General features: G+C 66.3%; 39 protein-coding genes, 4 tRNA genes and 1 pseudogene (1 of these 44 cut by a window edge). 22 read left to right on the forward strand and 22 right to left on the reverse strand.

What is annotated here, in order from left to right; genetic code table 11:
• Positions 1-982: the 5' portion of a CaiB/BaiF CoA transferase family protein gene (locus RMCB_RS03805; protein WP_062827684.1), read on the reverse strand. It extends 101 nt beyond the left edge of the window; only the first 982 of its 1,083 coding nucleotides appear in the window; it begins with the start codon at positions 980-982; the stop codon falls past the left edge of the window.
• An 18-nt stretch (positions 983-1,000) separates the two neighbouring features.
• On the opposite strand from RMCB_RS03805, the gene RMCB_RS03810 reads away from it, so the two are divergent.
• The gene (locus tag RMCB_RS03810; protein ID WP_062827685.1) at positions 1,001-2,677 is read left to right on the forward strand and encodes an alpha-keto acid decarboxylase family protein; all 1,677 of its coding nucleotides are present in this window, start codon (positions 1,001-1,003) and stop codon (positions 2,675-2,677) included.
• 9 nt (positions 2,678-2,686) lie between these two features.
• Here the strand turns inward: RMCB_RS03810 and RMCB_RS03815 are convergent, their stop codons facing one another.
• Positions 2,687-4,072, reverse strand: coding sequence for an FAD-dependent oxidoreductase (locus RMCB_RS03815; protein ID WP_062827686.1), 1,386 nt, complete (start codon positions 4,070-4,072; stop codon positions 2,687-2,689).
• A gap of 157 nt (positions 4,073-4,229) precedes the next feature.
• On the opposite strand from RMCB_RS03815, the gene RMCB_RS03820 reads away from it, so the two are divergent.
• The gene (locus RMCB_RS03820; protein WP_062827687.1) at positions 4,230-4,715 is read left to right on the forward strand and encodes a carboxymuconolactone decarboxylase family protein; all 486 of its coding nucleotides are present in this window, start codon (positions 4,230-4,232) and stop codon (positions 4,713-4,715) included.
• Here RMCB_RS03820 and RMCB_RS03825 read toward each other — a convergent pair whose 3' ends face one another.
• Entirely contained in the window at positions 4,716-5,159 is a 444-nt protein-coding gene (locus RMCB_RS03825) for an SRPBCC family protein (protein ID WP_062827688.1), read from the reverse strand.
• A 32-nt stretch (positions 5,160-5,191) separates the two neighbouring features.
• Between RMCB_RS03825 and RMCB_RS03830 the strand changes: the two genes are divergently transcribed.
• Complete coding sequence (locus RMCB_RS03830; protein ID WP_072278402.1) at positions 5,192-5,545, forward strand: UBP-type zinc finger domain-containing protein; 354 nt, start codon at positions 5,192-5,194, stop codon at positions 5,543-5,545.
• A 129-nt stretch (positions 5,546-5,674) separates the two neighbouring features.
• On the opposite strand, the gene RMCB_RS03835 is transcribed toward RMCB_RS03830, so the two are convergent.
• Positions 5,675-7,213, reverse strand: a complete 1,539-nt coding sequence (locus tag RMCB_RS03835) for an APC family permease (RefSeq protein WP_062827748.1) — start codon at positions 7,211-7,213, stop codon at positions 5,675-5,677.
• Between the two features lie 201 nt (positions 7,214-7,414).
• Here RMCB_RS03835 and RMCB_RS03840 point away from each other — a divergent pair, with 201 nt between their 5' ends.
• The 8 genes from RMCB_RS03840 to RMCB_RS03875 all read left to right on the forward strand — a co-directional run bounded on the left by RMCB_RS03840 (position 7,415) and on the right by RMCB_RS03875 (position 18,136).
• A complete protein-coding gene (locus RMCB_RS03840; RefSeq protein WP_062827690.1) occupies positions 7,415-8,848 on the forward strand; it encodes an NAD(P)/FAD-dependent oxidoreductase in 1,434 nt (477 codons plus the stop codon).
• Entirely contained in the window at positions 8,845-9,633 is a 789-nt protein-coding gene (locus tag RMCB_RS03845; RefSeq protein ID WP_062827691.1) for an FAD-dependent oxidoreductase, read from the forward strand. The genes RMCB_RS03840 and RMCB_RS03845 overlap by 4 nt, the downstream gene beginning before the upstream one ends.
• Entirely contained in the window at positions 9,630-9,869 is a 240-nt protein-coding gene (locus tag RMCB_RS03850) for a hypothetical protein (protein ID WP_062827692.1), read from the forward strand. Before RMCB_RS03845 ends, RMCB_RS03850 begins: the two co-directional genes overlap by 4 nt.
• Before the next feature lie 12 nt (positions 9,870-9,881).
• Entirely contained in the window at positions 9,882-10,595 is a 714-nt protein-coding gene (locus tag RMCB_RS03855; RefSeq protein WP_029369791.1) for a class II aldolase/adducin family protein, read from the forward strand.
• Positions 10,592-12,097, forward strand: coding sequence for a xylulokinase (locus tag RMCB_RS03860; protein ID WP_062827693.1), 1,506 nt, complete (start codon positions 10,592-10,594; stop codon positions 12,095-12,097). Before RMCB_RS03855 ends, RMCB_RS03860 begins: the two co-directional genes overlap by 4 nt.
• 26 nt (positions 12,098-12,123) lie before the next feature.
• Positions 12,124-13,599, forward strand: coding sequence for an aldehyde dehydrogenase (locus RMCB_RS03865; RefSeq protein ID WP_062827694.1), 1,476 nt, complete (start codon positions 12,124-12,126; stop codon positions 13,597-13,599).
• A 113-nt stretch (positions 13,600-13,712) separates the two neighbouring features.
• On the forward strand, positions 13,713-14,531 hold the full coding sequence (locus RMCB_RS03870) for a DeoR/GlpR family DNA-binding transcription regulator (protein WP_062827695.1): 819 nt from the start codon (positions 13,713-13,715) through the stop codon (positions 14,529-14,531).
• 341 nt (positions 14,532-14,872) lie between these two features.
• On the forward strand, positions 14,873-18,136 hold the full coding sequence (locus tag RMCB_RS03875) for a protein kinase domain-containing protein (protein ID WP_062827696.1): 3,264 nt from the start codon (positions 14,873-14,875) through the stop codon (positions 18,134-18,136).
• 3 nt (positions 18,137-18,139) lie between these two features.
• On the opposite strand, the gene RMCB_RS03880 is transcribed toward RMCB_RS03875, so the two are convergent.
• Genes RMCB_RS03880 through RMCB_RS03890 form a run of 3 tightly spaced genes read right to left on the reverse strand, consistent with a single transcriptional unit; the run spans position 18,140 to position 21,403 of the window.
• Positions 18,140-19,126 carry a cytochrome c oxidase assembly protein gene (locus tag RMCB_RS03880; RefSeq protein WP_062827697.1) on the reverse strand — a complete coding sequence of 329 codons (987 nt, stop codon included), beginning with the start codon at positions 19,124-19,126 and terminating at the stop codon, positions 18,140-18,142.
• Positions 19,127-19,174: 48 nt separating this feature from the next.
• Entirely contained in the window at positions 19,175-20,737 is a 1,563-nt protein-coding gene (locus RMCB_RS03885; protein WP_062827698.1) for a phytoene desaturase family protein, read from the reverse strand.
• Between the two features lie 48 nt (positions 20,738-20,785).
• A complete protein-coding gene (locus RMCB_RS03890; RefSeq protein WP_062827699.1) occupies positions 20,786-21,403 on the reverse strand; it encodes a TetR/AcrR family transcriptional regulator in 618 nt (205 codons plus the stop codon).
• 69 nt (positions 21,404-21,472) lie between these two features.
• Between RMCB_RS03890 and RMCB_RS03895 the strand changes: the two genes are divergently transcribed.
• Positions 21,473-21,943, forward strand: coding sequence for a DUF2834 domain-containing protein (locus RMCB_RS03895; protein WP_062827700.1), 471 nt, complete (start codon positions 21,473-21,475; stop codon positions 21,941-21,943).
• A 67-nt stretch (positions 21,944-22,010) separates the two neighbouring features.
• Here the strand turns inward: RMCB_RS03895 and RMCB_RS03900 are convergent, their stop codons facing one another.
• From RMCB_RS03900 to RMCB_RS03915, 4 genes are all read right to left on the reverse strand, one after another.
• The gene (locus tag RMCB_RS03900) at positions 22,011-22,865 is read right to left on the reverse strand and encodes an SDR family NAD(P)-dependent oxidoreductase (protein WP_062827701.1); all 855 of its coding nucleotides are present in this window, start codon (positions 22,863-22,865) and stop codon (positions 22,011-22,013) included.
• Complete coding sequence (locus tag RMCB_RS03905) at positions 22,862-23,746, reverse strand: alpha/beta fold hydrolase (protein ID WP_062827702.1); 885 nt, start codon at positions 23,744-23,746, stop codon at positions 22,862-22,864. The genes RMCB_RS03900 and RMCB_RS03905 overlap by 4 nt, the downstream gene beginning before the upstream one ends.
• Positions 23,743-25,095 carry a cytochrome P450 gene (locus RMCB_RS03910; protein WP_062827703.1) on the reverse strand — a complete coding sequence of 451 codons (1,353 nt, stop codon included), beginning with the start codon at positions 25,093-25,095 and terminating at the stop codon, positions 23,743-23,745. The genes RMCB_RS03905 and RMCB_RS03910 overlap by 4 nt, the downstream gene beginning before the upstream one ends.
• A 146-nt stretch (positions 25,096-25,241) precedes the next feature.
• The gene (locus tag RMCB_RS03915) at positions 25,242-26,027 is read right to left on the reverse strand and encodes an IclR family transcriptional regulator (protein WP_036424037.1); all 786 of its coding nucleotides are present in this window, start codon (positions 26,025-26,027) and stop codon (positions 25,242-25,244) included.
• A gap of 153 nt (positions 26,028-26,180) precedes the next feature.
• Between RMCB_RS03915 and RMCB_RS03920 the strand changes: the two genes are divergently transcribed.
• The 5 genes from RMCB_RS03920 to hxlB are packed head-to-tail and all read left to right on the forward strand — an operon-like array spanning position 26,181 to position 30,424.
• Complete coding sequence (locus RMCB_RS03920; protein ID WP_029369804.1) at positions 26,181-27,485, forward strand: MFS transporter; 1,305 nt, start codon at positions 26,181-26,183, stop codon at positions 27,483-27,485.
• A complete protein-coding gene (locus tag RMCB_RS03925) occupies positions 27,482-28,252 on the forward strand; it encodes a fumarylacetoacetate hydrolase family protein (RefSeq protein ID WP_062827704.1) in 771 nt (256 codons plus the stop codon). The genes RMCB_RS03920 and RMCB_RS03925 overlap by 4 nt, the downstream gene beginning before the upstream one ends.
• Positions 28,252-29,256 (forward strand): sugar kinase, encoded by a 1,005-nt coding sequence (locus tag RMCB_RS03930; protein ID WP_062827705.1) that lies wholly within the window; start codon positions 28,252-28,254, stop codon positions 29,254-29,256. The genes RMCB_RS03925 and RMCB_RS03930 overlap by 1 nt, the downstream gene beginning before the upstream one ends.
• Positions 29,241-29,870 (forward strand): orotidine 5'-phosphate decarboxylase / HUMPS family protein, encoded by a 630-nt coding sequence (locus tag RMCB_RS03935; RefSeq protein ID WP_062827706.1) that lies wholly within the window; start codon positions 29,241-29,243, stop codon positions 29,868-29,870. The genes RMCB_RS03930 and RMCB_RS03935 overlap by 16 nt, the downstream gene beginning before the upstream one ends.
• On the forward strand, positions 29,867-30,424 hold the full coding sequence (gene hxlB / locus RMCB_RS03940; RefSeq protein WP_062827707.1) for a 6-phospho-3-hexuloisomerase: 558 nt from the start codon (positions 29,867-29,869) through the stop codon (positions 30,422-30,424). The genes RMCB_RS03935 and hxlB overlap by 4 nt, the downstream gene beginning before the upstream one ends.
• A gap of 21 nt (positions 30,425-30,445) precedes the next feature.
• On the opposite strand, the gene RMCB_RS03945 is transcribed toward hxlB, so the two are convergent.
• From RMCB_RS03945 to RMCB_RS03955, 3 genes are read right to left on the reverse strand one after another with little or no spacing between them, the layout of a single operon-like run.
• Positions 30,446-31,033 carry a TetR/AcrR family transcriptional regulator gene (locus RMCB_RS03945; RefSeq protein WP_062827708.1) on the reverse strand — a complete coding sequence of 196 codons (588 nt, stop codon included), beginning with the start codon at positions 31,031-31,033 and terminating at the stop codon, positions 30,446-30,448.
• A gap of 33 nt (positions 31,034-31,066) precedes the next feature.
• Positions 31,067-31,330 carry a hypothetical protein gene (locus tag RMCB_RS03950; RefSeq protein WP_234791983.1) on the reverse strand — a complete coding sequence of 88 codons (264 nt, stop codon included), beginning with the start codon at positions 31,328-31,330 and terminating at the stop codon, positions 31,067-31,069.
• A gap of 47 nt (positions 31,331-31,377) precedes the next feature.
• The gene (locus tag RMCB_RS03955) at positions 31,378-31,956 is read right to left on the reverse strand and encodes a YdcF family protein (RefSeq protein WP_062827709.1); all 579 of its coding nucleotides are present in this window, start codon (positions 31,954-31,956) and stop codon (positions 31,378-31,380) included.
• 104 nt (positions 31,957-32,060) lie between these two features.
• Between RMCB_RS03955 and RMCB_RS03960 the strand changes: the two genes are divergently transcribed.
• From RMCB_RS03960 to RMCB_RS03970, 3 genes are all read left to right on the forward strand, one after another.
• Positions 32,061-33,305: an MgtC/SapB family protein gene (locus RMCB_RS03960; RefSeq protein WP_062827710.1), complete on the forward strand. Its 1,245-nt coding sequence runs from the start codon at positions 32,061-32,063 to the stop codon at positions 33,303-33,305.
• Positions 33,306-33,422: 117 nt separating this feature from the next.
• Positions 33,423-33,815 (forward strand): hypothetical protein, encoded by a 393-nt coding sequence (locus RMCB_RS03965; protein WP_131805482.1) that lies wholly within the window; start codon positions 33,423-33,425, stop codon positions 33,813-33,815.
• 275 nt (positions 33,816-34,090) lie between these two features.
• Positions 34,091-34,675 carry a hypothetical protein gene (locus RMCB_RS03970; protein ID WP_062827712.1) on the forward strand — a complete coding sequence of 195 codons (585 nt, stop codon included), beginning with the start codon at positions 34,091-34,093 and terminating at the stop codon, positions 34,673-34,675.
• On the opposite strand, the gene RMCB_RS03975 is transcribed toward RMCB_RS03970, so the two are convergent.
• Entirely contained in the window at positions 34,656-35,588 is a 933-nt protein-coding gene (locus tag RMCB_RS03975) for an NADP-dependent oxidoreductase (RefSeq protein ID WP_062827713.1), read from the reverse strand. The two genes, RMCB_RS03970 and RMCB_RS03975, sit on opposite strands and share 20 nt — an antisense overlap.
• A 15-nt stretch (positions 35,589-35,603) precedes the next feature.
• Positions 35,604-36,014, reverse strand: a complete 411-nt coding sequence (locus RMCB_RS03980; protein WP_062827714.1) for a cupin domain-containing protein — start codon at positions 36,012-36,014, stop codon at positions 35,604-35,606.
• A 103-nt stretch (positions 36,015-36,117) separates the two neighbouring features.
• On the opposite strand from RMCB_RS03980, the gene RMCB_RS03985 reads away from it, so the two are divergent.
• Positions 36,118-37,005: a LysR substrate-binding domain-containing protein gene (locus RMCB_RS03985; protein WP_062827715.1), complete on the forward strand. Its 888-nt coding sequence runs from the start codon at positions 36,118-36,120 to the stop codon at positions 37,003-37,005.
• A 73-nt stretch (positions 37,006-37,078) separates the two neighbouring features.
• On the opposite strand, the gene RMCB_RS03990 is transcribed toward RMCB_RS03985, so the two are convergent.
• The 5 genes from RMCB_RS03990 to RMCB_RS04010 all read right to left on the reverse strand — a co-directional run bounded on the left by RMCB_RS03990 (position 37,079) and on the right by RMCB_RS04010 (position 40,984).
• Positions 37,079-38,728 carry an alpha-keto acid decarboxylase family protein gene (locus RMCB_RS03990; protein WP_062827716.1) on the reverse strand — a complete coding sequence of 550 codons (1,650 nt, stop codon included), beginning with the start codon at positions 38,726-38,728 and terminating at the stop codon, positions 37,079-37,081.
• Between the two features lie 271 nt (positions 38,729-38,999).
• On the reverse strand, positions 39,000-40,193 hold the full coding sequence (locus tag RMCB_RS03995) for a GGDEF domain-containing protein (RefSeq protein WP_062827717.1): 1,194 nt from the start codon (positions 40,191-40,193) through the stop codon (positions 39,000-39,002).
• A 491-nt stretch (positions 40,194-40,684) separates the two neighbouring features.
• Positions 40,685-40,758: transfer RNA gene (locus tag RMCB_RS04000), tRNA-Phe, on the reverse strand.
• Between the two features lie 40 nt (positions 40,759-40,798).
• Positions 40,799-40,875, reverse strand: a tRNA-Asp gene (locus tag RMCB_RS04005).
• Positions 40,876-40,911: 36 nt separating this feature from the next.
• Positions 40,912-40,984: transfer RNA gene (locus RMCB_RS04010), tRNA-Glu, on the reverse strand.
• A 155-nt stretch (positions 40,985-41,139) separates the two neighbouring features.
• On the opposite strand from RMCB_RS04010, the gene RMCB_RS04015 reads away from it, so the two are divergent.
• A tRNA-Lys gene (locus tag RMCB_RS04015) sits at positions 41,140-41,215 on the forward strand.
• Positions 41,216-41,408: 193 nt separating this feature from the next.
• Here RMCB_RS04015 and RMCB_RS04020 read toward each other — a convergent pair.
• A pseudogene (locus RMCB_RS04020) lies at positions 41,409-41,885 on the reverse strand (zinc ribbon domain-containing protein); the annotation flags it as partial.
• Positions 41,886-41,991: the final 106 nt, after the last annotated feature.

Raw genomic sequence — 41,991 nt, forward strand, 5'->3', positions numbered from 1 at the left:
CGACGCCGTCGAGGGACACCAGCGTCGAACGGGCCCGCAGGTGCTCGTTCTCGGCGGCCTCACCCCAGGTCAGGACCGGTGTCACGCACGCGTCGGTGCCTGCGAACACCTCAGTCCACTCGTCGCGAGTCTTGGTGGCGAACCGTTCGGTGAGGATCGCGCGCATCTCGTCGTACCGGGCCAGTTCGAACTGTCCGGGAATCTCGTCGGCGGACAGCCCGAGCCCGGCCAGCAGCTGGGCGAAGAACTGCGGCTCGATCGACCCCACCGCCATGTAACCTCCGTCGGACGTCTCGTAGGTCCGGTAGTACGGCGCACCACCGTCGAGCAGGAACGACTCCCGCTCATCGCGCAGTGAACCGGTGGCCCGCATGGTCCACATCATCTGCGCCAGCATGCTGACCCCGTCGACCATCGCGGCGTCGATCACCTGGCCCTTGCCGGACTTCTCCCGCTCGTACAGCGCGGTCACGATGCCGATGACCACGAGCATCGATCCGCCGCCGAAGTCGGCGACCAGGTTCAGTGGCGCCACCGGCGGGCGGTCGCGGTAGCCGATGGCGCTGAGCGCACCGGTCTGCGACAGGTAATTGATGTCGTGTCCGGCCGTCTGCGCCAGCGGACCGTCCTGACCCCAGCCGGTGATGCGGGCAAAGATCAGTCGCGGGTTGACCGCAGCGCACTCCTGCGGGCCGATACCCAGCCGCTCGCACGTGCCCGGCCGAAAACAGTCCAGCAGCACATCGGCTTTCGCGGCGAGCTCGAGCAACTTGTCCGGTTGCGCCTTGACGTCCAGATCCACGATGCGCTTGCCCCGGTGCAGCAGGTCCACGTCCTCGGCAGGCATGGTGAGCCCGCCGGGTCGGCGCACCCGCACCACGTCGGCGCCCAGATCGGAGAGCATCATCGCCGCGTGCGGGCCGGGGCCGATGCCGCCGAGTTCGACAACTCGCACGCCATCCAAGGGGCCGGTTTTGGTCATGCGAGGCACACTAGCGGCATGCCCGAAAACGCCTACACGGTCGGTGACTATCTGCTGGACCGCCTCGCCGAGCTGGGAGTGACCGAGATCTTCGGCGTGCCCGGCGACTACCAGCTGGAGTTCCTCGACCACATCCTGGCTCACCCCCGCGTGCGATGGGTCGGTGGCGCGAACGAACTCAACGCCGGGTATGCCGCCGACGGGTATGGGCGGTTGCGCGGCATGGCGGCACTGGTAACGACATTCGGTGTGGGCGAGCTGTCGGCCGCCAACGCCGTGGCGGGCAGCTACGCCGAACACGTACCGGTCGTGCACATCGTCGGCGCCCCGTCCAAGGACGCGCAGGGCGCCCGCCGCATCGTGCACCACACGCTCGGCGACGGCGACTTTGACCACTTCCTGCGGATGAGTCGCGAAATTACTTGCGCCCAGGCCAATCTGGCGCCGGCCACAGCGACGCGCGAGATCGACCGGGTGCTCTCGGAGGTCCGCGAACAGAAGCGTCCGGGCTATCTTCTGATCGCCACCGACGTGGCCCGCTTCCCCACCGAGCCTCCCGCCGCGCCGCTGGCGCGCTACACCGCGGGCACCAGCCCGCGGGCGCTGGCACTGTTCACGGCCGCGGCGGCCGAACTCATCGGAACCCACCGCCTCGCGGTGCTCGCCGACTTCCTCGTGCACCGGTTGGGCTGCGTCAAGGAACTCAACGCGCTGCTGGCCGCCGATACCGTGCCGCACGCAACGCTGATGTGGGGCAAGAGCTTGGTGGACGAGAGTTCACCGAACTACGTCGGCATCTATGCCGGTGCGGCCAGCGAGGATTCGGTGCGCGAGGTGATCGAGGATGCGCCGGTGCTGGTGACCGCGGGGGTGCTGTTCACCGACATGGTCAGCGGCTTTTTCAGCCAACGCCTGGACCCGGCCCGCACCATCGACATCGGCGCCAACCAGAGCGTGATCGCCGGGCAGGTGTACGCGCCACTGGACATGTCCGCCGCACTGGAGGCCGTCACCGCGATCCTGTCCGAACGCGGGATCACCTCGCCGGAACTCCCGCCTGCACCGACGCGGACCCAGGCCCAGACGCCGGACAGAGACGCGGCATTGACCCAGGAAACGTTGTGGGACAGCCTTTCTGAGGCTCTGACACCGGGCAACGTGGTGCTGGCGGATCAGGGTACGTCGTTCTACGGCATGGCGGGGCATCGGCTGCCGTCGGGCGTGACGTTCATAGGCCAACCACTGTGGGGGTCCATCGGCTACACCCTGCCCGCCGCACTGGGTGCCGGGCTGGCCGACCGCAGCCGGCGCACGGTGTTGCTGATCGGTGACGGCGCAGCGCAATTGACGATCCAAGAGCTCGGCACATTCGGCCGCGAAGGATTGGCGCCGGTGGTCGTGGTGGTCAACAACGACGGCTACACGGTGGAGCGTGCCATCCACGGTGTGACTGCGGAGTACAACGACATCACCGCGTGGCGCTGGTCGGACCTACCCGCCGCGCTGGGGGTCACCGACGCCCTGACCTTCCGGGTGACCACCTGTGGGGAACTCGCCGACGCACTGGCCGCAGCAGCCGCCACAGCTGACCGCATGGTGTTCATCGAGGCGGTACTGGCCCGGATGGACATCCCACCGCTGCTGACCGAACTGGCGCAGTCGGCGTCAGAGGCCAATTCCCGTGGGGCGTCGTAACGACTGCCGCTATGCCGTGGTCATCGATTCCGGAAGGCCCATGACGTCGTGCGCCTGCCGGTGCCGGTTGGCCTTGACCACCCGGCCGACGAAACCAGGCCGCAGCAGTCGCGTGGGGCCGTCGATCATGCCGACCACTCGCAAAAACTGTTGGGCGACATCAGGATCCGTCTCGGCCGCGGTCATCACCTTCTCCAGGTAACCGTTGCTGATCCGCATCGACACTGGCCGCGACCCGGCCACCTCGGGCAGCGCCAGATCCGAGCCCACCGCCGTCTGCCAGGCCAGCCGTACCTTCTTCGCGCCGGCCCGGTAGAAACGCCGGGGCAGATTCCGGGTGCCGCGACTCAGGCAGTCGCGCAGCACCAGGGCCTCGACGGCCGCGATCGTCATACCCTGCCCGTAGATCGGGTTGAAGCTGCACACCGCATCACCGCAGACCAGCAATCCGTCCGGAACCCGGTGCATGGTGTCGTAGCGGCGCCACCGGTTGGAGGGCACCCGGTAATGGACCACGTCCCCGAGTGGTTCCGCGTCCCGAACCGCGTCGAGCAGCGCCGCGGGCGCGAAATCCTCGACGAATTGCAACATCTCGGCCAGTTGCCGCGGGGGTTCCAGGCCGGCCATCCCGCCGACGGCGAACATCCAGGTGTCGTTCTCGTATCCGATCAGACCCAGCATCCTCGGACGGCCCGCCACCGGCATCACCGCCGTGAAGTACTGCTCCACCACACCTTTCGGAATACGTAGCAGCTGCGCGACATAAGCAAGCTGAACCATCAGCTCGTTCTGGCGCGGCCGTCCAAAACCCAACTCTTCCAAGAAAACCGGAGTTCGGGATCCGCGCCCCGTCGCGTCGACCACGAGATCGGCTGTGAGCGCCGACTCATGTCCGGTGCTCCGGCAGGTGACCCGCGCGCCGGTGACGCGGTCCCGCGCAGACGTCGCGGTGAGCGCGAGCAGATCGTGACCGTCCAGGGTCGTGACGTTGGCGATGTCGCGCACCCGCCGACGCACGTCGCGTTCCAGCAGCCGCCGACTGGGGTACTGCATGGTGATCGGGTCGAGGACCGATTTTCCGGACCGCACCATCTGGTGCCCGCCGATCGTGATGGACAACTTGGAGAAATCGCCGTCGCACCAACTCGGAACGCCTTCGGCGGCCAGTTCGTCGAGAAAAGACGGGAACAACTCGTCGAGGATCTGCGCTCCCCGTGCGGAGAGCGCATGGATGAGCCTGCCCTGCGGAACCCCACGCCGATACACGGGGTCATCGCCCAGCTCGTCGCGCTCGACGATGGTGACAGTCTCGTAAAAATCGGAGAGCACCCGCGCGGCCAGCAGGCCCGCCATGCTGCCGCCTAGAACCAATGCGTGATCGCCGAGTTTTTCCATGGAATACCCCTGGTGAGCTGGACGAATGGGCCGCTGGAATTGTCCGGCGCACAGGCGGTGGCGCAATAGAGTAGCCCGCTACCCCATTGGTCGATGTCACATTCCGCCGAGTCGCGGTGTCTAGAGGACGTAAGCCCGATCGACGAAGGAGCACACCATGGATGCCCGACTGAACATCTTCGAAAACGCGACCGCCTCCAAGATGATCAAGCACGTCACCGCGGCGGGCAAGGTCATCACGGCGTCGAGTTTGCCTGAAACGACACAACAATTGGTGGCCCTGAGGATCAGCCAGATCAACGGCTGCGCATTCTGCACCGACATGCACACCAAGGACGCCACGCTCGCCGGCGAGACCCCGACCCGGCTTCACCTGGTGGCGGTTTGGCGCGAGGCCACCGTGTTCACCGAGGCCGAACGGGCCGCGTTGGAGTTGGCCGAGCAGGGCACCCGCATCGCCGACGCGGCAGGCGGGGTGTCCGACGAGGTCTGGGCGAACGCCGTCAAACACTACGACGAGGACCAACTCGTCGCGTTGGTGTGCCTCATCGCGTTCATGAACACCGTGAACCGGCTCAACGTCATCATCCAGCAGCCGGCAGGCGACTACCAGCCCGGACAATTCGCCGCACAGGCGTCTTAGCTAGCCGCCTTTCTTGACCTTCAACACCTGCTTGCGCAGGCCGTCGGTGGCGGTTTCTGTGCCGCCCTTCATGGCCCGCTTGAGGATGAAGCCCGGCAGCGGCACCGCCAGATCGATGGTGATGTCGAACTTGACCCTGGTCTTGTCGCCGTCGGGCGTCAGGGTGTAGCTGGCGTCCTGTTTCTTGAGCTGTGTGGCCCGGATCAGCGTCCAGCTCACCTTGTTCTCGGCCCAGGTGTATTCGATCACCTGGGTGTCGGTGATCCCGGCGGCCTTGATCGTCATCTTCACCCGACGCGGCCTGCCGTCCTCGTAGGTGTCCATGACCTCAGCGCTCTGGTACTGCGGAGACCAGGAGGGGGTTGCGTCGATGTCGGCGACGGCGTCGAGGATCTCCTGCGGGGTCGCTTCGATCACTACTTCGCGGGAATCGCTGGTTGCCATGCGGGGAGGGTACTCGGACTACGCTCGCCGACATGACCAGTGCGGTAGATCCGACCGTGCCGCCCAGTGGCGCCGGATGTGTGGAATGCGATGCAGCGGGCGGTTGGTGGGTGCACCTGCGTCGGTGTGCGGCGTGCGGACACATCGGATGCTGCGACGATTCGCTGTCGCGCCACGCGTCAGCGCACTGGCAGGCGACCGGTCATCCAATCATCCGCTCATTCGAGCCGGGGGAAGACTGGTTCTGGGATTACTCGTCCAATCAGTACTACGACGGCCCTGAACTCGCCCCACCCGAAAACCACCCCACCGACCAGCCCGTGCCCGGGCCCCAGGGCCGCGTGCCTGCCGATTGGGTGCAACAACTGCGCGCCCGCCAAGACTAGTTTCTGATCATCGCTGTGGCCGGCCTCGATGAGAATGGTCGAACTGCTAGACGTCCGCGCGGAGATCCGCGCCTGACGCCCTGCCGCCTCCACGCTGATACCCCGACTGATCACGTCGAAGCTCGCCGACTATTCGCCGTCGGCGTGCGGCGCAGCGTGCTCGGGCAGGACTCCGATCCGATGCCGCTGGACCAGTCGGTAATAGCCGTAGCCGAGGCCGATCACTGTGGCGCAGAACAGAACCGCTCCCCACTGCAGATACCAGTGGTACGGCGGAGCTGGGTTGTAGACGGACTGCCGGGGCCAGGCGACGTTCACGATCATCGCGATTCCCCACACCGTTGCCGCGATGCTGACGGGGATACCGAATCGGCCGAGGTGGAAGTATCTACGGTCGGTCTGCCACTGGCCGGTGAGACGGCGATGCGCAAATGATGCCGACACGATCGAGTAGGCGATGAACGCCAGGACGACGGTGGTGCTGGTCACGACGACGAAGATCTGTGGTTGCCGCACGTTGAGCACCAGGATGCCGATGGCGATCACTCCGGTGATGACAGCGGTCAGGATCGGTGCCCTGGTCACCTTGTTCACCCGAGCCAACGCAGAGCTGGCGGGGAGAGCGTTGTCGCGACTCATCGCGAACATCATTCGCATGGCGCCAGTTTGGTTGGCCAGGATGCAGACGAAGATGGCGATCACGACACAACCGAGCACGACGTCGCCGAGCGTCTTGCCGAGTACGTCCTGCACCACATAGGGCAACCCGGAGGTGGAAAGTTCGTCGGCTCCGAGATCGCCGACGGCCATGAGGGCACCCAACATCAGAAGCGCCCCCGTGAGGCCGGCGGCGGCCAACGCGCGCAGGATCGACATAGGGCTGGTGCGGCGGGGATTGACCGTCTCCTCACCAAGCGAACCGGCAGTATCGAATCCCCACATGATGTAGCAGCCCAGCAGGAGTGCCATGAGCATGGCGCCGGGAAGACCCAGCGAGTTGTCATGCCCATGGCCGACACTGTCGAACACCACCTGCGGGCCACGCTTGGCGGCGAAGAAGAAGAACACGATCAGAAATACGCTGGCGATCAGCTCGACGATGACCCCGACGTTGTTGACTAACGAGACCACCCGTACGGGAAGGGAATTCAGCACGGTAGCGACGACGATGGCGATCGCCCCCAAGATGACCCCGTTGGTGGCCGCGTCATACGGTCCAGAGCCATCACCGTAGATCCAGAAGATGTCGGAGATGGTGGGCAGCACGAACTGCATTGCCAGCGCGACCGCCGCCGTGGACACGATGAGTGCCAGCGTCAGTGAGAAACCGGCGAGCCACGATGCGGTTTTACCTCCGACGTGTTTGGACCAGTTGTACACCGAACCCGCGATCGGATAGTGCGTCGACAGCTCGGCGAAGCACAAGCCGAAGAGCATCTGGCCACCGAAGGCGATGAGCCACGTCCACCAGAACGGCGGACCTGCAATCGAAAACGCAAAGAAGAACAGCTGGAACGCGCCCGTGAGAATCGAGATGAACGCGAAGCCGGCCGCGAAGGTGGAGAACGAGCCGAGCGTGCGTTGGAGCTCCTGCCTGTAACCGAGGCGGGCGAGGTGCTGCTCATCGGCGTTGTTCGCGTCAACCCTCTCCGGGGTCTGATGGGTCATCGAAGTCCTCTCTTCCCGTGCGTCCCGAAACTCCACGCACGGACTGGTGCTGCAGATCACCTCGAAGTGAACACCCATAAGTTCGTAACGTCAATAGTTTGTGTTTGTTCCGAACATATGTAATGATCGTTTGCACGTTCGCAGCACGCTAGTGTCGGGTAGAACACACAACAGATCCCACCCATCGAAAGGACGCCACACGTGAAAACGCCAGGCACTCGTGGGTTCGACGAGTCGTTCGATGTCGCAGTCATCGGCGGCGGAGTCCTCGGCACTGCCGTTGCGGCTCGCTTGTCAGCCACTTCGGCTTCGGTGTGCCTACTCGAGGCCGAAAACGATGTCTGCGAAGGCGCCAGCAAAGGCAACGCCGGCGTCGCTGTCTCCTATTACGGACCTCCGGGCACCCTCGAGACGGAGCTGATCAACCGTAGTTGCCCGCGATGGGAGGAACTCTGCGCACGACTGGGCGTTCCCTATCGGCGCATTGGCGGCGTCATGGTCGCACTCAACGACAGCGAAGCATCGCGACTGGATCACACGCTGGGCGAGCTCGAACAGGCCGGCGTTCGGGGCGAACTTCTGGATCCCGCTCAAGTGCGCCACATCGAGCCGCTCATCACCGCCGACTGCGTAGCCGGGCTCCACATGCCAGACGAAGGCGTGATCGACCCGATGGCACTCACCGTCGCCTACGCCGATCTGGCGGTCACCAACGGCGCGTCGTTCCAACTCGGCGCCCGGGTGGAGCGAATCGATCGCCTCGACGATGGGACATCACTCGTCGGCACCACTCGTGGACGCGTCCGGGCCCGATTCATCGTCAATGCCGCGGGCGTGGCAGCCGGTCAGATCGCGCAGCTGGCCGGTGGCGAGGCGCTGCACTGCTGGCCCCGCAAGGGGCAGTACGCCGTGATCGACCGGCTGTTCGCCGAGCGCCTGTCCACGATCGTCTTCTGCACGCACTCGCCTGATACCAAAGGCATCAACGTCGTGCCGACGACGCACGGCTCTGCATTGCTAGGGCCGACCGCGCTGGACATCGATGACCCGTACGACAAGGCGACCGACTACGACACGGTCGCAGCACTCATCGAGAGCGCGCGACGGCTGGTCCCCGACCTCACCACAGACGTGGTGATCAAAACATTCGCCGCGAACCGACCTGCCGGCGACGAACAGCACCGGCTACGGTTCGACACGCGGGTCGACAACCTGCTGCACTGCACCGACCGCTCAGCCGGGGTCAGCCTGTCCCCCGCAGCCGCGGACCTGACGCTCGAGCTGCTGCGCGAAGCGGGACTGCCAGCAGAAGACCGCGCGGACACCGTCATCGCGTTGCCGCCGTCGCCGCGATTGAGGACGGCCGCCAACCCGGACGCACTGTTCGCCCAAGACGCGTTGTTCGGCCAAATCGTATGTGCCTGTGAACATGTCAGTGCGGCCGAAATCAACCGGACCCTAACCGCTCCCGTTCCCGCAACATCGGTGGACGGCGTGCGGAAGCGCACCGGCGCCGCATACGGTCGCTGCCAAGGCTCCCTGTGTTCGGCCGGGATCACCTTCATGACGGCCCTGTCGACCAACACTGGTCCGGCGACGGTGCGGCAGACCAGCCAAGGAACGGTCGGGGCATGATCACCGCACCGTTTGTCGTCGTCGGCGCCGGGCCAAGCGGACTCGGCTGCGCGTGGGAGCTGGCACAGCAGGGCGCTGTCGTAGTCGTAGATCGGATTCCGGTTGCCGGCGGCAGCGCCGGCTGGTCAAGTCCCACCGTGAGGCGCCTCGTCGAACGTGTCGCCTCACGTGGAGTACGACTTCGGCTGGGCGAGACCGCGATGCGCTTCGACGGCACCACCCTGACGGTCGCCACACCCAGCGGCTTTCACCACATCGAGGGCAAGCAGCTGATCGTTGCGGCCGGGTTGCGTCCGGCCACCGCAGCTAACTTGGGCATCGACGGCGACCGTCCCGCCGGCGTGCTGGCAGCCACCGTGGCCGAGCATCTGCTGCACACCGGAGTGCGGCTATGGCAGACCGTGGTCATCCTCGGCGACGGTCCGTGGAGCCAACCTGTCGCCACGATGTGCCGGCGCCTGGGCACCCGAGTTATCGGCATCGCCGAGCGCGCATCGTGGGCCGACGAGCGCATCGACCCAGTGCCACGGCTATCCGTCATCGGCCGCGATCGGATTACCGGTGTGCGATTGCGCCACTCAACGAGAGACGTCACCGTCAACTGCGACGCGCTCGTCCTGTCAGGCGACCCACGCCCCAACCGAAATGTCGTCGGAGCTCTCGGCGCGGGCGACGGCAACGTCGTCTTCCACCAGCCCATCCGACCGACAAACACACAGGATCGCTTCCAGGCCGGCGCCACAGCGATGCGCGACTGGCTACACAGCAGCGGAGGAACCTCATGAAAGTCAGTTCGCCCATCGGAGAGCTCCCGTTCGAACCACGCACGGTTCATCTGCACCGCAACGGAATTCGCGTCGACGGAGTGATAGGAGCCTGGCCCGCGCAGGTCACCATCACCACCGGCGACATCCCAAGTTTGGCCCGCGTCGCCGCCCGTCCGGCGCTCATCGGCGCCGTCGGCTTCACCGCTGTCCTAGGTCTGATTCGACTGACCAGATCCAACCGTCACCACCGATAGAGAGGAATACCCATGGGCATCAAATTTCAGGAGATTCGCGAGAAGGTCGTCACCTACTCACGCAAGCTTCAGGCCGAGCGCCTCGTCTACTCATGCGCGGGCAACATCAGCGTGCGCATTCCTGACGAGCCCGAATTGCTCGCCTGCACACCGAGTTCCACGCAGTACGACCTGTTGGAACCCGAAGACATCGCGATCGTGGACCTCGACGGCAACCTGATCGACGGCCGCCGCTCCCCGACGTCCGAAGTCCAGATGCACACGCTGTACTGCAAGCATCGGCCGGAGATCGGCGGCATCGTGCACACCCACGGCAAGGCGGTGATGACGTTCGCGACATTGAACTGGACGCTTCCGCCGATCCTCACTGGCCTGTGTGAAGCGACGGGTGGCGCCGTGTACACCTCTCCGTACTCGCAGCCCGAGACCGACCAGATGTACACCTACACCGAGCCGTATTTGCGCAACCGAGGCGCGACCTTCCTTCAACACCACGGCCTCCTGGCCATCGGTGCCGACCTCGAGCACGCGTTTCACACCGCTTCTGTCGTCGAGGGCGCCTGTGAGGTGTACTTGGCGGCCCGACAGTTCGGCGAGGTTCCCGAGTTGCCTGCCGCTCAGGTCGATTGGATCGCCTCCTACTTCCACGCCCAATTCCCCGGTGCGCCCGAACCGCTGCCTGCACCTGAGCCGGTTCCGGCACCGGAGTTCCAGCCGGTCCCATGAGCGGGTATGTGGTGGGGGCCGACGTCGGATCGTCGGCCCTCAAGGCTGCCCTGGTCCATCCCGACCGCGGCGTCGTGGCGGTGGCAGAACACACCTATCCCATGCATCGCCCACATCGCGACTGGGCCGAAAACGACCCTGAGGACTGGTATCTCGCGCTGGCCGCCGCTGTCTCGGAAGTCTTGCAGGCCTCGGGCGTGTCAGCCTCCGAGGTCAAGGCACTGTGCCTCGTCGGTCAACGCGACATCGCCGTGCTGGTCGACGATGATGGTGAAGTACTCACGCCCTGCATCCACTGGACGGACCGGCGCGACCCAGCGGAAACGACCCGGCTCTACGACCGCCTGGGGCGAGCCGACCTGATTGACCGCAGCGGCACGTTGCCGATACCCGGGCTTGTGCTGCCCAACCTGGCGTGGACCAAGGCGCATCTGCCCGACGTGTGGGCCCGCGTTCGGGTTGCATTGCAACCCAAGGACTACCTCGCGTTGCGACTCACCGGCGATATCGGCACCGACCCCACCGGACCGACACGCAGCATCCTCAACGACTGGCGCAGTGAGGACTGGAATGCGCAGACCTGCGAGGAGGCCGGGATCCCGCGCGAGATACTGCCGGACGTCAAATACCAGCCATGGGACGTCCGCGGCGAACTCGGCAGCACAGCATACGAACTCGGCCTACTGCCAGGCACCCTGCTAGTCGCGGGCGGCGGTGACGATCCGGCCGCCGCCCTCGGATCCGGGGTGATCAATCCCGGCGACGTCAGCATCGGCACCGGATCATCGATGAGCTGGCGGATCGTCGCCGACGAACCCAAATTCGACCCTACGGGCGTGATCGGTCTGATGCCGCACCTGATACCCGGCCGCTACCTGCACGAGATGGTGGCCACAGGTACCGGCACGACGCTGCGATGGTTCCGGACCGTTTTCGGCGACGGTTGTACATACGAACAACTCATCGCCGAAGCCGCCCAGGTGGAACCGGGATGCGATGGCCTGATGTGCTTTCCCTACGTCGAGGGCGCCTCGGTGCCGTGGCAGGACGATTCGGCCCGGGCCGTGTACTACGGAATCGCGGGCCATCACCGCCGAGCCCACTTCACCCGGGCGACGCTGGAAGGCATTGCCTTTCAGTATCCAGCCCTGCTCGAAGTCGTGGCCTCGCGTCGCCACAGCGCACGCTGTTTCACCATCTCCGACGGGGAGGCCCGCAGCCACCTGTGGAACCAGATAAAAGCCGATGTCATGGGTCAGCAGATCACGCCGTCATTGCGCGTGGAAGCCCCCGCCATTGGTGCCGCGATTCTCGCGGGTCTGGCGACAGACCTTTTCGATTCTGCGGCAACAGCACTGGCGGTCGTTCTCGAACTCGCACCGCCGGTGCGTCCACGTGCGGTCGAGTCGGAACGATATGCCGCGCTGCAGCACCACTGGGAGGCGATTCGTCGCCGCATCTTCCCCAACCTCGCCTCGCTTCCGGTCGGCGCGAGAAGCTAACGACAACCCACCGACAAAGGAGCACCATGACACCAACGCTTCCCGACACCATCCGGACCCAGGCGTTCATCGCCGGCGATTTCGTCGATGCATGTGACGGAGCAACTTTCGACACACTCGCACCGGCAACCGGTACTGCGATCGCGAGCCTCGCCGCCTGCTGCGAGGCTGACATCGACCGCGCCGTGGCCGCCGCTCGTGCGGCATTCGACAGCGGCACATGGAGCCGACTAGCCCCAGCCGACCGCAAGGCAATCCTGTTCGCGTTCGCCGATCTCATCGAAAAGCACAGCGACGAGCTTGCCCTGACCGAGGCCATAGATGCCGGCAAGCCGATCACCGACTGCCGCGACTTCGACCTGCCCGACGTGCTCAAGACCATCCGGTGGTATGCCGAGGCGGCGGACAAAGTGTTCGGCAAGACCGCACCGACCGGCGCCGACCATCTCGGGCTCATCGTCCGCGAGCCGGTCGGGGTGGTCGGCGGAGTGCTCCCCTGGAACTTCCCGATGGCCATGCTGGCCTGGAAAATCGGCCCGGCATTGGCCGCGGGCAATTCGGTGGTCATCAAACCCGCGGAACTGGCCAGCCTCACCACACTGCGGCTCGCCGAACTCGCGCACCAGGCGGGCGTACCCGCCGGGGTGTTCAACGTGACTCCGGGCCTCGGCCACGTCGCAGGCAAGGCGCTGGGCCTACACGACGACGTCGACATGGTCACCTTCACAGGCTCGACCGAAGTCGGGCGAGCGTTCCTGCGTTACTCGGCGGACAGCAACCTCAAAGGCATCGTGTTGGAGTGCGGCGGAAAGAGCCCACAGATCGTCATGGCCGACCTTGCCGACGAGCTCGACGCCGTCGCGGCCGACCTCGCCGACGCAGCGTTCTGGAATGCCGGACAGAATTGCAGCGCCGGGTCGCGCATCCTCGTGCACGAATCAATCAAGGACGATTTCGTCGCCGCCCTGGCTCAGCAGGCCGAGCGTCGGGTCGTCGGTGAACCCACCGATGAACGCACCACGATCGGTCCCCTCATAGAGGCGTCGGCGCTGGACCGCGTGATGGGCTACATCGACCAAGCCCGCGCCGATGGAGCTCGCATCGTCACCGGTGGGCATCGGATGTTCACCGACTCCGGCGGATGGTTCGCCCGCCCAACCGTCATCGATTCGGTGACACCCGACATGAGTGTGGCGCGCGAGGAGATCTTCGGCCCGGTGGTCTCGGTGCTGAGTTTTTCCGACCACGAGGAAGCGCTGCGCTTGGCCAACGACACCAAATACGGATTAGCAGCCACTGTGTGGTCCAAGAACATCGACGTTGCTCTGCGCACAGCGCGCGGAATCAGAGCCGGCACGGTCGCCGTGAACGGCTACAGCGAAGGAGATATCACCACACCATTCGGCGGGTACCGGATGTCCGGGTTCGGTGGACGAGACAACGGCCTGGAAGCGCTCGAGCAGTACACCGAGTTGAAGACGATCTGGGTGACACTGCGCTGAGACCGTGAAGCCATACTTGTTCATTAACTTGACTTAGACGTTCAAGTGTTAGCATGCGGGTGTTCGTACGAACATCTTTTACCGCTGCGCGAGCCCGACAAGTAAGGTTTGCCGTGCCCAACCGAGTCGTGCCTGCCGGGTCCGACGAGCCTGAGTCAGGCAAAGCCGACGCAGCCGAACGCCGGCAGTTGATCCTGGATCGGCTTCAGGAACAGGATTCGGTATCGGTCGCCGAACTGGCCGAGGAGTTCGGCGTCACCGGAATGTCCTTGCGCCGTGACCTTCAGATCCTCGCAGAACGCGGCCTCGTCACCCGGGTGCGCGGAGGAGCGATGAAGGTACGCGCGGCAACCTCATCGCGTGTCTATCTCGAATCGGAGCGACGGAACGCCCAAACGAAGGCCAAGATTGCCCGCGCAGCCGCCGAACTCATACGTCACGAACGAATCGCGTTCTTCTACTCAGGATCAACGGTGTCCAAGGTCGCCGCGGCCTTGGACGCAGAGACACGCGCCACCCTGACCGTCGTCACCACCGCGCTGCCGGTGATCAACGAGGTCAGTTCCTGGAACGAGCCACACCTGGTCGCCGTCGGCGGGACATACCTGCCGTCGTATATGGCGTTCGTCGGACCACAGGCGATCGCCAGTCTCAAGGCGCTCAACGCTGAAGTGGCAATCATCGGCTGTGACGGACTGACTGCGGCAGGCGGACTAACCACACCACATCAACTCGTCGCGGAGGTCGGTACCACCATCATCGAACGCTCGCGGCGGACCATCGTGGTCGCAGATTCCACCAAGATCGGAGTGCGCGGGTTCACCCCTATCGCACCCGCCACCGCGATCACCACATTGGTGACCGACGCCGACGCGGATCCCGGCGAGATCGAGACATTGCGTGGATTGGGCATCGACGTACTTCTTGTGTGAGATTGCGTCCTTCGTCGCGGCTGGTGCTGGTCCGATTCCGCTGCTCATCGTTGCCCGTCGCTGCGCGCCCGCTAGCCCATGCATCACTGAAATCGGTTGCCGCACAGGCATTTCACAGCCGATGACGGATGCTCGGTGAGTCCGGCGGGCAACTCTGCCACGGTCGGATCGGTCCAGGCGAGCTCACAACCGACGCACCGCAAATCGGCCCGACGCAGTGCGTCAACGGTTATGGTGCGGAGGGTTTGCCCGCATTGGGCGGAGATATGCTTAGGCATAGATCCATCGCGATATTGCTGATGTTGCAGCTGGGCCGGCGTCTCGGATGAATCGAGGTAACGATGGCCGATGTCGATCCGTTCGCGACGCAGCACGATGTTTCGGGCTCCGTCACGGCAGATCTGGCAGCGGCCGGATTCGAAGACGCCGTCGAGATCGGCCGCGGTGGTTTCGGCGTCGTCTACCGGTGCACCCAGCCCTCGCTTGACCGCACCGTGGCGGTCAAGGTCCTCACGGCCGACCTCGACGAGGAGAACTGTGCGCGGTTCTACCGCGAGCAGCGCGCGGTCGGCCGGATGACAGGACATCCCAACATCGTCTATGTCCTCGAGGTGGGCACCACCGACAACGGCCATCCCTACCTCGTCATGCCGTACCACCCTCGGGACTCGCTGCACTCGCGGATCCGTGGTCACGGTCCGCTCCCGCTGAAAGACGCGCTGCGGCTCGGGGTGAAGCTGGCAGGCGCCCTGGACACCGCGCACCGCCTCGGCATCGTGCACCGCGACGTCAAACCGGGGAACGTCCTGCTCACCGATTACGGCGAGCCGGCCCTGACCGACTTCGGCATCGCACACGTCGCGGGAGGTTTCGAGACCGCCGGCGGCATCGTGACGGGTTCTCCCGCCTTCGCCGCGCCGGAGACCATCCTGGGCCATCCGCCCACTCCGGCCGCCGACGTCTACGGCCTGGGCGCGACCTTGTTCGCGGCGCTCACCGGTCACGCCGCCTACGAACGGCGCAGCGGAGAACAAGTGGTGGCCCAGTTCATGAGGATCACCAACGAGCCTGTCCCGAACCTCCGGGAGCACGGCATCCCCGAGGACGTCAGCGCGATCATCGAACAAGCGATGTCCGCCGACCCGCAGCGGCGGCCATCGGCTGCGGAACTGGGGCAGGAGCTGCGTGAGGCTCAACGCCGCCACGGCTTCGCAGTCGACGACATGCCCGTGCAGTCCGAACTGGGGGCAGCCGGGCAGGACACGTCGTGGAAAGCCGAATCGCCGTCGGGTGCCCGTCCCAAGGGCAACCTTCCGGCGGAGCTGACCAATTTCATCGGACGTCGACGCGCCATCGCCAAGATCAAGCGGTTGCTCTCGACGTCGCGGCTCGTCACCCTCACCGGCGTCGGCGGCGCAGGCAAGACCAGGCTGTCCCAGCGGGTCGCCGCGGATCTGCAGCGCACATTTCGCGACGGCGTGTGGTTCGTCGAATTGGCCGAACTCAAGGACGAGGCCCTGCTCGCCCAGACCATCGCGAGCACGCTCGGGCTGCACAACCGCAGCGGGCGACTGCCGACACCCGCCCTGGTGGAGTACCTGTCGGACAGAAACCTGCTGCTCGTGTTGGACAACTGCGAGCACCTGCGCGACGCCTGCGCCGTGATCACCGAGGCGGTGCTGCACGGCGCGGCCGGGGTGCGCATCCTCGCCACCAGCAGGCAGGCCTTGGGCCTGACCGGGGAACACATCTTCCAGATTCCGACGATGTCCATGCCCGACGAGGCGCGGCTGCCACCCGAAGCGCTCGGCCAGTACGAGTCGGTGACCCTCTTCGTCGACCGGGCCACCGCGGTGCAGCCCGACTTCGCGCTGACCGAGGACAACGCCGAGACGATCTCACGCATCTGCCAGCGGCTGGACGGCATTCCCCTGGCGATCGAGCTGACGGCCGTGCGGCTGCGCGCCCTTTCGCCCACGGAGATCCTGCATCGGCTCGAGGACCGCTTCCGCTTGCTCACCGGGGGCAGCCCGAGGGTGCTGCCGCGGCATCAAACGCTGCGGGCGTCGCTCGAATGGAGCCATGCGCTGTGCTCGGAGCAGGAAAGGCTGCTGTGGGCACGGCTGTCGGTGTTCTCCGGCGGATTCAGCCTGTCCGCAGCGGAAGCGATCTGCTCGAGCGACGAGCTCGACGAGTGGGACGTGCTCGGGGTGCTGGAGACGCTGGTGGACAAGTCGATCGTGATCGCCGAACAGGTCGACGATCATCAGCGGTACCGGCTGCTGGAGACCATCCGCCAGTACGGGCTCGAACGGCTGCGTGCCGACGGCGGAGAACCAGCGCAGCGCAGACGCCACCGCGACTACTTCGCCGACCTCGTCGAACAGGCCCACGCGCAGTGGCTGAGCCCCGATCAGGCGCGACGACTCAGTGCGCTGCAGCACGAACACGGCAACATCCGTGCCGCGCTCGAGTTCTGCTTCACGGAACCGGACGAGGCCGCCGCCGGCCTGCAGATGGCCAGCGCCTTGTGGTTCTTCTGGATCGCGACGGGGCTGACCTCCGAGGGGCGCCGCTGGCTGGAACGCGGGCTCGCACTGGACACCCAGCCCAGTGGTACTCGCGCCCGCGCGCTGTGGGTGGCCGGATACCTGTCCACACTTGAAGAGAACATCGTCGCGGCCAGGGCGATGCTCGAGGAATGCGCGCCGCTCGCCGCGCAACTCGGCGACGCCGATGCCGCCGCGTGGGCAGTGCAACTGGACGGCATGACGAAGATGTCCGAGGGAGACCTGCCTGCGGCGCGGCGTCTGCTCGCCGAAGCCCTGGACCTGCACCGCGCCACCGGTAGCAGGCTCGGCATCCTCGACACCAGCTTCTACCTGGTCGGTGTCACCGCATTGCTCGGTGACACCGAGCCGGCCATGCAGGTCTGCACGGACGCCGTCGAGTTGTGCGACAGTCTCGGCGAGCGCTGGCTGAAGTCGTACATGTTGTGGGACCGCGCGCTGGTCGCGTGGCTGCACGGTGATGCCGCGGGGGCCGCCGACTCGGCGCGGGACAGCTTGCGGCTGGCCCGGGAGTTCAGTGAGCAGTGGGTGATCGCCTTCTGCCTGGAGATCCTGGCCTGGGCAGCCGGTGACGAGCCGGTGCCCGGACGCGCGGCCCGCCTGCTCGGCGCGGCCGACCGGTTGTGGCGGCGGACCGGGGCACCGCTGTTCGGCATGCGCCACCTCGTCTCGGTGCACGAACAGCAGCAGGAGCGCGTGCAGAAAGCGCTCGGGCGCAAGGCATACGACGCGGAGTTCGGCCGTGGCCACCAGATGCACACGGACGGCGCGATCCGATACGCACTCGACGAACCCGCGCCGGCCGCGGCCGCCTCACCGCGACCGGACAGTGCGCTGACCCCACGGGAAAACGAAGTCGCCGCCCTGATCGCCGAAGGCAAGACCAACAAGGAAATCGCCGCGAAGCTGTTGATCGCGCGCCGCACCGTGGAGGCCCACATCGAGCACATTCTCGGCAAGCTGGGCTTCATCTCCCGCACCCAGATCGCGGTATGGGTCGTCGAACAGCGCGAAACGGGTTTCGGGACTCCCTGACCGTCAGCGGCGCCGGAACCGTTGGGCCAGTTGCTCGTCGGCTTCCCACCACAGCGCAGGGCGGGCCGGCTCCTCGGCGGCCTTGGCTTCTCCCGGTTCGTCGGCCCTGTCGGTTTCGGCCGCTTTCTCCGCTTCGGCAGCCTGGGCGGCCTCGGCACGGTCCAACTCGGCGTCGACCTCGGCGGCATGTGCCTTCTCGTCAGCCGACAGTGCACGCATCAATACGATGAGGAACGGCACGCCCAGCACGTCGCCGAGGATCCACAGCACACCTGCGCCGATCACCTGGTCCATCCGCGCGCTCGGGCCCCAATCCCGTTGCAGCGCCGCGTAGTACGCGGGGGCGATCAGCGGCCCGAGCCACAGCACGATACCGAGCACACCATCGCCGATCGACTCCACCACGCTGATCAGCAGCGAGATCAGCTGGGAGTACCGCCGCGGCACCGGATCGGCCTGCAGGCGCGCGTAGAAGTAGCCGAACCCGATGAGCACCAACAGTATTCGGGTGCCCGCCCCCACCGCGGGCTGCTGCAACGCGGTGGTGTACCACGGAGTCAGGTACAGCAGCCAGGGCGTGCCGAGCATGGCGATCGATGTGGTGGCCGGGTGCAGCAGCACCCGCGCCAACCGTCCCGCCAGCAGCCGGTCCAGCCTGTCGCGGCCCGCCGGAGGCAGGGCGGCACGCAGCGCGGTGACCGGCGTCGCCGAGGCGAGGAAGAACGGGACGACCAGCAGCAGGAGCACCACCTGCAGAGCGCGTACCCAGAACAGCACGTAGGCGTAGACCCCGATCGTGCTGACCGTGGCCAGTAGCCAGAGGACCATGGCGACGCCGAAACACCACACGGGCCTGCCGCGCAGACCGCTGCGCCGCACGCACCACCCGTAACCAACCGCCAGCGCCAGAACCACGACCACCGACACCGCGTCGAACTGCCACGACGTCAGGACGGCCTGGAACGTCAGGGGTCCGACCTCGGTTCGCATGGGCGACAGTATGCGACCGATACCTGTCAGTCGGCCGTGTGTCGGCTGTCAGGCGGTGTCGGCGAGAACAGCTTTGGCGGCGTTGTAACCGGGGATGAAGGTGATGCCCGGTCCACCGTGGCAACCTGCGCTGCCCAGATACAGACCGGCGACGGGAATCGGCTGATCGACGTGTCCGCGCGGGCCGGGGCGGTTGCGTCCCATCTGCTCGGGGTGGATCAGGCCGTGGCAGTAGTCCCCGCCGGGGGCACCGAACATGGTTCCCATGTGACGGGGCGTGAAGGTGGTGTGCAGCATGATCCGGCTTTCGAAATCGGGGGCCAGCCGCGTGATCTTGTCGATGACCCGCTTGCCCATCTCGGCTTTTATCTCTCCGTAGCTCGACGCGGATTCCTCGACCGGGAACCACAGCGCGAACGCGGAGGCCGCATGCTTGCCCGCGGGCGCCAGCGTCGGGTCGTGTGCGGACGGAATCTGGAAGGCGATGGCCGGATCTTCGGGGACGATCCCCTTCCTGGCGTTCTGCCACTGCTGCTGCAGATCCTCCGGCGTGCTGAAAATGCCGATGGCCGCTTGCATTTCGGGATCGTTGAGCAACTCGTACGGTGCTGCGAAAGTGGGTGCCCCATCGAGCGCGAAATGCATCTGCAGATAGCTGCCCCGATGGTCGACGCGGGCGTACCGGTCCCGCATCTCGGTGGGCACGGCATCCGATGCGAGCAGTCGGTTGATGGTGAGGTCCGGGGCGACGGCGGAGACCACCACGGGAGCGGTGAGCGTCGACCCATCCGCCAGCCGTACGCCGGTGACGCGACCGGAGTCGACGAGAATCTCCGCGACCGAGGTGTTGAGCCGCACTTCACCGCCGCCGTCGATGAGCAGACCGTGCAGGTGTTGGGTGAGCGCACCGATACCGCCCGCGAGTTTTTTCATCAGCATGGCGTTCTCGTCGGGTACCGCCAGCCCGTACGCCAGTGCGGCTGCGCTGCCCGGGGTTTCAGGGCCCCGGTAGGTGGTGTTGACGGCCAGGAAAGCCAGCATGCCGCGCAGCGCTCCGTGTTTCTCACGGTCTGGCAGGTAGCGGTCCAGCACGTCGCTGACCGACCCGAACAGCAGATCGTCGATGGCCGAGCGTTCGAGTTCGGTTGTGGCGCAGGCATACATCTCGTCGATGCTGCGCGGCGGCCGGGCAGCATCGAAGCGGCCCAGCGCTCGCGTCGGGGCCTGGCTCCACGCCATCAGTCCGGCCATGCCCATGACCGCATCCGCGCCGTGCACCTCGCCGAGATGGGTGAGCATCTTCATCGGGTCGGCGTAGTAGACGACCGGGGGATCTCCGGTGCCGCGCAGCGACACCGACATCACCTCGAGGTCGATCGTGGGCAGCGTGTCCAGGCCCAGTTCCCGGCTCACCACCGCCGAGGTGGGAAATTGCAGCGAGCCGGCGATCTCGAACCGGTAGCCGTCGAACAATTCCACCGTGGACGCCATCCCGCCGGCGTAGCGCTTGGCCTCGAGGCACACGGTGTGCAGCCCGGCGCGCTGCAGCAACGCCGCGGCCGTCAGCCCGTTGTGACCGGAGCCGATGACGATCGCGTCGAAATCCGCCATCGGCTGAGGCTGACACGGTCACCATCTTTTGTCAATAATGACAAAACATCACCCGGAGGCTGGGATGACACCGCCCCGCAACGACTCCAGCGCGGCCCGGCACAACCGCGCCAACTCGGGCAGCGACCGCTCCCCCGACTCGTCACCGAGCATCCAGAACTCCATCGCCCCGAACACCGCAGCGGCAATACACCGCGCGGCGACCGTGAGCCGCAGCTGATCATCGACACCCGGCCCCGGCGGATCGTCCCGGGCCAGCCGTTCTCGGACCGCGTCGGCGAAATCCACCTCCACCTGTCGGATGTGCCGGACGATCCGGCCGGGGTCCAGCTCGGCAGCCCGCATCGCGGCGATCTTGGTCACCGCGTCAACGTCGTACGGGAAAGCCAGGATTGCCGATTGAACTGAGTCGATCACCGATTCGCCGCGCGGACGGTCGGCCAGCGCGGCACGAAACCAGTGCAGGCCGGCGTCGTAGTCGGCGAACAGCAGATCGTGCTTGGAGGTGAAGTGCCGGTAGAAGGTCCTCAGGGACACCCCGGCGTCGGCAGCGATCTGCTCGGCCGAGGTCTCCTCGACGCCCTGGGCCAGGAACCGCACCAGCGCAGCCTGACGCAGCGCCTCACGGGTGCGTTCACTGCGCGCGGTCTGTGCCGGGCGGACCATGCGGGTAACCTACCGCATCTCAGCAATGTCAATATTGACAAAACTTTCCTCGAGTGGTGACACTCGGCTATGGTCTCGCTGATCGTCCACGCGGTCTTGGGCATCATCACCATCGCGCTGATCGTCCGGTTGAACCCGGCGGTCTTCACCCGCGTGCGCACAGGCCCGAAAGTGTCGGCACTGGAGGCCGTGTTCTACGTCGTCGGTATCGCGTCACTCCCGCTGACCTGGTACTTCAACATCCGCTACGTGTACGAATACGCCGCCAACCCCTTCTTGGGGCAGGGCTCCTGGGGCGAATTCCTGCGCCTCGGGTACGCCAACCCGGCTGCGGGCTCGGCAAGCTCCGACTACACCGTCGGCAACGTGATCCTGCTTCCGCTGTTCACCATCGTCGACGGCCGCAGACGCGGAATCCGTTACCCCTGGCTGTTTTTCGTGTCCAGCCTGTTCACCAATTTCGCCTTCGCCTGGGCGTTCTACCTGGCCACCGCCGAACGGCAACGCCGCCACCAGGAATCGGGCATTCCCGTGGGCTGAGCCGTCCCTGGACGGCACCTACGACTGTCGGAAGGCACAGGCCTATCGCCGGCTGCACGGCTGACCGCTACCGCGCAGCCTGAGCCCGCGCCCGGCCACGCAACCGCGACTGCGCGAAGCCGATCACGTCGTAATAGTGGGTGGGAGCGATGCGGGCCAGTGCGTCGAACACGTAGGCGTCCGGCCCCACCAGGATTCGCGCCTTGCCCGCCTCGACGCCGCGGTGGATGATCTCGGCGGCCTTGTCCGGCTGTGTCAGGGTGATCGCGGCGAACTCATCGGCCATCTGAGACTGGCTGCGGCCGCGGCCTTCCGGGTCCTTGCGGAAGCGGGCGTTACGCACGATGTTGGTGTTGATGCCGCCCGGATGCACGTTCACCGCCGACACCCCGGTGCCCCGAAGCTCCTGGCGCAACGCGTCGGTGAATCCGCGCACCGCGAATTTGGCCGAGCAATACGCACTTTGACTCGGCATCCCGACCAGCCCGAACACGCTGGAGGTGTTGACGATCACGCCTTCGTCCTGCTTGACCAGGATCGGCAGGAAGGCCCGCGTCCCGTTGACCACGCCGTGGAAGTTGATGTCCCACAACCACTGATCGTCCTCGGGCACGGCGTCGAGCACATTCGAAGCGACCGCGACGCCCGCGTTGTTGAACACCGCTCCCAGCGGTTGCGGTGCCCAGTCGGCGACCTCCTCGGCGAACGAACGCTGATCGGTGGCGTCGCGCACGTCGAGCACCCGGGTGAGCACCGGGCCGGGCAGGCTCGCTTCGGTCTCCTTGAGGCCGACCTCGTCGACGTCGGCGATGGCGACGGGGCAGGAATGCGCCGAAAGGCGTTGCGCCAGGGCGCGTCCGATGCCGGAGGCGGCTCCGGTGATGACGATCGTGCGGCCGCTGATGGTTCGACGCTTGCTCACAGATGCTCCTTGGTGTGTTTGGTGATGAGATCCGCCAACTGGTTCCAGGCGCCCCGCGGCAGATCGTGGCCCATGCCGACGATGGTCTCCAGCCGCGCTCCCGGGATCGCCCTTGCGGTGGCCGCGCCACCGGTGGGGTGCACCATACGGTCGCGGTCACCGTGGATCACCAACGTCGGAACATCGATCTGAGCCAGTTCGGCGGTGCGGTCACCAGACGCGAAAATGCCCGCGAGCTGGCGCGGCGTCCCCGCGGCCGAACGGTCGCGATCCCAGTCGGCGCCAGCCTTCTCGCGCACCCAGTCCTCGTCGAACGGGAACCCGTGCGAGCCGATGTGCCGGAAAATCTTGACCGCGGCGTCGACCGCCTCGGCACGTGTCCGCGCAGGCCGCCGGGTCGCCATCCGGAACCAGGTCGACGGCGCAGGCCTGCCGATGCGGGGTGCGCCAGTGTTCGACATGATCGAGGTCAGCGTTCGCACGCGACCCGGATAGTGCGCGGTGACGGTCTGGGCAATCATGCCGCCCATCGACACGCCGACCAGATGGACGTCCGAGAATCCAAGGGCATCAAGCAAGCCCACGGTGTCACGCGCCATGTCGCCGAGGTGGTACTGCCGGGGATCGTTGCCGCCCCTGACGATGGCCAAGGGACCCGGCGGCCGGAACGACATGTGAGTGGAACGCCCGACATCACGATTGTCGAAGCGCGTCACGTGGTAGCCCCGCGAAACCAGTTCGGCCACCAAACCGTCCGGCCACGAGTGCAACTGCTGCCCCAACCCGGCGATCAATACGATGGGCGGGTCGGCGGGTTCGCCGAACTGCTCGTAGCACAAGGAGATTCCGCGACCGACGTCGACGATGTGCTGCCCGGTCATGCCGACACCTGCTCAGCCACGACGGGCGCACGCACCACCGGGGTTCGCGGATACACCACTGCCCGCCCGCCGTCACCGGGCGCGATGGCCACGCCCCGGGAGTGCCGCCGCTCTCCTGCGGAATAGGTTGTGCCGAACTCGAATTCACGCAGCAGCGTGGCCAGCGTCACGTTCATCTCCATATTCGCGAAGGCAGCGCCGATGCACCGGCGGATCCCGCCGCCGTAGGGTATCCAGGTGTAGGTGTCCGGCGTGGCGCCCAGGAACCGGTCGGGATCGAACGTTGCCGGGTCGGCGAAGTTGCGCTCGGATTCGTGTGACGCCGCGATGCCGACGATGATGGTTGTGCCTTCAGGAATCACCCAGTCCCCCAGTTTGATCCGGGCTCGCGACACCCGCACGGTGGCCTCGATGACGGGGCGCGTGCGCTGCACCTCCCAGATGGTGGCCTGCCGTAGCTCCGAACCGCCGGCGTCGGCTTCGGCGGTCAACCGCGACAACAACCGGGGGTGACGACGCAGCCGCTCGATGGTCCAGGCCAGCGTGGTCGCCGTGGTCTCGTGGCCGGCCGTCAGCAGGGTCAGCAGTTCGTCGGCGATGTGACTGTCGGTGATCGCCGAACCGTCCTCATAGCGGGCGTGCAGCATGAGCGCCAAAACGTCGTTGCGGTCGGCGAAATCCGGGTCCGACCGCGCCTCGGCGATGAGATCGGCGATGATTTCGTTGTAGCGGCGTCGGGACCGCTCGACCCGCCCCCACGGACTCCACGGTCCGAGGTCGCGGCGTAACCGTGCGGGCATCACGACCATGCGCGAGGCCAGCGGCACCATTGGCGGAAGCAATTCGCGCAGCTCGTCCAGCGCGGCACCCCGGGCGCCGAACACCGCACGCAGGATCGCGTTGAGCGTGATGCGCATCATCGGTTCCAGCGTCTCGAATTCGATACCGATCGGCCAACCGGCGATTTCGCGACGCACCTCCTCCTCGACGATGGCTTCGTAGCCACCCATCCGCTTGCCGTGGAACGCCGGCACCAGCAGCTTGCGGCGTTGCAGATGAGCCGGGCCGTCCAGACTGAACGTCGAGCCGGGCCCCAGCACGGCCCCGAGATTGGACGCCCGGTGCACCAGATCACCGCTGGTGGTGAACAGGTCTTTGACCAGAGCCCGGTCACTGAGCACCACGGTTCTGCCGAAGATCGGCAGGTCGATGGTGTAGGCACCGTCGTATCGGCGGCCCAGAATGGTGATCACCCGGTGCCGCAGCGCCAGGAACGCCATACCGAGCGCGATCTTGGGGATCCGCGGACCCGGCGGCAACCGCACCGGATCCGACGTCGCTTCCGCCATGCCGAACCTCCTTGGTACTGCAAAGTACCGACTACGGTACGCGCCGGTACCGGGCGAGGCAAGGCATTCGCCCCACGAGCAGACACGGAATCGCATCAGGCCTGCAAAGCCGGGGATTCTGCGACTGCCCGACCGGGCCCGGGAAACTACCGGGCGGGCAGCTTGAGCGCGAGCTCATGGGCGGCCGCGGTCAAGGCGGGCACCATGGCGACCAACTCATCGCGCGAGAGCCGAAATGACGGGCCTGCCACCGAGATCGAGGCGATGGCCACGCCGTCGGCGCCGAGCACCGGGACGCCCACCGCTCCGATGCCCTGCTCGTGCTCTTCGTCGGCGACGGCGTAACCGCCGGCGTGCACCCGGGCGATCTCCGCGGCGAAGGCGTCCCGATCGGTGATGGTGTTGGGCCCCAGCTTGGGTAGTTCAAGCGTCGCCACCAACTCCGCCGACTGCGCGCGCGGCGCGTAGGCCACCAGCACCTTGCCCATGGCCGTGCAGTGCAGCGGCCCGCGCGTGCCCGGCTCACCGATCACGTTGATCTGCCGCGGTCCGTGGATGTGGTGCAGGTACAACTGGTTCGTGCCGTCGAGCACCGACATCAACGTCGACTCCTTGGTCTCGGCAGCAAGGCGCCGCAGGACGGGAAGCGCCACCCCGTCATAGCCGCGTGCCGCCGAAACACGTTGCGCCAGTGCGAAAACCGTCAGGCCGACGCGGTATCGCTTGGACTGCTCGTCGCATTCGACATAGCCTTCGCGTGCCAGCGTGGCGACCAGGCGGTGCACCGTGGAGAGCGGAAAGCCCGTCTCCCGGGCCAGTTCGGTCAAGGTCCGGCCGTCGAGCGGACCGTCCCCGATCGCCCGCATGACACACAGCGCCTTACCCACCATGTCGGTGCGGCTGACGGGTTGATCGTTGGCGGCGCTGGTCACGCCGCCACTGTAGCACTAACACTTCCGCAATGCGGAAGACTCATCCACACTTCGGAAGACATACTTGACGTGGGTCACAGGCGTCTGTCAGTGTGTTCTATGTTATGGAAGCTACTTCCATATAGCGGAAGATATTTTGGAAAGGAGCCCGCGGTGGCCGAAACCTCCAGCACGCCCGCCTCCGGCGGAGCAGTCATCGGCACCCAGCGCTGGTCGCGGCTGCTGCCGATCGTGTTCATCACCTACTCGCTGGCGTACCTCGACCGATCGAACTTCTCGGTCGGCATCGCCGGCGGCATGAAGGAAGATCTCGCGATCTCCAGCGGCATCTCGGCACTCATCGGCGCCGCGTTCTTCCTGGGCTACTTCCTGTTCCAAATTCCAGGTGCGATCTACGCAGAGCGCCGCAGCGTCAAGAACCTGATCTTCTGGTCTCTGATCCTGTGGGGTGTGCTCGCCACCGTGCAGGGCGTGCTGCACAGCGCTGCCCTGCTGATCATCGTGCGATTCCTGATCGGCGTCGTCGAGGCCGCGGTACTGCCTGCGATGGTGATCTTCCTGTCGCACTGGTTCACCAAAGCTGAACGCGGACGCGCCAATACCTACCTGATCCTCGGCAATCCGGTGACCGTGCTGTGGCTCACCGCGGTGTCGGGTTACCTGATCGAGGCGACGTCATGGCGCGGCATGTTCATCCTCGAAGGGCTCCCGGCGATCCTGTGGGCCTTTGTATTCCGCAAGCTGGTCCAAGACCGCCCGGAACAGGCCACCTGGCTCGGCGAGACCGAGAAGCGCACCCTGCTCGAGACGCTCGACGCCGAACAGCGCGGGTTCCAGAAGTCGCCGGGCGGCTATCTGCAGGCCCTCCGCTCGCGCAATGTGGTGCTGCTGAGCATCCAGTACTTCCTGTGGAGCCTCGGCATCTACGGTTTCGTGTTCTGGCTGCCCTCGATCGTCAAGAACGGCACCGGGCAGGGCATCGGTTCGACGGGCCTGATCGCAGCGGTGCCCTATGCGTTCGCGGTGGTCGCCATGCTGCTCAATGGGCGGATCTCGGATAAGACTGGACGCCGCGGACGCTGCGTGTGGCCGTGGCTGCTGGTCGGCGGGCTCGCGTTCTACGGCTCCTACGTCGCCGGAGACCACTTCTGGGTCGCGTTCGCGCTCCTGGCGGTCGCGGGCGCCTGCATGTATGCCCCATACGGGCCCTACTTCGCACACATCCCCGAACTTCTCCCCCGCGATCAGGCCGCGCCGTCCATCGCGCTGGTCAACTCGCTGGGCGCGGTCGGCGGATTCGCGGGCAGCTACCTGGTCGGTTGGCTCAACGGGCTCACCAACTCCACCGATGCCTCGTTCCTGTTGATGGCGGCCTGCCTGCTGGTGGCGGCGGGCATCATGTTCCTGGTCAAGGCCCCGAAGCCGACCGCCGCAGCCAACCAGCGGATTGCCGCATGACCGCCCGCAGGATCGCCCGGATCGCCCATCCGGGCGGTATCGACCACGCCACGGTCGAGCCCGACGGCTACGCGCTGATCGATGATCCGTTCGTAAAATGCTTGCGCCACAACGGAACCGTGGTGCCGAGCCGTGATGCCCGGCTGCTGGCGCCGGTCGCACCGCGCACGGTCGTCGGCATGGCACACAACACCGGGCCTGCTGATCGGCAGCTGCCGCCGCAGGCTTTCCTCAAGCCAGCCACGACCGTCATCGGGCCCGGGTCGCCGATCCCCCTGCCGACAGGGCTGGGCCGAGTCGACGCCGAAGCAGAGCTCGCGGTCGTGATCGGCTGCACCGCAACACGACTGACCTTGTCCAACGCTGCGGAGCACATCCTCGGTATCACGGTCGCCAACGACGTCACCGCCCGCGATCTGCAACACAGTGACCCACTATGGTTCGCGGCCAAGGGTTTTGACGGCTGGACACCACTCGGGCCATGGATCGCCGCCGGCGTCGACCCGGACGATCTGCAGATCAGCCTTCAGGTGGACGGGATCGACCTGCAGCCCGCAGGCACCGCCGATTTGGCTCGGTCGGTGCTCGAATGCCTGGTCTACGTCACCAGCGTGCTGACGCTGCACCCCGGCGACGTGGTCCTCACGGGAGCACCCGGTGGCACCGGAGCCATCACGGCCGGGTCGACGGTCACCGCCGCCGTCGCGGGCGTGGGCGAACTTCGCAACCCGGTCGTGGCGGCCGAGTCTCAGAGGGAGGTGGCGTGATGAGCCCACACACGCTCGACGCGGTCACTTTCGGCGAGATGATGGGCATGTTCGTGGCGACCTCGCCCGGCCCGCTGCACCAGGTGCGCGGCTTCGAGCTCGCGCTGGCGGGCGCGGAAGCCAACGTCGCGACCGGGCTGGCCCGGCTCGGACACCGGGTCGGCTGGGTCGGGCGGATCGGGGCCGACCCCATCGGTCAGTTCGCCGTCGAACAACTGGCGGCCGAAGGCGTCGACGTGTCGCTGATCGGCACCGACGACACCGCAGCCACGGGGTTCCAGCTGAAAAGCATGGCGCAGGGCGGCGATCCGGAGGTGGTGTACTTCCGGAAGAACTCGGCAGGCAGCCGGCTTGCGGCGTCCGAGGCCACCGACACTTATCTGGCAAGTGCCCGGCACCTGCACCTGACGGGTATCCCGTTGGCGCTCTCGGAAACCACCCGGGCGTTCGCGTTCCACGCGGTTGACGTGGCCCGCAGCGCGGGAGCCACCATCTCGTTCGACCCCAATCTCCGTCCGGCACTGTGGGCGTCGGAGAACGAGATGACGACGGTCATCAACGACATGGCCGGCCGCTGCGACTGGGTCATGCCGGGGCTCGCCGAAGGGGTACTGCTCACCGGGGCCGCAACCGCGTCCGGGGTAGCCGAACACTATCTGCGGCAAGGTGTTTCCCGCGTCGTCATCAAGGACGGCAGCCGCGGGTCGGCCATCCACACCACCGACGGCGTATGGCGTCGCCCGGTGTTTCCAGTCACCGTGGTCGACACGGTCGGCGCGGGTGACGGTTTCGCGGCCGGGCTGATCAGCGCGCACCTCGACGGCCTTGACCCCGAAGCAGCGCTGGCGCGGGCCAGCGCCGTCGGCGCGTTGGCCACCACATCTCCCGGCGACAAGGACGGGTTGCCGACCCGTGCCGCCCTTGACGCGTTTCTCGCCGCCGCCCGTCCTCACTGCGAACCCACCCTACGAAAAGGAACCGTTTCCGCATGGAACTGCAGATAGCCCTGGACCGCATGCCCGCCGCCACGGCGCTCGACGTCGCCGCCGCAGTGGCCCCGCACGTCGACTGGATCGAAGTCGGCACGTCGATGATCAAGCGTGAGGGCGCGGCGTTTCTGACCGCCGTGGCCGCCGCAGCGGGTGACACGCCGGTGCTCGCGGATCTCAAGATCGCCGACGACGCGCGGTGGGAACTGACGATGGCCTACGACGCCGGGGCCCGGTCGGCGACCGTGCTGGGACTGGCGCCGGCCACCACGATCGACACCGCAGTACAGGTCGCCGACGAGCGCGGGCGCGAACTCGTCGTCGATCTGATGGGCCTCGACAGCGCCGCGCGTGCGGTGTTGGCCGAGCGGTTGCCCTCCGACATCGTGCTGGCGGCGCACGTCAGCAAGGACGCACAGGGCCACGGCGCCACGCCGCTCAGCCAGCTGGGGCCGTGGGCCGACGGCCGCAGGATCGCAGTGGCCGGCGGCCTCGGGGTCGCCGACATGCCTGCGTTGGCGGGCAGGGACATTCGCGTGATCGTGGGTTCGGCGGTGACCTCCAGTCCCGATCCGCTTGCCGCGGTGCAGGAGCTGCGCGCGGCGGCCGCTGCGGAGGCGCTGCGATGACGAGCGCAGAACTGGTATCCACCATCCTCGGCGAAATACGCGGTGTGCTCGGCACTTTCGACTACACGCCGCTCGACACCGTCGCCGATGAGCTCAACTCGGCAAGCCATGTCGTGGTGGCGGGCGAGGGCCGCTCGGGCTTCATGGCCAAGGCCTTCGCGATGCGGCTCATGCATCTGGGCGTGCCGGTCCACGTCGTCGGCGAGACCACAACGCCCGCCCTGGGCGGCGAGGATCTGCTCGTCGCGGTGTCCGGATCGGGCACGACCGCGAGCACGGTTCGTGCGGCGGAGCAGGCCAATGCCGTCGGGGGCCGGGTGATCGCGGTTACCACCGATCCCGATTCGCCGCTGGCGGCCACCGCCGCGACAGTCGTGCACATCCCCGCGGCCACCAAATACCGCAAACCCGGTGAGGCGGCCACCATTCAGCCGCTCTCCAGCCTGTTCGACCAGGTGTGCCACATCGTGTTCGACGCGGTGTGCCTGCGGCTGGCGACATTGCGCGAGGTGGACAACGCGGCGGCGCGGGCCGCCCACGCCAACACCGAATAAGCTGCGGCACCGCTTCCGAGGTCAGTGGGAGCGCGGCGGGGTCAGCAGAGCGATGGAGGCGTTGACTGCCTCCTCGGCGATATCGCTCATCGACCCGCCGTTCTCGACGGTGTTCGCCGTCAGCTCCCGCAGGCCGCCCAGCAGCATGATCGCCCGCGGCCGCGACACCTCGACACCGGCGCTGTGGAATTCCTCGGTGTCGGTCATCGCCTGCACCATCACCACGAAGTTCTCCATGACCTCGCGTTGCAGGTCCCGCGCCGTCGCACCCAGCGCCGGTACGTCGCGGATCCAGCTCAGCATCAGCTCCGGTCGCGACTCACCCGAGGCGATCCAGGCCTCGACGGCCTGGCGGACCTGCTCTCGCCACGGCGCGTGCGGATCCACCGCGGCGGCGATCTTCTGCACCTGCTCCGCGTTGGCGGCGGTCAGCAGCGCCACGAAACACTCCTCACGGCTGGCGAAGTGCTCGTAAAAAGTCCGCCGCGAGGTACGCGCCCGGCGCACGATGTCGGCGACCGTCGTCTTCTGGTACCCGTCGGTGGCTATCGACTCTTCGAGTGCCTCCAGCAGGCGCGCACGGAAGTCGGTCTTGTCAGCGTCACTCATCCCGGGCAGCCATGGTACTGACCTGCCCGCCTCTCAGCGGCGGACCGTCGGACTGTGACCGACGCCGGACTGCGGCACCGTCGCGTTCAGGCCGGGCGGATTGTTCTGCAGGAAACCCAGGCAGGTCCCCAGATGTCCGGCGACACACGGGACGCCGTTGACGATAGGTACCGGGCCGCCCGAGCGCACGTCGGTGCTGTCGGTATCCGACGGCTCGGCGGCGGCTGCGGGGGCGAGGACGAGCGCGACGACCCAGCAGCTCAACAGGCCCCGGAACAGCCACGCACAGTGAGCCATCTCGTCACGCTTTCCTCGGCGTATATCCGTAGCGTAGTCGCGCTGTTTCAGCCGATGGCCGTCATCGGGCTCAGCACATCCCGAACGAATTGGGCGATGTTCACCGACGGGTTGCCGTCGGGGAAGCTCACCGTGGCCAGCATGTTTGCGCCGGCATCGGCGAAGTTCTGGTCGGCACGGCCCTGATGCGTCGACGACGTCACCAGGATGATGCCTGAGGTGCCTGCCGCCTTGGCCAGCGGAACCGAGAACTGCGCGTTCTGCACGGTGCTGCTCGCCTTGTCCTCGACGATGATCCGGTTGGCCGGAAAGCCCAGGGTGAGAAGAAGATTGCGCATCTGAGACGCCTCGGTCCGACCGTTCTGCGGGTTACCGCCGGTGACGATGACGGGCGATTGCGGAAAGGCCTGGGCGATCGCCAGACCGGTGAGCACGCGGTGGTAGAGGATCGTGCGCATCGAGCCGTCGGGCTTGAGTCCGTAGCCGAGGATGACGATGGCCGGCTTCGAGAAGTCCTTGCCTGCGGGCGGCGGTGCCGCCGATGCAATGCTCGAGGTGAGCCCTCCGCACGCGACGGCTATCGCGAAAACCGCCGTTGCGACACCGATTTTCAAGCGACGTGTCATCTGATTCCCCCAAACAGCTGCGACACCTGTGCTTGTCGTTACCCGTGAGCCTGATGTTACCGATCGGGTAGATGTGGTGAATTTGACCGCTTAGGGTGAGCGTCGTGAGCTGGCTGCATTTCGTGCCGTTCCTGGTCGCACTGGCCATCGGGCTGCTGCTCGGGTTTGAGCGGGAACGCAGCCACACCCGCACTCTGCCGGCCGGCTCTCGCTCATTCGCGCTGCTGGCGCTGGCCGGAGCCGTCGCGGCCGCGATCGACCCGTGGGCCGTTGCGGCCGGCGCGATCGGCGTCGCCGCATTGATGACGGCCGCCTACGTGCGCACCGGCACCGACGATCCCGGAACCACCACGGAGATCGCCGGGCTTGTGGCCTATCTGCTCGGGGCCCTCGCTTATGGCCGCCCGGCCGAGGCCGTGGCACTCGCCGTCGTCGTCGCCGGCCTGCTGGTGTCCAAGGCCCGCATCCACCGCTTCATCCGCGAGGTTGTCAGCGAGATCGAACTTGAGGATGCGATCAAGTTCTTCGTCGTGGCGTTCGTGATCCTGCCGCTCCTGCCCGACCGGCCGCTCGGTCCGTACGGCGTGCTCAACCCGGCGAAGGTGTGGCTGCTCGTCGTCCTTCTCACCGGTATCGGCTGGGTGGGCTACATCGGTGTGCGCGCCCTCGGCCCGCAGCGCGGTCTGCTGGTCACCGGGATGGCCGGTGGTTTCGTCTCAGCCAGCGCGACGACCGCATCGATGGGCAGGCTCAGCCGAACCGAAGCCGGCCTGCGTGCCCCGCTGGCCAGCGCGCTCGTGGCGAGCCTGGCCACGTTCGTGCAGCTGCTCATGGTCATCGGCGTGGTCGACATCGATGTCCTGCGGCGCCTGTGGCCCCCGGTCGTCGCCGGTGCGCTCGTGCTGGTGGCTGTCGCCGCGTTCGTCTACCGGGGCGCAGGCGGATCCGAACAGGACACCCACGAAGCCCCGGCTCAGCCCACGAGCCGCCCCTTCGCGCTGCGGCCCGCGATCGTGCTGGCCGCGGTGCTGACCGTGGCACTGCTCGTCAGCCGCTGGGCGGCCGACGTGCTCGGCCCCAACGGGCTGGTGCTCACCGCGTTCGCCGCGGGCCTGGCCGACGCGCATGCCGGTGCGGTTGCCGCTGCGAGCCTGGCCGCCACCGGCGCGGTCACGGTCGATGCCACGCTGATCGCGATCGGTGCAGCTTTGGGCTCCAACCTGCTCGTCAAGACGATACTGGCCTTCACCTCGGGAGGCCGTCGCTTCGGGCTGGCGTTCTTGGCCGGAATGGCCGCTCCCACAATCGTGTTCGGCGTCGCGCTCACCTTGGCCGTGACCCTGGTCTGAACGGTCCGTCCGGCCAAGCGGATTCCCGCCGACATTGAACGCCAAACCCTCTCGTGCCGTGTCACCTAGGTACGGGCGTGCGAAAGAGCACGTCCCCAACACAGGCAGGTGATAACGATGCGCACGCTATTGGCAGCAGGTTGCATGGCGGGCATCGCCCTGATCGGCACCGCGGCGCCGGTTTACGCGGACAACACGACTCACAACAACAATTGTCAGAGCATCGAAGCCAACGGCGGTGGCACACCCGGCAATTCGGCGACATCTCCGGGTTCGGTGTTCAACGAGGGCGGCATCAACAGTCCGCTCGGCGGGAAAGGTGGACAGGCCTACAACAGCGCTCGGCAGGGCGCGGGTGCGCCGTCGCAGTACGACACGGCATGCGCCAAGACCACCGCCAACGGCACCGCGACACCGATGCAGACCAGCATGTCGCCGACGCAGATCAAGAACAATTCGATCGCCACCCGCAATGCCACCGGGGTGGTGTCGCACACCGGCAAGGGCTGACAACCACGGGTTGCTGGCGAGCACGGCCATCGCGTTGGCGTTAGGCCGCGCTGATCGCGATGGCAGTTGCCGGCCGTTGACACACGGCTCTTCCCAAGGAAATTGACAGGCTATCGACAGCCGGGCAATTCGCTTTCTGGTCAGCAGATTTCGAAGCACCGCACGGCACGCATCGGGCGCAGCAACACCGAGGCTCCGCGCACACTGGAGGTGTCTGCGCGGTCGTGCTACGTTGCCGTGGGGGCCGATTACAACTGTTTGCCAGGGGTGGGTATATGAGTGTTGCGGTGCGGCTGATCGCCGTCTTGTTGATTCCGTTGGCCGTGCTCATGGGCGGGTGCGGGTCCAAACACAACGCCGCATCAGGAGCGAGCTCCCAATCGATCCCGGCGGATCCGTCGGGCGATGCCAGCGACGCGGCAGGCATCACCGAGTCCTGCCCGGCACAGCCGACCACGTCGTTCGCCAAGACGAAATTCGTCATGCACAGCGGTCTGGCCTTCGGCATCTTCCATCGGTGGCTGTGGAAGCCTTATCAGGCAGGCACATTCAAATCAGGCGCGAACGGCCGGATCACCGCGTTCATCAAAGGCGGCCTGGCGGCCCTCTTCATCAAGCGTGAAATCCGGCTGGCCAGCAACGACGTCCAAGCCGACCCCAAGCTGTGCAGCGCGCTCATCAAGCCGCTGGCGAAGGTCGGCGACACCGTCAAGGCCGCGTTCGACAAGCTCAAGGGCGGCGATGCCAGCGGCGTCACAGACCTGAACTCCACCATCGGCTCGATCGAATCGACCTCACAGAGCGACGGCGTGCCGATTCAGGAAGACGAGAACGCCGATATCAGCAAGCGTCCGGCGTAGCCGCCACGGTGATGACCGTCTTCCCCGGACGACGATCGGCCGGGTCGAACGCCTTCGGCGCGTCGGACAACGGAAGCACCGCCCCGACGCTCGGGGACAGCCGGCCGTCACGCACCAGGCGCTCCAGCGCAGCCAACTGCTTACGATCCGGTTCGACGACGAAGAAGACCGCCGTCGCCTTGTCGGGATACACCCGCGGTGGTTCGACGATGGTGACGAGCGTGCCCCCGGGGCGCACCAATTCGGCTGAGCGATCGAGAATCTCGCCACCGATGACGTCGAACACCACGTCGACCGCACCGACGTCCTTGAGGTCGTCGGCCGCCAGGTCCAGGAAGGTATCGGCGCCCAGCCCCAAGACGGCATCCCGTTGTCCAGCTCGCCCGCTGCCGATCACCTGCACCCCGGCATCGTGCGCGAGTTGCACCGCGAGGGAGCCGACGGCACCCGCGGCGCCATGGATCAGCACCGTCTGGCCGGCTTCGACCCGGGCGTGCTCGAAAAGTCCCTGCCATGCCGTCAAACCGGAGATCGGCAGCGCTGCCGCGACGGTGTGGTCGATGCCCGCGGACAGCGGGGCGAGGTTGCGCGCCTCTACCGCAACGTATTCGGCGAGCGTGCCGTTGCGGGCCCAGTCGGTGATGCCGAAGACACGTTGCCCGATGGTCAAACCGGTTGTGCCGTAGCCCAATTCGACGACAACGCCGGATACCTCGTGGCCGGGGACGGTCGGCGTGCGGTCGCGACCGGCCCGGTCGGTCCATGTTCCGGGCCAGTCGAGTTCCCCCGGCGTAAACGAGGCCGCATGGACGCGGACGACGACATCGTTCTCGGCGGCATGTGGATAGGGCATGTCGGCCAGGGAGAGACCCGAGATCCCGGCCGAACGGTCTTGCGTGACGATCGCTTGCATCGTTCCTCGTTTCAGTCAGTTGGCATGTTGACGGGCGCTGGGGTGGCGCAGGTGGTCTCGAGCCGCAATCTCCGCGGGCGTGAGCATCGTGATCATGTCGACGTCCGGAGCGCACAGGCAGACCGCGAGAAACCGGCACCATCGGTCGGGCTCGAGGTTGACCATCTGATAGTGCACGACCTCACCGCCGGGCTCCCAGAACGCCTCGCCCGCGACGATTTCCCGGGGTTCCTCGCCTTCGAGCTCGAACAACATGCGGCCCTCCAGCAGGTAGCCGAACACCGGCCCGGAATGGCGGTGCGGCGCCACGCCGGCGTCGGCGGGCGGCAGTTCGACCAGCTGCGTCATCGCATGGGCGCCCTCGGGAATCCGTGGTGGTGTGACCATCAGCAGGTCGGCGATCTTGGTGTTTCCGGCAGCCAGCACAGTCGGTCCTTTCGCTCGATGCTTCCATCACACCGCCCAGGTGTCATCAAGTCCAACGAATGCTTTTGATACTTTCCATCTACGTTATTGATAGAAAAGGGCCATGGAACTGCGCCAGCTCGAACACTTCGTCGCCGTTGCCGGCGAGCTGAGCTTCTCGCGGGCCGCCCACCGCGCCCACGTCGTCCAGTCCGCACTGTCGACGTCGGTCGGCAAGTTGGAGAAGGAACTCGGCGTCGAGCTGTTCGACCGGTCCCGCCAGCAGATCAAGCTGACCCCGGCGGGGGAACTGTTCCGGGAGCACGCCGGACGTGTCCTGCAAACCGCTCGCATCGCCAAGGACTCCGTCGGCGATTTCCGCGGCCAACTGACCGGAACGGTGGATCTCGGCGCCCTCATCACGTCTGGTGCGCTCGACGTTCCGAAGGTACTCGGCCAATTCCATCGCGACTATCCCCGGGTCCAAATCCGGTTGCGACAGAGCCAAACCGGTTCCAGCGCATACCTGTCGGCCATCGCCGACGGCTCACTCGACCTGGCGCTCGTGTCCGCACCGGACAGGTTTCCCGGGCGCATCCAGATGCACCTACTGCGCGAGGAGCCCATGGTGTTCGTCTGCCGCACCGATCATCCGTTCGCCGCACACAACGAGATTCCTATCACCGAACTCACCGGCGAGGACCTCATCGGATTCCCGCCGCAATTCGGTCTGCGACGCCTCGTCGACGACGCGTTCGCCGCCGCAGGCGTCACCGCGCACACACCACACGAAGTGGCGCTTGAGTATTCGATCGCGGCCGAGTTGGTGCGCCACGGCCTCGGCACCATCTTCATGCCGGCCAGCGAAGCAGCCCGCTTTCCCGACCTACGCACGGTGCACGTGCTGCCCGCGGTGATGTGGAAGATCTATCTGGCGTCAGCCGAGCAGTCCAAGCTCGGGCCCGCGACAGCCAAGCTCGCCGAGATGCTGCTCACGCTCGCCGACGACTGACGCCTCGCCGAGATCGACGCTATGGTCGCTGCCGAGCGTCGTCAGCAGCCCTGGCGTCGATCTCGCGGAGCACCTAGCGACGGTTGTAGAAGGACTCGACGTGTGCGTGCAGTGTCCTATACATCGGCGGGGCCTCGTCGGCCGCGGTGACCACTTCGATGTACGCGGCACCGTCGGTTTGCCCCGCAGCCTTGAGCGCGTCGTCGAGCGCACCGCACGTGCTCACCCGCGCCGTGAACCACCCCTCACAGCCCAGAGCTCGTGGAAGCTCCGCGTAGTTCCACGCCGCGATGTCGTTGTAGGCCAAAGTCATGTCTTTGCACAGCATTCGCTCACTGAGATAGCCAGAGTTGTTCAGCACCATGATGATTGGGTTCAGCCCGTGCCGGCCGAACTGGCTGATCTCCTGTGCGGTCATCTGGTGTGAACCTTCACCGGTGATGAGGATCAAGCGCCGATCCGGTGCGCCGACGGCGGCGCCGAACGCCGCAGGAGTCGCCCATCCGATGGACGCCCACAGCGTCTGATTGTGAAACTCCGCGCCCGCGGGCAGTTGTGCGAACGCCAAACCGAGCGAGGCGGTTCCGGTGTCGGTGAGGATCACATCATCGGGCCGGAAGAACTCCGCCCACCGCGGATACAGCGTGTCCGCGGTGATCGGGTCCTCACCGCCACCGTGGATCGGGCCCAGCGTCTCGGGAGAGATCACCGGCACCTCAGTGCGTTTGGTGACCCGCTCCGACAACTGCGCCAGGATGTCGGCCATCTCGACGTTGCGGTATGTGACCGAACCCACTGTGGTGCGGTGGTGCCCGATGTCGACCATCGTGGCCGCGTCCAGCCGGATGGTGTTACCGGCAGTGTTCCCGTCGGTCAGCATGGCCCCGATCATCACCACCGCATCGCACGATTCGACGAACGCCCGCACCGGTTCGTCCATCAGCCGGCCGACATACATTCCGATGTAGTTCCGGTGATCCTCGCCGAGTACCGACTTGTCGGCGAACATCGTCGCGAACGGCAAGCCGGAGGCGGCCACGAACGCTTCCGCTGCAGCCGTCAACCCCAGCCGACGTAGCAGCACCCCAGGCAGCGCACACGCCTGACCAGCGTCCTTCAGGACAGCGAGCACGGCATCGGTCGCCGCGGCGAGAGAGGTGGGATCGCTGGTCGCGGCTTGGGTCGGCCCTGCTGCGCCCAGCACCGGCATATCGGCGACATCGCTAGGAATCGCCATGTAGACCGGGCGCCGATGGTAGAGCGCTGCGGCGATGAGACGTTCCGTCTCCGCTACCGCGTTCTGCGGTGTCATGATCGCGCTCGCGCACACGATGGGCTCGGCCATCCGGTGGAACAGATCGAATTCGCCGTTCCCGAGCGTGTGGTGCACCAACGACCGCGCCTCCTGCGTCGCCAAATTGGGTGTGCCCACAAGATGGAAGACCGCGAGGTGCTCGGCATAAGCACCGGCAACGCCGCTCATCGCCGCCAATTCGCCCACCCCGTAGGTGGTGCACAGTGCGGCCACGCCGCGCATGCGGGCATACCCGTCAGCGGCGTAGGCGGCGTTGAGTTCGTTACAGCATCCGATCCAGTTGAGCGCCGCGTGCTCGACGATCGCGTCGTTGACCGGAAATGCGTAATCTCCGGCCACCCCGAAGATGTCATCGACGCCGATCTCGTTGAGTCGGCTCAAAATATGTTGAATCACGGTCTCGGCCATCACGTCACCTCGAATAGACGCAGTCGGGTGCCCTCTGTAGGCGACACCCACTCAGACACCCGGCGCCAAGCCGACCATTTCGCACCACCACCCGGCGTCCCACCGATGGCCAGAAAGGTGACGTTACCTGCGAAGACCGCGTACCAACAGGCCGTGACGCTGGGAAACCGCCGTGCGCCTTCCGCCTTAGCGAACCCGTCGCCGAAATCGACGCCACGGTCGCTGCCGAAGGTTCTCAGCAGCCCTGGTGTCAATCTCGGCGCGGCGAGGGCTATGCGAGCGGATCGAGCCGGTCCGGCGGGACGACGCTGCACGAACTCACCGCGGTCTGATTCCGGCCACCGGCCTTGGCGCGGTACAGCGCCTTGTCCGCCGCGTCGAGCATGTCCGTCAACTGGGCCCGCACGTCAACGGCTGCGATGCCGAAGCTCGCCGTCACCGTGGTGAGTGCGCTGCCGAACTCGCCGGCCTGATCAGCCATCCGGCCCCGAACCGACTCAGCCCAGTCGACTGCCGACTCCACTCCGACGTGTGGCAGTAATACGGCGAATTCCTCGCCACCGATGCGGCCCACCAATGGTCCCGTCGGCGATCCGGTCAGGATCCGTGCGAATGCGATCAGCACCCGGTCACCGCCCGCGTGGCCCAGGGTGTCGTTGACCGCCTTGAAATGGTCGAGGTCCGCCAGGATCAGAGCACATCGGTCGGCGCTTGCCAACGTCGTCTCGGCGTGGCGGTTGAACCCCCGGCGATTGAGCAGGCCGGTCAGCTCGTCGCGATCGCGCTGGGATCGCAGTTCCTGCACCATGTCGACGACAGTGACGGCCAGGAGCGTGATCATGCACGCAGGCAAGACGATCGTGCTGGACACGATCAAGCACAGCTCCAGGTTGGACTGCATGTAACTGTCCAGGTCTGCCCGCGTCACGAGCTCGCGTGGAATGGCCGAGAACGGGGCCACCAGCACACCGATGGTGAGGGCGGCCGCCAGCAGGAGCGTAGCGATGAGCGCGGCCCGATCCGGACCGGTTTTCGGGGCATGCCGACGGAGCCGATGCGCGACGGTGAGAAAGAGCAGCGCCGTAACGAGGTTCTGGGTGACGACCCGCCCGACCAACAGCGGTGAAACGTAGGCGAAGTACCAGACGACCATGACCATCACGACGAGGTATCCGATGACGGTCCGGCGTGAGAGACGCTCACCGATGCGCCGGAGCAGACCGTCGGCCAATAACGCCATGGCCGTCGGAAAGAAGACGCCGTGGATCGAGGAGGCGAACGCCGCCGTCGTCGGCACCGACAGCGCGACTGTCCCGGCGATGTACGCGGCGATCGCCCCTGCGAAAGCCAGGGCGCTGGTTCTGCTCCGGTCGACAGCCCAGACAACGAAGAACAGCAATCCGACGCCGGCCATCGCGAACGATCCCAGGTCGACAGCGAGCAACCACTCGTCAGACAAGGCCACCCTCCAGCTGGCTACGCCCATGGCGATCCGGGTGACGCTCGCGCGCCATGAGCCGTCCCAGGCCGGCCCAGTATCCAGTGCTTTCTACCAGACCGGCGCTGCCGGTTCGGCGGCAACGCACATTGTCATGGAGCTGCCATGCGCAGCAAGCATCGCCGAGTCGAGCACCGCCGACCGCTGATATACGGAATGCCGTTGCGATACAACGGCCCAATGCGACCTCGCGAGGTATGAACCGCGTCGTGATCTACACCTGACGGGCGTGGTCGGCATCTGGTCAGCAAGCTGACGGCGATCGTCGACGTCGTCGCGAGCGCCTGGTCTGACTCCGGGGCCTCCAGCGCACCGACCGCCGCCGCGGCTCTCTGCCAGCAATCCCGGATGGCTCCGAGAACAAAGTGACCTGGCACGCCAGCGCGGGCCCGACCGGCCACTTGGAGACGAGCTCCTCCACATACAGAAAACCCACCGTCACCGGTGGGCTCTCTCAGTGGCCAGGGCCGGGATCGAACCGGCGACCTTCCGCTTTTCAGGCGGACGCTCATACCAACTGAGCTACCTGGCCGGAAGGCGTCGGTCATTCCAACCGAAATGCCTCGCCGTGATGGCGACCCTGACGGGACTTGAACCCGCGACCTCCGCCGTGACAGGGCGGCGCGCTAACCAACTGCGCCACAGGGCCTTGCTTTCCTGCGTTGCTCCGCATTACTGCGTAGCGTACCCCCAACGGGATTCGAACCCGTGCTACCGCCGTGAAAGGGCGGCGTCCTAGGCCACTAGACGATGGGGGCCTAATCCGAATCTCTCCGGGGTACTCACTACGTTGTCCGTTGGGAGCTTCGATAGCTTAGGGTACGGATGCCCAAATCCTCAAACCCAGTGGTAGGAGGCCTAAAGTGGGCGGCTGAAGACACCGTTGCGCCCACCAAGTATCCTGTCAATTCGCGCCCCTATAGCTCAGTTGGTAGAGCTACGGACTTTTAATCCGCAGGTCCCAGGTTCGAGCCCTGGTGGGGGCACCAGACCGATCGTCCAAGCCGGGAGGCTGCCACACGTTGTGGCCGCCAACGTGAGCTCGGCCGGTATCGCCGCGTTGTCAAGCCTACGTTCGTTTTTTTCGCAGGTCGTAGGTTCGAGCCGTTGCAAGCGAGCGGCCTTTCGCGGTCACCCGACTTGCACCCCATCTCGGGGTTGTTCGGCAGCCGTGCAGCCGCCTCACTTTCGCGCTTCACGGCCACCTGCCCGGCTGCGCCGGGCCTTACGGTCGGCTCCACGCTTGACGGCGGCCCCGACTGGGCCGACGACGCTATCAGGTTCCTCGTAGCGTGCGAGATTGATCGCGGCGTTGTCGTCACGCTGGTGAGTGATCGAACAACTACCGCACCGCCATGTATCTGCCCAACCGATCTCTTGGACGTGCCCGCAGGCATGGCAGGTCTTCGACGACGGGAACCAGCGGGTAGCGACCACCAACGTAGACCCGTACCAGCCCGTCTTGTAGGACAGGTGCCGGCGTGGGGTGCCCAGGGCCGCATCGGAGAGTCCGCGCCGTCTGGCGCGGGCACCCGATAGTCCCTGTTGACGCAGCATGCCGGCCGTGTCTAGACCTTCAACAACGATGCGGCCGTGGCTTTTGGCCAATCGCGTTGTCAGGACGTGTAGGTGATGGGTGCGGACATCGTTGACCCGGCGGGGTCAAGTCCCGGGACGTGGTGTACGACGTCGTCGTGTGATTCTTCGTCGTGGTGGTTCAGGCGGTCAGTGCCGCAGGGGTGTTCTCCTGTTCTGTCGGGGTCTC

Source organism: Mycolicibacterium brisbanense (assembly GCF_001570425.1).
In the GTDB taxonomy this organism is placed as follows: domain Bacteria; phylum Actinomycetota; class Actinomycetes; order Mycobacteriales; family Mycobacteriaceae; genus Mycobacterium; species Mycobacterium brisbanense.

Coding starts and splice junctions, on each gene's coding strand:
- RMCB_RS03810 (WP_062827685.1), top strand. CDS start 1,001: ATGCCCGAAAACGCCTACACGGTCGGTGACTATCTGCTGGACCGCCTC.
- RMCB_RS03815 (WP_062827686.1), bottom strand. CDS start 4,072: ATGGAAAAACTCGGCGATCACGCATTGGTTCTAGGCGGCAGCATGGCG.
- RMCB_RS03820 (WP_062827687.1), top strand. CDS start 4,230: ATGGATGCCCGACTGAACATCTTCGAAAACGCGACCGCCTCCAAGATG.
- RMCB_RS03825 (WP_062827688.1), bottom strand. CDS start 5,159: ATGGCAACCAGCGATTCCCGCGAAGTAGTGATCGAAGCGACCCCGCAG.
- RMCB_RS03830 (WP_072278402.1), top strand. CDS start 5,192: ATGACCAGTGCGGTAGATCCGACCGTGCCGCCCAGTGGCGCCGGATGT.
- RMCB_RS03835 (WP_062827748.1), bottom strand. CDS start 7,213: ATGACCCATCAGACCCCGGAGAGGGTTGACGCGAACAACGCCGATGAG.
- RMCB_RS03845 (WP_062827691.1), top strand. CDS start 8,845: ATGATCACCGCACCGTTTGTCGTCGTCGGCGCCGGGCCAAGCGGACTC.
- RMCB_RS03850 (WP_062827692.1), top strand. CDS start 9,630: ATGAAAGTCAGTTCGCCCATCGGAGAGCTCCCGTTCGAACCACGCACG.
- RMCB_RS03855 (WP_029369791.1), top strand. CDS start 9,882: ATGGGCATCAAATTTCAGGAGATTCGCGAGAAGGTCGTCACCTACTCA.
- RMCB_RS03860 (WP_062827693.1), top strand. CDS start 10,592: ATGAGCGGGTATGTGGTGGGGGCCGACGTCGGATCGTCGGCCCTCAAG.
- RMCB_RS03865 (WP_062827694.1), top strand. CDS start 12,124: ATGACACCAACGCTTCCCGACACCATCCGGACCCAGGCGTTCATCGCC.
- RMCB_RS03875 (WP_062827696.1), top strand. CDS start 14,873: ATGGCCGATGTCGATCCGTTCGCGACGCAGCACGATGTTTCGGGCTCC.
- RMCB_RS03880 (WP_062827697.1), bottom strand. CDS start 19,126: ATGCGAACCGAGGTCGGACCCCTGACGTTCCAGGCCGTCCTGACGTCG.
- RMCB_RS03885 (WP_062827698.1), bottom strand. CDS start 20,737: ATGGCGGATTTCGACGCGATCGTCATCGGCTCCGGTCACAACGGGCTG.
- RMCB_RS03890 (WP_062827699.1), bottom strand. CDS start 21,403: ATGGTCCGCCCGGCACAGACCGCGCGCAGTGAACGCACCCGTGAGGCG.
- RMCB_RS03895 (WP_062827700.1), top strand. CDS start 21,473: ATGGTCTCGCTGATCGTCCACGCGGTCTTGGGCATCATCACCATCGCG.
- RMCB_RS03905 (WP_062827702.1), bottom strand. CDS start 23,746: ATGACCGGGCAGCACATCGTCGACGTCGGTCGCGGAATCTCCTTGTGC.
- RMCB_RS03910 (WP_062827703.1), bottom strand. CDS start 25,095: ATGGCGGAAGCGACGTCGGATCCGGTGCGGTTGCCGCCGGGTCCGCGG.
- RMCB_RS03925 (WP_062827704.1), top strand. CDS start 27,482: ATGACCGCCCGCAGGATCGCCCGGATCGCCCATCCGGGCGGTATCGAC.
- RMCB_RS03930 (WP_062827705.1), top strand. CDS start 28,252: ATGAGCCCACACACGCTCGACGCGGTCACTTTCGGCGAGATGATGGGC.
- RMCB_RS03935 (WP_062827706.1), top strand. CDS start 29,241: ATGGAACTGCAGATAGCCCTGGACCGCATGCCCGCCGCCACGGCGCTC.
- hxlB (WP_062827707.1), top strand. CDS start 29,867: ATGACGAGCGCAGAACTGGTATCCACCATCCTCGGCGAAATACGCGGT.
- RMCB_RS03945 (WP_062827708.1), bottom strand. CDS start 31,033: ATGAGTGACGCTGACAAGACCGACTTCCGTGCGCGCCTGCTGGAGGCA.
- RMCB_RS03950 (WP_234791983.1), bottom strand. CDS start 31,330: ATGGCTCACTGTGCGTGGCTGTTCCGGGGCCTGTTGAGCTGCTGGGTC.
- RMCB_RS03955 (WP_062827709.1), bottom strand. CDS start 31,956: ATGACACGTCGCTTGAAAATCGGTGTCGCAACGGCGGTTTTCGCGATA.
- RMCB_RS03965 (WP_131805482.1), top strand. CDS start 33,423: ATGCGCACGCTATTGGCAGCAGGTTGCATGGCGGGCATCGCCCTGATC.
- RMCB_RS03970 (WP_062827712.1), top strand. CDS start 34,091: ATGAGTGTTGCGGTGCGGCTGATCGCCGTCTTGTTGATTCCGTTGGCC.
- RMCB_RS03975 (WP_062827713.1), bottom strand. CDS start 35,588: ATGCAAGCGATCGTCACGCAAGACCGTTCGGCCGGGATCTCGGGTCTC.
- RMCB_RS03985 (WP_062827715.1), top strand. CDS start 36,118: ATGGAACTGCGCCAGCTCGAACACTTCGTCGCCGTTGCCGGCGAGCTG.
- RMCB_RS03990 (WP_062827716.1), bottom strand. CDS start 38,728: ATGGCCGAGACCGTGATTCAACATATTTTGAGCCGACTCAACGAGATC.